The organism is Nonomuraea guangzhouensis (genome assembly GCF_019396345.1).
GTDB lineage: Bacteria > Actinomycetota > Actinomycetes > Streptosporangiales > Streptosporangiaceae > Nonomuraea > Nonomuraea guangzhouensis.
This window is the reverse complement of the sequence record NZ_JAHKRM010000044.1, coordinates 57672-98330: the sequence shown is the minus strand read 5'-3', so window position 1 is coordinate 98330 and position 40659 is coordinate 57672. Positions and strand designations below refer to the sequence as shown.

Genomic DNA, 40659 nt, shown 5'->3' with positions numbered 1-40659 from the left:
AGCAGGCGCGCCGCCAGCCGCGTGGCGGCGGCGGTGGCAACAACGGCGGTGGCAACCGCCGTCGCGCCGGCTAGGCACCTGGCCGACGCAGGGACCGAAGGCTGACAGAAGCAGGCGCGCACCGCATCCCGCGGTGCGCGCCTTTTTCCGCCCATACCCGGACAACTTTCCGTGAACTCGCACCAGCGTACGGAGTATGCCGGTGTCGAGGCCCTGACCTCTGGGTATTGTTGCCTCACGTGAGTACGCCGCGATTCCTCGACCTGCCTCCTGGCGTTGCACCGCACAAGATCGAAACGGCCCAGGGCACCTTCGCGGCCCTTGAGGCGCTTCCGGTCAGCGGTGTGGTTGAGCGCTGGCCCGCCCTCCTGATCCCCGGGCTGACCGGCAGCAAGGAAGACTTCATCGCGGTCCTGCAGACCCTGGCCCAGTCGGGTCGCCGGGTGGTGGCCGTCGATCTGCGGGGGCAATATGAGACGCCGGGTCCCGACGACCCCGGCGCCTACACGTGCGCCGCGCTCGGCTCCGACGTCGACCTGCTGGCCCAGACGCTCAACGGCGGCGACGAGCCGATGCACCTGGTCGGACACTCTTTCGGCGGGCTCGTCGCGCGCGAGGCGGTCATCGACGGCCGGACGAAGTTCGCCTCGCTCACCCTGATGAGCTCGGGTCCGTCCGCCATCGTCGGCGAGCGGGCCCGCAACGGCAGGGCCCTCCTGAAGGAGGTCCCGGTCCGGGGGCTCGAGCACGTCTGGGCCACCAAGATGGAGCCCGAGGCGCTGGCCAACGGCGTCCCCGACGAGATCATCGCCTTTCTGCGCAAGCGCCTGCTGGCCAACTCACCGACCGCCCTGTCGCGGATGGCCGAGCAGACGCTGAACGCGCCGGACCGCACCGACGAGCTCAGGCAGATCGAGGTGCCCACGCTCGTCCTGTACGGCGAGCACGACGACGGCTGGCCGTCCGACCTGCAGTCGGAGATGGCGACCAGGCTGGGGGCCGAGTGCGTGGTCCTGCCCGGCGCGGCCCACTCGCCCGCCGTGGAGGCTCCGGAGACCACGGCCGCGGCGCTGATCCGGTTCTGGAACGCGGTCGAGAGCCCGCACTTGGACACATGGTCTAATGCCGTGTAATTATCTACTTACTATGACGAGTAGCGAAGACATCGTCGTCCAGCCGCCGCACAGCGCGACCTGGCTGGTGCACCTCGACCGCACCATGTGGGTCGGCGGCGTGCGCGGCCTGATGCTCCAGGCGCTGCATCCCATAGCGATGCGCGGCGTCTGGCAGAACTCCAATTTCCAGCAGGACCCGTTCGGCCGGCTGCGCCGCACCGCCGACTTCGTGGGCCGCACGACGTTCGGCAGCCCGGCCGAGGCCGACGAGATCGGCCGGCGGGTGCGCGGCATCCACAAGAGCCTGCGCGTCAGCGACCCCGACACCGGCAGGACGCACCGGGTCGACGACCCCGAGCTGCTGCTCTGGGTGCACTGCGCGGAGGTCTCGTCCTACCTGGAGGTGGCCAGGCGCGGCGGGCTGGGGCTCACCGAGCGCCAGGCCGACTCCTACCTGCGGGAGCAGCGCAGGAGCGCCTCCTACGTCGGCCTGCACCCCGAGGACGTGCCCGGCTCGTGCGCGGAGATGGACGCCTACTTCAAGCAGGTACGGCCCGCCCTGCGCGTCACCGAGGAGGCCGCCTCCGCCGTGCGGTTCCTGCTCTGGCCGAGGCTGCCGCAGGAACTGCGGGCACTCACGCCGGGCAAACCGGCCTACTTCCCGTTCGGCGCGCTGTGCTACTACACACTGCCGGCTTGGGCCAGGCGGATGTACGGCGTGCTGCCGGAGGTGCCTCAGGCCACGGTGACGGCCGGGCTGAAGGCGTTCAGGCTCGCCATGAACTCCCTGCCCGAGCCGCTGCACGACCACGCGTTCATGCCGTCGACCAGGCAGATGCTGCGGGCCGCCCGCGAGCGGCTCGGTGCCGCCGGCTACGACACCGCCAAGGGGCTCAGGGGGCTGACCGATCCGCGCCGCTGGCCGAAGGGGCTGGCCGCCTGAAGGTCCACGTGCCGCCGCCGGCCAGCTCGTCGAGGAGATGGTGGTCGGGTGACAGCGCGCAGGCCGGGTCGGTGCGGCCGGCGTCGCCGGTGAGCGCGTACGCCTGGCAGCGGCAGCCGCCGAAGTCGAGCTCCTTGCGCGGGCAGCTCGCGCAGGGCTCGCGCATCCAGCCGGTGCCCCGGTAGGCGTTGAACGCGGGCGAGTGCTCCCAGATCCAGCCGATCGAGTGGTCACGGGCGTTCGGCGGCTCCAGCGGCAGGTTGTAGGCCGCCGGGCAGGGCAGTACCCGGCCGTCGGGCGCGACGGTGATCGAGATCGCGCCCCAGCCGCCCATGCAGGGCTTCGGCACGCCGTCGAAGTAATCGGGGATCACCCAGATCAGCTCGACATCCGTTTTTTCACGATATTTCCTGACTACGGCCTCGGCGCGGGCGAGTTGCTCCCTGGTGGGCAGCAGCGCGTTCCTGTTGAGCAGCCCCCACCCGTAGAACTGGGTGTTGGCCAGCTCGATGCGCTCCACGCCCCACGACAGTCCCAGCTCGATGATCTCGCCGACGGCGTCGAGGTTCTCCCGGTGCAGCACCACATTGAGCCCGAACGGCAGCCCGCTCGCCGCCACGACGGCGGCCGCCCGCTCCTTCCACGCGAAGGAGGCGACTCCGGCGATCCGGTCCGACTCGGCGCCGGTCGCCGACTGGACCGACAGCTGCACGCTCCGCAGCCCCGCTCCGGCGAGTTCGCCGAGCCGTCGCTCCGTGAGCCCGACGCCGCTGGTGACGAGCTGGGTGTAGACGCCCTCCCTCTCGGCCGCCGCCACGATCGGCGCCAGATCCGGCCTGAGCAGCGGCTCGCCGCCGGACAGGTGCGCGTGCACCACGCCGAGCGCCGCCGACTCGGCGATGATCCGCTGCCACTCGCCGGTGCTCAGCTCGCTCGACCTGGCCGCCAGTTCGACCGGGTTGGAGCAGTACGGGCAGCGCAGCGGGCACGCGTGCGTGAGCTCGGCCAGCATGGCCCAGGGCGCGCTCACCGCAGCCACCCCTCCGCGCGCACCCGGTCGAGGAACTCCACCACATCCGCCTCCACGCCCTCGGGGAGCTCCGCGACGATGTCGGCCACGGTCCGTTCGCCGTCGCAGAGGCCGACGATGGCCGCCGCCTCCTCGTTCAGCACGACGATCCGCTCGGGCACGATCAGCAGGTCGGCCTGCCGTACCGGATCGTGGCGGAGCATGGCCGCGCGGGACAGTGCGGGGCGCCAGGTCATCAGTAAGCCCCGTCCACCGCGTCGAGCAGCGCCCACAGCACGTCGCACTTGTAGCCGAGGGCCGTGAGGGCCTTCTCCTGGTCTGTACGGGTCCGTGCCCACTCCTGGACCAGGGCGAGGGCTTCGCCGCTGTCCTGGCGGCCCTGAGAGACGCGTACGCGGAAGTAACGCAGCCCCTCGGGGTCGATCCACGGATAGTGCCGCTCGAAGGCGGCGATCCTGGTGCGCATCAGGTCCGGTGCGAACAATTCCGTCAACGAGGCGGCCACGGCTTCGAGCACGGAGCCGTTGCGGCACAGATTCACGTAACCGTCGACGGCCAGCCGCACCCCCGGCAGCACGCCCTCGCCCGACAGCAACAGGTCCCGCTCCAGCCCCGCCGCCTCGCCGAGACGCAGCCACCGCTCGATGCCGCCCTCCCCCGGCGCGGTGCCGTCGTGGTCCTGGATCCGGCGCAGCCACGTCCTGCGCAGCTCGGGCGTCTCCAGCTTGCCGAGGATGAACGCGTCCTTGATCGGGATGTGCCGCTGGTAGTGGAAGCGGTTGAGTATCCAGCCCCGCAGCTCGTCACGGGTCAGCTCGCCCGCGTGCATGCGCTGGTTGAAGGGGTGCAGGTGGTGGTAACGCTTCTCCGGTACGGCACGCAGCTCGGCCTCGAAGCCGTTCACAGGTCGATCACCATCCCATCGGCGGCCACCTCGATCCCCAGCTCGGCGAGCACCTTGTGCTGCTCGGCCGCCGGGTCCACGAGGGGGTTGGTGTTGTTGAGGTGGGTGTACAGGCGGCGGCCCGGCAGCCGGGAGAGGCGCTCCATGGTCGCCTCGATCGGCAGGTGGCCCATCTGGGTGGCGGTCTTCTCCGAGATCCCGGTACGGCGGGGCTCCTCGTCGTCCCAGAACGTGCCGTCGATGATGACGCATTCGGCTTCGTCCAGCTCGTCGGGCCACACGCCCATGGCGGGGGCGTAGACCACCGCTCCGCCCATGAGGCGCAGGGCGGACACCCAGTCCGGGGCCTCCGGGGAGCCGGCGTACCGGGGGCGCTTGGCCGAGATCGGGATGAGGTCGGCGTCGGCCCAGGAGAGCCGCAGGTAGGGGCGGAGGATGTCGGCGAAGGGCCGCAGCGCCTGCCGTACCACCGGGGTGCAGCGGACCTCCAGCTCGTCCGCCTCCCTGAGCCTGAGCAGGCCGATCGTGTGGTCGAGCTCGGCGTCGGTGAGGATGACGCCCTTCAGCGGCGACTCACGCGGCCCCGGCCCCGGCCGCAGCCACGCGCACGCCTCGATCTGGTCGGCGATGTCGGGCGTGGCGTTGACGACGTAACACCCGTCGTCCTGTTGTACGGCCAGGCTGGCGTGGCGCCTGCGGCGGCCCGGATGAGCGCGTGCCCCGGAGCAGCCAGGGCACGCGCAGTTCCACTGGGGCACGCCGCCACCGGCCGCGGTGCCGAGCACCTGCAGTCGCATGGCGGTGTCCGGTTACCTGGTGGCCAGGAAGTACGCGGTCATCTCCATCGACGCCTCGACCACCTGGTAGTCGGGCTTGTGCCAGGTCGTCTCCTCGCCGCGGGCCCTGACCTTCTTCGCGTGGATCCTGGGTGGTTGCTTGCCCTGTTCCTTCGGCTGGGACATGCGCACCTGCCTTTCAGTAGGGGGTTACCCCCGATATGACCGCCCAGGATGCTTTCCGTCAATGGCGTAGGTCGGAGCTATGCCGGTTAATTTGGCCCTATAGCCGGTTTTTATTGGTTTTGGCGGGATTCTTCATCCGATGTCTCGACGGGGATGATAAATCCCGCGAGCAGGATGAGCGTCGAGGCCGTGACCATGACCCAGCCGCTGGGGCCCATGCCCGCGGGGTCGAACAGCACGCCGGTGATCGAGGCGGCCGTAGCGGCTCCGATGTACCGCGACGCCTGGAAGAGGCCCACGGCCATGCCGGTCTCGTTCCGGTCGGCGTGCACGAACACCAGCGAGTTCAGGCCGAACTGGCTGAACGCGGACGCCAGGCCGATCAGCGACGTGGTCACCAGCACCAGGCCGATGGGCCCGGCCCAGAACATCGCGCACGACCCGGCCAGGAGCAGCGTCGCGCTCGCCAGCAGCACGGCCCGCATCCCCGCCTTCGAGGCCAGCGCCACCGCCACGGGCGTCATGACGATCGCCGACACGGCCATGGGCAGCACCAGCAGCCCCGCGAGATGCGGCGGCAGCCCGCCCGAGCGCTGCGCCCAGAGCGGCACCATGATGAACGCCAGATAGAACACCACATTGACCAGCGCGAACACCCCGTACGTGGCCAGCAGCGCGGGCCGCGGCCTGGGCAGCCACGCCTGCCGCCGCCGAACGGGAGCCACCTTGGGCAGCCAGCGCAACGCCGGTACGAGCGCCACCGCCGCGAGTGGCACGTTGACCAGGAAGATGGCCCGCCAGCCCCACAGGCTGACCAGGAACCCCGCCAGCACCGGCCCCGCGGCGGCGCTGGCCGTGAGCACCATCGAGATCATCGCGATGACGCGGGGCGGCGGCCGCCCCTTCTCCGCCGTCGCCGTGATGATCGCCATCCCGGCCGGGAGCGTCGCGCAACTCCCGAACGCCTGCAGCAGCCGGGCCGCCACCAGGACGGGATAGGAGGGGGCCACGGCGGCGAGGGCACCGGTCAGTCCCACCATGACCAGCCCGGCGCAGAACACCCGCCGGGGACCGAACCTGTCGGCCAGCGCGCCCATCACCGGCGGCACGGCGACGGCGGTCAGGTAGAAACCCGCGGCCAGCCAGGTGACGGCGACCACGCCTACGCGGAACTCGGTCTCGATGCGGGCCAGGGCGATGGCGATCATGGACGAGTTCAGCGGGTTGAACAACGCGCCGAGCGCCACAGCCACCGGCAAACGTCCCACCCGACCCACAACCCGACCATAACCGGATAAGTCCAACCATGGTGATGGCCGGGTTGCCGTCGTTATTCGGCCAGGCCGTCCCAGGGGCGGCGCTCGGGGGCGGCGGCCTGGCCCTCGGGGCAGTGACGCCGGAAGTCGCACCAACCGCAGATCGGGCCGGGGTTGGGGGCGAACACCGCGTCCAGCTCAGCCGACATGGCCGGGGGCCCAACTTGCGGGCGCTCCCCAACAGAGCCACCGGTCGCGCCCGGGCCGCCGTTTCCGGCCGTGCCGGCGCCGCTGTTTCCGGCCGCAGTGGAGGCCGGGGCAGAGGTCGTACCGGATGATGTCCGGCCGCTCGCCGCGCCGGAGGAGCGGGCGCGTACGGGGCCCGGCGCGCCCATCACCTCGCGGTAGCGTTCGTCGGCGGTGGCGGCCTCGACCCCGACCTCCTCCGCGCGTCCCAGGTGGCGCGCGAGGGACTCCTCGGTGTGGCGCCATTCGATGATCTCGCCGGTCGGCAGGTGGTGCAGCTCGACCGAGTGGCACGGCGTGCGCAGCATCCTGGAGGCCGCGATCGCGTAAATGGCCAAGGCGAGCGAGGACCGCGCGTCGTCCTGGCTGAGAGGCCGCCGCCCGGTCTTGTAGTCGACCACCACCAGCTCGTCACCCCGCCGGTCGAGCCGGTCGATCCGGCCGGACACAGCGATGATCTTGGTGCGGGTGGCCACCGTACGTTCGACGCCGACCGGATCATCCGACGGATCCAGTGTGCCGACATATCCGGACACGAGGTCGCGGGCGCGCCCGAGCCACTGCGCCGACTGGTCCGCGTCCCTGAACCCCTCGGTGATCCACCCGTTGGTCAGCAGGATGGCCGCCGTCAGCGGCGTCCGCCGCTCGTACGGCTCACGCCACCAGGCCGCCAGCGCGTTGTGCACGCTGGCCCCGACGCTGTTGTGCGCCCACCCCGGCCCCTTGGACGGCTGCGGCCGATCCAGGTAGGTGAACCGGTAGCGGCGGCGGCAGTCGAGCCAGGCGTTCAGCCGCGACGGCGTGCACGAATAGAGCCGTCGCGGCATCCCTTCCAGCGGCAGCTGGTCATACACCCCGGCCATCACCCGGATCGAGCCTGATCCCGGCGGCCTTGGTGCCGTCGGTGAGCGGGCCCTCGTCCGTGTCGGACGACTCGCTGAGCTGCCAGTCGCCGAAGTGCGGCTCCAGGTCGCCGACCGTCACCTCGTCGCCGTGGGCGGCCAGCACCCGCGTCTCGGCGGGCAGCGTGAACAGCCGCGCGCCGATCGCGTTGAGCTGGTAGTTGAGGTCGGGGTATTCGCCACCGATCTTGCCGGGCCCGTCGGCCTGCAGCGTCTCGCCGGTGAACACCACCCCGAGCCCCTCGCAGTAGAGCGAGATCCCGCCGGGCGTGACGCCGGGCGTCTCCATGACATCGAGGCGCACGTCGGCGACGGCGAAGATGCCGTCGTCCTCCATGTCGATGTCGGGCCAGGTCTCGGTCCAGGTCTCCCGCCAGAGCGGCTTGTCCTTGGGGTGGAGGGCGATCACCGCCTCGTCCCTGCTGGCCACCTCGATGGCGGCGCCGACATGGTCGGGCAGACCGTGGGTGCAGATCACGGCGAGCACCTCTCGCTCGCCGACCTTCTCCAGGATCTTGTCGGCGTCACGCGCCGGGTCGATCACAATCACCTCTTCGTCGTCGCCGACGATCCAGATGTTGTTCTCGACCTTGTGCTCGGTGCCGTCGACGTCGACGACACCCTCGCTCACCACTCGCTCGATACGCGCTGTCACGTCTCCGAACTCTAGTCCGTCTGAGTGACGACGCGAATCGCGTTGGCGGTGACTCGTCGAGTGCCTAGTGCCCCAGCCTCGGCGAGAAGGCGCCGAAAGGCAGGTCGAGCTCGAGATCGCGCAGGTCGTGGAGGCTCAGCTCGGCGAGCCCGATGAGGGCTCCGGCCTCGGCGGGCCAGGCGATCGTCCACAGCCAGTTGCCCCTCGCCTCGCCGGCGTAGACGGCCCGGTCGGCTGCCGCGCTCACGCACCACAGCGCCGTCGGGTGCCCGAGCACCTCGATCTTCGCGTTCGGCGGCCCGGAGTCGAACCCCTCCCCGGGATCGGGGCCGCCCAGTCCGGCGAACGCGGCGCCCAGCCCGACGCCGGGCTCCTCGGCGATGACCAGCAGGTCGGCGGGCCCCTGGGTCAGCGAAGGCCCGCAGAGCGCGACCACGCTGGCCCGGCCCCCGGTACGCTCGTCGCCCGCTTCCGCGAAGCCGGTGACGAGCCAGCCGGGCGGCAACGGCCATGGCAGCCACACGGGCACCATCGAGCTCTTCCGCATCACCTCGACCGCTCTGGCGGACGGCGGCCAGGGCGGCTGGTAGGGCAGGACATCACCGTGGGCATCGCATCGCCACGCGCTCGACCAGGCACTCGGCCCGTGAAGCGAGCCAAAACACCGTGGGCAGGTTGGAACCCCTTTCACAGCTACTCACGCTGCGTCCTCGGGTACCGCCGCGTCAAGGCCGCATCCGGTGTCTGGTCGTAATCTTGACCATGTGCGCGTAAATTGCGTGGGCGCGATCATCGTCGACGCCTCTGACCGGCTCCTGCTGATCAAACGCGGTCACCCGCCGGGCGCGGGCCGGTGGTCGATCCCGGGCGGCCGGGTGGAGCCCGCCGAGACCGATGCCGCCGCCCTGCGACGCGAGGTCCTGGAGGAGACCGGCCTGCTCGTCACGGTCGGCCCCCTCGTGGGCACCGTGGACCGCCCCGGGCCGGACGGCGTGACGTACGAGATCCGCGACTACCGCGCCACCGTCACGGCCGGCACGCTCACCGCGGGCGACGACGCCGCGGACGCCCGCTGGTGTTCCCGGGACGACCTGGTACGGCTCGCGCTCACGGACGGCCTGCTGGAGGCGCTGACGGCCTGGGACGCGCTACCGGCATGACACCCCGCCTCAGGCGCGCAGGTCCGTACGGTGGTCGTCGCCCCGCAGGCTCAGCAGCGCCACGGCGCTGACGACGCAGGCCGCCACCACGTAGTAGGCGGGGATGTCGGCGTCCTTGGTCGTCTTGATCAGCTCGGTGATGATCAGCCCCGCCGACCCGGAGAACACCGCGTTCGACAGCGAGTACGCCAGCCCCAGGCCCGTGTAGCGGACCGTGGTCGGGAACATCTCCGCCAGCATCGCCGGCCCCGGCCCCGCCATCAGACCGACCGCGACCCCGGCCACCAGCACCGCCAGTCCCTTGGCCCAGCTCGGGGCGCCGGGGTCCTGGAGCAGGTTCAGCAGGGGGAAGGCGAGCACGACGACCGAGATCGCGCCCGCCAGCATGACCGGCCGCCTGCCGATCCGGTCGCTCAGCGCGCCCGCCGGGATGATCGCCAGCGCGAACCCCAGGTTGGCCAGCACCGTGGCGATCAACGCCTGCTGGAAGGTGGCGTTCAGCGTGGTCTGGAGGTAGGAGGGCATGACGACCAGGAAGGTGTAGCCGGCGGCCGACCAGCCCATGAGCCGCCCGATGCCGAGCACGATCGCCTTGGTCACCTCACCGGCGCTCGGCTTCGTGAGCGGCCCCGCCGTACTCACCCGCTGGAACGACGGCGTCTCCTCCAGCCGCAGTCGCAGCCAGAGCGCCGCGAGGCCGAGCGGGAGGGCCAGCAGGAACGGCACCCGCCATCCCCAGTCCGCCAGGTCCTGCTGCGGCAGCGCGGTCGCGAGCACGGCCGCCGCGCCCGCTCCCCCGAGCAGCCCCAGCGCCACGGTGAACGACTGCCACGATCCGTACAGCCCGCGCCTGCCACGCGGCGCGAACTCCGTCATGACCGAAACCGCCCCGCCGAACTCCCCTCCGGCCGACAGCCCCTGCACGATCCGGACGAGCGTCAGCAGCCACGGAGCCGCCGCGCCGAGAGTGGCGTACGTCGGGAGCACCCCGATCAGTGCCGTGGCGCCAGACATGAGCAGAACGACCAGGATGAGCAGGGGCTTGCGGCCGATCCGGTCGCCGAGCCTGCCGAAGAGCGCGGCACCGAGCGGCCGGAAGAAGAACGCCAGGGCGAACGAGGCGTAGGTCTTGACGAGCGCTTCCACGTCGCTCGCGCCTGCGGGGGTGAAGAAGTTGGCGGCGATGATGGTGGCGAAATAGCCGTAGACGCCGAACTCGTACCACTCGATGAAGTTGCCGATCGAACCGGCGATCAGGGCCCTGCGGGAGCGGGCGGGGTCTATGTGCTGGGGGTCACGAGCCGTCGCCGTCATCTGGTGCCCTTTCGGCTGTCCGGAATGACGACAAGCTTCATAGATGTTGAGAAGTGTGTCAATTACCTTCAACCACCGCTCAATACAGTTGCGATCAGGGCATTCGGGGCGACAACCTGCCTGGATGATCGAATTGCAGGAGCTGTCGGCGGATGACTGGACCCTTTGGCGAGAGCTCCGGCTCGTCGCGCTGGCGGAGGCACCGTACGCGTTCGGGGTCGCGCTCGCGGACTGGCAGGGCGACGGCGACCGCGAGGAGCGCTGGCGAGCCCGCCTGAGCATCCCCGGCTCACGGGACCTGATCGCCCTTCTCGACGGGAAGCCCGTGGGGATGGCCAGCGGCATCCCGGGCGAGCGGGAAGGCGTGGCCGAACTGATCTCGATGTGGGTCGGCCCGGCGGCGCGGGGACGCGGAGTCGCCGATCGGCTGATCCGAGCCGTGGAGTCGTGGGCCGTGGAGGCGGGCGCCGAGGTTTTGGAGCTGGCGGTCGCGCCGTTCAACGAGAAGGCGATCGCACTGTACCGGCGCAACGGGTTCGAGAGCACGGACCAGATCGGCGACGAACTGCCGAACGGTCTGCGGGAGCTGGTGATGGCGAAGAAGCCGGCCCCTTAGAGGTCGTGCCGCGCCGAGTGCCGCAGCCCGTCGGCCGCCGCTCAGGCACTCGGCGCGGCGAATGTGATCGTTAGGGCAGGTCCGCCGTCATGACACGGAACCGGATGGACTGTTCCTCAGCGGTCCACCGCTGGAAACCGGCCTTCTCCAGGACCCGGATCGAGGGCGGGTTCGACGGCTCCACGTTGGCGTACACCGTGTGCACGCCCGGCGCGGTGAGGGCGAACGCCGCCATGGCCCGGGTGGCCTCGGGGGCGTAGCCGCGGCCTCGCCGGGAGGCCACGATGCCGTACCCGATCTCAAGGGTGCCGTCGCTGGGCGGCCAGAACAGGCCGATCGAGCCGACCACCAGGCCGCTTTCGCGCTCGATGACCTGACGGTGGCCGAAGTCGCCCAGCCAGGCGGGGTGCTCGGCGAAGAGGCCGGCGATGACGTGATCGCCTTCGGCGGGGAAGTCCGCGGCCCAGTGCGCCGGGCGGGTGCCGTCCAGGACGGCGGTGACCTCGCCGTCGGTCCACGGCCGCAGGATGAGACGGGCAGTGGTCAGATCGGTGGGGGAAGATGACACGTGTGACTCCTGGTCGTTTCGGTACGACCCGGACCGCGCTAGCTTTGCGCGGGCCGGACAAGGGCATGCTGATGACGGCTGTCGGCAGCCATATTCATCAACCTCCCTCGTCACACAGCGATCACGCGGCCCTCGCGCCGACGTGACCCTAGCAACCCCCGCCGAGGATGTCGAAACGAGTCGCTCAGCTTCGACATCGCGCTCAGAGACATCGCGAAGGAAGTCTTCAATGTCTGAACTACGTACCTGGCTCACCGATCTCGGGCTGCTCGAGTCGCCCCGCTGGCACGACGGCCGCCTGTACTTCTCCGACTGGACCGCGCACGAGGTGATCGCGCTCGACCTCGACGGCAAGCACGAAGTCGTGACCCGGGTGGACTCGCTCCCCCTCTGCACGGCCTGGCAGCCTGATGGGCGGATGGTGATCGTCGACTCCGCGCGGGGACTGCTGCTGCGCCTGGAACCCGACGGATCGCTGGCGACCCACGCCGACCTGACCGGCATCGGGCGCGGCTGGAACGACATCGTCATCGACGGCCGTGGCAACACCTATGTCGATCGCGTGGGCTTCGACATGCTCGCCGGCGGGGCGTTCTCTCCAGGAGCCGTCACGCAGGTCAGCCCCGACGGCTCGGCACGTGACGTGGCCGACGGCATCTCCTTTCCGAACGGGATGGCCGTGACGCGGGACAACTCCACGCTGATCGTGGCCGACTCGTACGGCAAAAGGCTCATGGGGTACGACATCGGCGCCGACGGTGGTCTGTCGAACGGCCGGGTATGGGCCGACCTCGGGGACGGCGTCCCTGACGGCATCTGCGTCGATGCCGAGGACGCCGTCTGGTACGCCGACGTGCCCAACCGGCAGTGCGTACGCGTACGCGAGGGCGGCGAGAAGGTGCGGACCATCGACCTCGACCGCGGCGCCTTCGCCTGCGAACTCGGCGGCGAGGACCGGACGACACTCTTCATCGTGGCGGCGGAGTGGCGTGGCATGCCGGAAATGGTGCCGCCCGGCACCGGCCAGGTGCTCTCGGCCGAGGTCGAGGTGCCCGGCGCCGGCTGGCCGTGATCACGACGCCGTGGTGGTCCCCGGGCGCCGGAACAACGCCGTCAGTAGGAAGGGAACCCCGAAGACCGGCGCGTCAGGCGACTGCTCCCTCATGGGCCGCGACTCGATCTCGGTGAAGTCCGAGAAGATCCAGCGCAGCGCCTCAGGCGTGTAGGCCAGCCCGCCGTCCAGCCGACCCTGGCGATAGAACTCCTCGTCGGACAGCTCGGACCCCATGGCTCCGGCGGCGAAACAGGTGAGGGCGAGCTGGCCGCCGGGGACGAGGAGACGGTCCAGCAGGCCGAGGTAGCTCACCCGGCGATGCGGCGGCAGATGGTGCAGGCAGCCGGAGTCGTAGACCAGGTCGTACTGGCCAGGCGGCAGTGCGACGGAGAAGATGTCGCCGCAGTGGAAGCGGGCCTCGACACCGGCCTCGCGGGCCCGCTCCTCACCCCAGGTGACGGCGGCCGGGGACAGATCGACGGCGTCCACCTCGAAGCCGAGTGAGGCGAGATGGATGGCATTGCGCCCTGGCCCGCAGCCAAGGTCCAGGGCTCGGCCCGGGGTGATCAGGCCGCGCTCGAGGTAGGACACCAGGCTCTCGTCCGGCTTGGCCACGAAGAAGGGGATCTGCGTGGAGCGGTCGGAGTAGAACGTGTCCCACCAGGTGGCGGCGTTCGGTGTCCATCGGTCGGCATCCTCGGCGAAAAGCCGGTCCAGCATGCTGAGAACGTCGTCCGCCGTACGGATATCGCGGTTCACGCATAGCCTCCTCAGAGCACAGCCGCCCACGCGGCCGGACCCCTGGATTTTACCGGTTTTACATCGCGTTTGCCCACGTCAGAGGCGGTTTCCGACGCCGCTCGAAGGGCCGTGGAGCGGCCTGAATCTCCACGGGTGAGGAGACCTCCGGGCAGGCGGTCGCCGCCCGGCAGCGCCTCTGTCAGGGGCGCCCAAGGGGCTTCTTGAGGGCACAGCGAGGCCCCTTTTGTGGGGCCCGGTGAAATTAGTCGAGAAAGGTCAGCGGTCAGAGGAAAGGGAGGACGTCCAGAGAATCATGTGGTCGGCGTTGTAGGTCGTAGAACGTCCCAACGCCACCACCTCCGACCCCATCACCGTCACCGCCGCCAGCCACTGCATCCCCTGCCCCGCCAGCCGTCCCTTCGTCAGGTCCACCCGGTTCCACGTCAGGCCATCCTCGGACAGCCAGACCGCGCTGTCCCCTTCCCCGGGCCTGCCGTGCCAGCCGACCGCCACCAGCCCCTGGTCCGCCGCCGCGAGGTCGTACACGGCCGCCGCCTGGTCAGCGGGCAGCCACGCCGTACGCCAGGTCGTACCGTCGTCTTCCGAGACCGCAGCGAAGGCGCGGCGCGAGCCGGGTGTCTGGGCCGTTCCGATCGCGATGATCTTGTCCTGGTACGCCACCACCTGCCGCAACCCGGCGGAACCCGCCTCCGGGGGCGAGACGCGAGGCCGGGACTTCCAGTTGACGCCGTCCTCCGAGAACCAGACCACGGTGCTCTCCTGGTCGCCGCCGCCCGAGCCGCCGATGGCGATATATCCGGACGGCGTGGCGGCCACGTCGTACACGCGCACGCCGGAGCCGCTCTGCGGCAGCTTCTTCGACCGGGTGAACTTCCGCAGGTCGGGCGTGAACCAGAGCGCGGCGCCGGGGACGCCCGCCGCGTTCCTGTCCTCGCCGGCCAGCACGTAACCCGCCTCGCCGGCGGCTACGACGTGCATGCCCAGGTACTGGTGGTCCTGGGTCCGCGCCAGGTCGCCTGAGGCGGCCACCTTCTTCCAGGTGCGGCCGTCCGCCGAGGACACCAGGAGCGGGTCGGTGACCGACGTGTCCGACTGGGTGCTGCCGACGGCCAGCCAGCCGCGGCGGCCATAGGCGACATCATCGAGTATCTGCTGGTTCGTCCCGCCGAGGCTCATGGAGGTCCAGGACTGCCAGTTCAGGCTTGTCCAGATGCCCGCGTCGCCGGAGGCCGAGCCGACCGCGACGTACCGGCCGTCGTGACCGGCCAGGCGGGTGGTCTGGCGGGCGATCCTCGACAGGCCGTCGACGCCGGCGAGCCGGATGCGCGTCGCGTCGCCGCGCGGGGGCGCGGTCATGAGGACGAGCTGGTTCTCGACGTCCGCCGTCGCCTGGTCGCCGCCCGCGAACAGGGTGCCCGAGTCGGAGATGGTGAAGCCGCGCAGCGTGGCGCCCGGCAGGTTCCCGAGGTCGGTCCGCTTGGCCCAGCCACGCCCGTCGGAGCTGGTCAGGATGGAGTACTTGCCGAGGTTCGCCTGGCTGACCGCGGCGATGCCGGACGGGTAGGTGATCAGCTCGTCGATGCCGGGGCTCGTACCGCTCAGGCCGCGGATCGAGCCGCACTGGGCCCACTGCGCGCCGGTCGGCGAGCAGTAGACACGCACGTCGCCGGTGATCGTCCGCTGCCGGGTGGGTACGAGGACGAACTGCTTGGGCAGTACGGCCACCGACGACCCGGTCGTGGCCTCGGGCAGCTGGAACTCGGTGGGCTGGAAGGTGGCGCCGCCGTCGCTCGACCTGACGACCCGTGAGCCGTCGCCCTGGCCGGACTCGGCGATGGCCACGACGGTGTCGCCCTTGGCCACGACCGCGGTGAGCTCGCGTGCGCCCAGACCGCTCGTGTCCACCCGCTTCCAGGCGCGCCCGTCCGGCGACTGCCAGGCCGCGGGTCCGCTTCCGCCGTTTCCGAGCGTCGTACGGCCGACCGCGACGAACCCCGACGACGTCCTGGCGATGCCGGAGATCAGATCACCGTTCCGGAACGCCGACAGGCCGCTCTGCTCCACGGCCGACCAGCTGAACCCGTCGGTGCTCGTCCACAGGCCGCGCTCGCCGCCCACCCCGTCGCCGCCGCTCGCCAGCCAGCGACCGGCGCCGCCCACGACCCGCTGGACCGTCGGGGTGCTCGCTCCGCTGATCTGGCCGAGCTGCCACGTCTTGCCGCTGTCCGGCGAGAACAGGAACAGCGGCCGCGGCGTCGGGCTCGTCGTGTCGCTGCCGACGGCCACCACGGCGCGGCCCACGGAGGTCATGTCGTTGAGCTTCTGGTCGGAGCCGTCACCCGCCGAGGGCACCGTGAACAGCTCGTCTCCCGAGCGTTCGGTGCCGTCGGACAGCGCCAGTCCCGGCTGGTCGGACGAGCTCCACTGCCACACGAGCACGCCGCCGCCCACGAGCAGGACCAGCGCGAGGAGTATGGCGGCCGGCGCGGCCAGGCTGCGCCGGCGTACCGGACTCGCCCTGCGGATCGCCGACGGAGCGGGGCCACGATGGTGCCTGCCGCTGGAGCCGCCGGGCCGCGGCGGGCCCGACGCGACGAGCAGGTCGGGCCTCGTGGGCCGGCCGGCGGGCGGTCGCCCGACGCGCCGCACCTCGCCCTCCTCCTCTGGAGGTGCCTCGGGCTCCGGCTCGTCAAGATCTTCTTCGGGCTGGTTCTCCGTCTCGAACCAGGACCGGGGTTCGTCCTCGGCCGGAGGTTCGGCCTCGGGGCGAGGTGGGCCGCCGGCCACCAGTTTGTCGGGATAATTCACGACCCGTCGGCGGCGCGGCTCCGTCTCGGGTTCCGCCGTCGGGGAGCTGTACGGCCGGCGCCCCTTGGGCGGGTCAGGAGGCTCGTCCTCGGGGACGGGGGAGGAGAAGGGCGGCATACCCCAGGGGGAGGACACGGGTAAGCCCCGAGTCCGATCATCGGTGGGACCCGGCGGAGAGTGCCGGATCCGGGGCTCGTTCGCGGGCTGCGGGTCGGCGGCTCGCTCTGGCCGGGGGTCGTCACCCGGCGGGTCGCTGGGGCCGGAGGCCACGCGTCGCACCTCCTAGTACGTACTGATCGAACTGAGCGAACGAGCCCGGTAGAGGTATGCCGGATCGTTCCAGGGCACCCTCGCCGAGATGATCACCTCCAGAATCCTCGCCCACTCACAGGATCCAGAGCAACACGACTGAGCCCGAATGGCGAGACCTCTCTAGCGAGATTCCTGGCACCAGCTATCTATTTATCCCGAAACAGTGCCAACTGACCGCTTTTTGGCTAGGTACATCACCCCAACCGCGAACACACTCAACTGCACCACGGTCCCCGCCAGCGACTGCCAGGGCACCTCCCCCTGCTGTAGCGCCTTGTCCAGCTCCCCCGCGGCCGCGCTGATCCCGAACGCGAGAACGTTGTTCGTCACGTGCAGCGCGATCGGCGCCTCCAGCCCGCCGGTCCGCACCGCCAGCCACCCCATGAGGGCGCCGAAGCTGAACACGTCGACGAGCCCGGCCCACGTGTACCCGTGCAGGGCCGCGAACAACGCGGAACCCAGCAGGATCCCCCAGATCGGGTTCCGCAGATGGGCCCCGAACGCCTGCAGGACCCAGCCGCGGAAGATGTACTCCTCGGCGGCGGCCTGGAACGGCACGAGCAGCGCGATCGCGATCAGCGAGGGCAGGAACGCGCTCCACCCGGCCCAGCCGAACATGTCCGTGACCTGCTTCCCGGTCACCATCATCGCGACGGCCTGGGCGGCCTGCCCGAGCGCCAGGGCGATCACCGCCAGCACCAGGCAGCGCAGCAGCCACGGCCAGCGCAACCGCCCGGCGACCGAGGAGAGCGACCCGGGCCGCCGCCGCTGGACGAGCGCGACCGTACCGAACACCGCGGGGAGCACGGCCGCGATCGAGAGCAACAGTACGACCAGCCCGAACACCGGATCGCCGAACAACTGGTCGGGCCGTAGCGGTGCGGGGATACCGAGGATCGTCGCCAGCACCGCGCCGACGAACAGCACCACCGCCCCGATGACGACGAACGCGATGGCCACCACGATCGTCCCGACGATCTCCCGCCATGGGCCGCGGTCACTCACTCTGGCCAGGTGGTCGTACCGCGCGCCCTGGGGGGTCGGCAGGAACCAGGGCTCCCGAGCGGGTACGGGCGGCGGCTGGTAGGGGTAAGCCGGTGGGCCCGGCGGCTGCGTTCCGTACGGAAGCTGGGGTCCAGGATTTTCCTGCATCTCTACATTCTGTCCGGGAGATGAGCATTAGTTCACAGACGATCCGTTAGTTTGAGCGGATGCTCGGTGGAGTAAGCATTTCGACCCTGGGAGCAGTTCATGTCAAGGCTGGGACCTGTCATCACCCTGACAGCGGGCGCCGCGCTCGCCGTCGGGCTGGGTGTCGCCAGCATCACCGCGACACCGGCGGCGAACAACACGGCCGCCGCCACCTCCAACGAACCCCCCGCGACCGAGACCGCCGCCGCGGCTGAGCCTTCCGCCGAACCTTCTGCGGAGCCCACCGCTGCCGCCGCGACCCCCGAACCAGAACCCACCGAAACCGCCGCGAAGACCATCGACAAGGCGGACTACGGAGGCTACGTCCGGGGCAACGGCGGCCTGATCGCCATCTCCACGCGCGACGGCAAGACCATCGGATATTTCTGTGACGGCAAGACCGAGGCCTGGTTCAAGGGCAACGAGAAAGACGGAAAGATCACCCTGAAGGGCTTCGGCGCCGCGGCTGTCGGCGGCACCCTGGGCGGCGGCAAGGCCACCGGCTGGATGACGGTCGGCGGCAAGAAGTGGACCTTCTCCGCGGCCAAGGTGGTCAAGCCCTCGGGCCTCTACCGGGCGACCGCCCAGGTGCGAGGCGCCAAGATCCGCGCCGGCTGGATCGTACTGAAGCAACCGCAGGGCGGCTTCAGGCAGGTCGGCGCCGCGTTCTCCGACGAGAAGCAGCTGCGGATCCCCGAACTGAACGTCTACCAGCCGACTGCCCCGGTGCCGCTCGATGACGACACCACCCTCAACCCGAAGGATGTCGACGGCTTCATCCAGGAGATGCAATGACCGCCACGGCGCACAGGCCGACCAGCATCACTCCCTTACTGATCCCGCTGCTGGTCGGCGGCCTGGTGGCGATCGCCCTCGGCGTCTTCGGACGCGTCCACACCCCCACTGGCTTCGCGGTCGGCCCCGCCGGTTTCTCCGCGGCGCTGCCGATGAAGGTATGGCTGACGACGGGCGCGTTCGTGCTCGCCGCCGTCCAGGTCATCACCGCGATGTCCATGTGGGGCAGGCTCGGGGTCTCCATCCCGCCGGCCGTACATCGCTGGTCGGGCCGGCTGGCCTTCCTGCTGACCATCCCCGTCGCCTTCCACTGCCTGTACGCCCTGGGTCTGCAGTACGACGTGCCCAGGGTGCTCGCCCACTCGCTGCTCGGTTGCTTCTTCTACGGGCTGTTCACGACCAAGATGCTGGTCCTGCCCAAGCGGGGCACGCCTGGCTGGACGCTGCCCGTGATCGGCGGGCTCGCGTTCACCGCGCTGGTCTGCCTCTGGATCACGTCATCGTTCTGGTTCTTCACCACGATCGGCTTCAAGGTCTGACGGCCTTGACGGCTTGGCGGCCCTAGCTCTCCGGGCTGAACGTCTTCGTACGGCTCAGCCCGGCAGCCCGGCCCTTGGCCGCCACGACGAGCGCCATCTTGCGCGAGGCCTCGTCGATCATCTCGTCCCCCAGCATGACCGCGCCGCGCTTCTCGACCGTCGTGTAGTAGTCGTACGCCTCCAGGACGAGCTCGGCGTGGTCATAGTCCGGCTGCGACGGCGAGAACACCTCATTGGCCGCCTCCACCTGCGCCGGGTGGAGCACCCACTTCCCGTCGAACCCGAGCGCTGCGGCCCTCCTGGCCACCCGCTTGAACCCCTCGACGTCCCTGATCTGCAGATAAGGCCCGTCGATCACCTGCAGATCATGCATCCGCGCGGCCATGAGCAGGCGCATCAGGATGTAGTGGTACGCGTCGCCCTCGGTGTAGCCCGGCGGCTGCTCCCCCACGACCATCGTGCGCATGTTCACCGACGCCATGAAGTCGGCCGGCCCGAACACCAGCGCCTCCAGCCGCCTCGACGCCCCCGCGATGGCGTCCACGTTGACCAGCCCGCGCGCGTTCTCGATCTGCGCCTCGATCCCGATCCGCCCCACCCGCAACCCCATCGTCTTCTCAATCTGGGTGAGCAGCGTGTCGAGCCACACGACCTCGGTCGAGTCCTGCACCTTGGGCAGAATCAGGCAGTCGAGGTTGTCCCCCGCACCCTCCACCACCTCGATCACGTCACGGTAGGTCCACTGCGTCGACAGATCATTCACGCGTACGACCCGCGTCTTCCCCGTCCAGTCACCCTCCCGCAACGCGGTCACGACGTTCTTGCGGGCTTCATCCTTGACCAGAGGAGCGACGGAATCCTCCAGATCGAGGAACACCTCGTCGACGGCCAAGCTCTGGGCCTTCTCCAGGAACCTGGGGTTACTACCTGGGACAGCGAGAACAGATCGACGTGAGCGCATGCGCACACGCTAGTGCCCTGCCCGTGGCTCGTCGCACCACACCCGCCTACCACCCACCCGTTACCCATTTACCGGCTTGACCGTCTGACGCCCGCCCCACACAAAGGCCTTCGCCTTGGGCGCTTCGCGCCTATGGACGCTCAGTCGCTTCTTCCAGTCGGGCCAAGCCCCGACCCCTGCAGGCCCTCGCTCCGCTCGGACGCCCTATTGGCGCGGGCTCCGCCCGCGCACCTTCCGGAGCCGGCCAGGTGCTTCGAAAGCCCATTGCGGACAGCAGGAGGCGAAGATTCCTGGCCATACGGTGGGCATTATCGCAGGTCAACTAGGTTACGTGGGCGTTCTGCCGGACAGTTCGTGGGCATTCTGCCGGACAGTTCGTGGGCATTCTGCCGGACAGTTCGTGGGCATTCTGCCGGACAGTTCGTGGGCATTCTGCCGGACAGTTCGTGGGCATTCTGCCGGACAGTTCGTGGGCGTTCTGCCGGACAGTTCGTGGGCATTCTGCCGGATACTGACCGCCCCGGCTGCGCCATTGTTCGTGATCTTCTGTTGGCATCAACCCCGTCCGGTGGATGCGGGTTGCCCGGGATTCTCCTGTATCGCAGCATGTCATCTCGGGTGTGGTGAAGCCGGACCTACCGCGCCTCGCCGCACAGCAGCGCTGCCCACACCTCGTAAGCCTGGCGTAGCGGCCAGCGAAAGGTCTCCTTGATCTCATGCTGGGGCGCGCATTGGAGAGTCCGGCGGATGAATGCCTGGCCGCCGGCCTGGCACAGCTCGTAGAACGTCGCGCGGCATTCACAGGTCCAGGCCAGAACGCGGACCCGGCTCACCCCGCAGAACGACGGATGCCAGACCAGTTCCATGTGCTCGTGTTGTGACACAGGTATGTGCGGCCCCAGGCACGCGTCCGAATCGATCACGATGAGCTGCCCATCAGCAGTGCGGACGGATGATTCTGGCGGAGTTCCGCGTACCGAAGAGCGACTCGACGAGCAGTGGTCACCGGGTCATCGACCGGAGCGAACGCGTAGACCCATCGCCCAGTGTGCGAGGATTTCCGCCCCGACCACCAGCGGTAGCACCAGCCGTCGGTCCAGACCACCAGGTCGGCCCATACGGACATCAGAGCGAGCCCATGTCCTTCGTGGATATCGGCCTGGATGCCAAGCGCCGCCAATTCATCGCGCAATCGCCTGGCGGCTTGCGACGGCATTACAGGCGATTCTCTATGCGCGCTCAGCGGCCGGAATCCCGTTGCGGTCGAATGCATGCTTCAACGCTATGAGCAGGCCCGATAGGCCCGGAAGTGCGATTTCGTGTCACTTCTTCATAGCTGCCGACAGAAGTGACACACGCGGTGCCACAACTCAGTATTCAAGTCTCACAAAGTCCGCGAGATCGCACATTTCATCGGTGAGTGTGCGCCGCCTGCCAATGATCCCCTTCAGGATGTCTCTGGCATAGCGCTGGTTCGTCATCCACTCCGGGGCATCGCGCCGAACACCTTGCAAGATCTCAAAAGCCTCATTGTGCCGATGCATGCGCCGGTGAGCCTCGGCCACGTCGAGGAGATGCCGGTTCCGGTTGTTGGAGGTCGGGCGCAGGTCGGTGACCGGGATCGTCTGCGAGAGCTGGAGAACCTTGTCCGGCCGGTCCTCGATCATGGCGTTCTCCACGCGCTTCATCGCGACGGTCACTGGGCCGAACGTCCGAAGGAAGTCTTCGCCCGGCGTCAGGTCGTGGCCCATGGCCACGGCTGCGGTGCGAGCGAGGCGGATCGTGTCGTCCGCTTCTCCAGGCCGGTTGTCTCGGATGGCGGCGGCAGAGGAGCGCAGCAGCAGCCAGCCCCAGGCGGACAGCTGATGCGGTGTCGCGCGAGAGATACGAGGTTCCACCTCATCGGCCCAGCGCGTCGCCAACCGGCGGGCTTCGTTGAGGCGACCCTGACGCAGGAGAAGCCAGCAGTGCGTGCTGATCGTGGCCGCCGCGTCCAAGGAGTCGTTCATGTCATCCATGGCCCGCGACAGCGCGAACTCGGCCTCGTCGAACTGGCGTGTCTGGGTCATCAGCCAGCCGATGAGGTGCAGCAGCCTCCCTCGTACGTGGCGCGCCGACAGGTCCGTCTCTGTGAGCGCGTCCGCGTCCCTGAGCATCACGGGCAGCATCGCGGCGAGTTGCGAGTAGCGATCCTGTTTCCACAGCGGCATCGACGCTGCCAAGGCCTCGCCCAGACCGTCTCGCGTCGGTGCTTCTGAGGGCTGACCATCGAGTCCGTACAGTGCCTGCCGTACCGGCGTCCACAGGCCGAGCGTCTCCTCGTCCGCCGACTCCGCGTCCAGTCGGATCATCAGCGAGGTCGTCGGCACCTTGAGGGCCACCGCGATCTTACGCAGCGTCTCCAGCCGTACATCTCTTCGCGCGTCCTGCTCCAGCTTGCGGACAAGCGAGACGGACACGCCGGCAACGTCGGCCAGGCCCCGCTGAGTCAAACCTCGGCGCTTCCGAACGCTGCGAAGGCGTTCGCCAATCGTGGCCACGACTCCATGCTAAAGACGGCCCGCCGAATGGCGGCGTGATCGCGAAAAGCTGGCGACCTCGCACATGGTCATGCAGACGACGCCCTCCTGGTCTCAAACGTCTCAGCTGTGGAACGGATCGGAGTCGTCACGAGGATCGCGTTCAGCGATGATCCCCTGCCGAACGGCTTGGAGTGTTGCGCCTGCGACGTAATAGCGCCCCCTGTTGGAGCCGCGAGGTTCCAACAGACCGAGGGATGCCAGCTGGCTGAGATCGCGGCTAGCCGTAGCAAAGGAGATCTCCTCATCGCCACCGCGTTTGAGCCAGGCTCGGTAAGTGGCATTGCGCACCCGCTGCCCCACGGCTGCGTCGAACAGTGCAGTAAGTGCGCGCTCTGGCAAAGCCTGCATTTTGGTTAGGCGTTCGAGTTCAACCCACAATCTGCCCGATTCGCGAACGCGGACGAGCACCGTGCGCGCTTGCCGCAGATGAGCGGTGAGCGCGAACCGCAACCACGGCCGAGCGTCACCATCGGGCCTGTAGTGACCCTGTCCGACCTCGCCGAGCACGTTGTAGTAAGCAGGCGTATTGCGCCCTAGATATTCCTCGATGTTTATGAAGATCGGGCTGAGCACACCTTCCCGCGCGATGATCAGCGATTGCAGACAACGAGCCATCCGACCATTGCCGTCTCGAAACGGGTGGATCATGACTAGGTTCAGATGCGCCATAGCGGCCCGCACGATGGGCGGCCCACCGCGATCAGTGGCGGTAAAACCGTTCTCCGCTGCGAGTAGCGCCGTCAACTCGTCCATGAGCGCGGGCACCTCGTCGACAGGTGGGCCCTCATAAACGATATCCCCGCTGGCATCATCGCGAACGTAGATATCACCTGCACGCCACTGCCCCGGCCGGGCGCCAAGATCATACGAAGTCATCATGAAGTGCAGGACCTTGATCAGCTGACGATTGTATTCAAAGTCCTTCTCCCGAGCGATTTGCAGAACATACGTCATCGCCTCGCTATAGCCCCTGATCGCTTGTTTCGTGTCATCCGCAGCATCGATCGGCTCGGCCCCGTCAGCGATGGCCGCCGCATCGTCGAGCTTGGCGTCATAGCCTTCGATCGAGTTGGACCCCTGCACGGCGCGGGCGAAGCTCTGACGACGCAGCAGGCCCACCCAGCGGCGGGGCTCATGGAGCTGGCTGCGGAGGCGCTCCCTGAGCTCGTCGATCTCGCTGAGCACGCTCAGCTCCTGGTCGTCCAGTTGCGGGGTGGCGTAGAGCATGCTTCATATTACAATTCAATCCAACATCATGAGCGATTGTATCCAACATCATGAGCGATTGAATGTGACAACGTTGCACGCATGAACCACAGCAATGCCCCCAATCCGCCCAAACACGTACAGCAATAGCTCGCATACACAGCGCCATCACAAGGCCGCCGCACGGCGTTCAGTCGCGATGGCCAGCTGAACGCGCGGGCTGGATCCGCGTTGGACGGCGCGCGAAGAACCTTGGTGACGAACCAAGTGACAACGAACATGGACGACCGGGATCACCATGGCGGCATGTGTCTCACGCAAACACTCACCCGCCTTTACGTAGTCTGGACTTGTGGACGACGTCCTGAAGGGCCGAGGGTGCTCGTGGGTGTTCGAGACGGATGCGTTACGGATCACACCCGACCCCTCAAAGGCCCCCAAACTGCTCTCCGAGCTCGGTGAGCGGCTCCTGCCCTACGAGGCGCTCGCCGACGTCACCCTCACGCCCGGCAAACGCGGCACGGTAGTCCTGCGCGTGATCCCCAGGCGGGGCGCGGACCCGGTCACCACAGTCGCGGCCGGGCAGCTCAAGGAATCGCTCGACCCGTACCGGCTGGTGCTGCCCGCCGACAAGGAGACGCTCGCCGACTACTACGCCGAAGAGATGCGCGCGGCCATCAGCGACCGCAGTCCGGCCGAGCGCTTCATGGTCGCCGGCCCGTCGGCGCCACGCGGCTTCAAAGCCTGGGACGGCGCAGCCTCCTTTGACGGCGACACCGTCACTTTCACCTGGTTCTGGTCCGGCGCGTCTACGGCCAAGTACCGGGCAGGCGATCAGCGCTTCCAGGTCACCGACCTGGAGGACGTCGAATGGCACGCGCCGGAGGGCGCCAGCGGCTCGCTTCGGCTGAAGGTCCGCGGGCGGCAGTCCCCCGCTGACGCCAACAAGGACCCCGCGTCCGTGATCTTCAGCCTTGGGTGGGGCGCTACCCACCACTCGCTGCCCTTCGCCGCCGCTGTACTGGCCGCGATCCAGACGGCCGCCCCGACGCCGATACTGGGCACGACCCCCGCGCTGGAGCCACAGTCGAGTCGCGGGCATACCGAGCTGGTCGATTTGATCTTGAAGCTGGGTGAGCTGCGGGATGCCGGGCTGCTGTCGGAGGAGGAGTTCCAGGCCAAGAAGGCCGAGCTGCTGTCCAGGATGTAACGGGGACCACGCAGGGGCCGGTTAACAGACGGGGTTGATGGTGAATTCTTTCAGACGGTCTTGCGCAACGAAAGAATCCTTTACATGATCTTCCTCGTCACCCCTTGTCTCTCCCAGCAGAAGGAAGACACATGCGCGTGCGTACAACCCTCCTGTCCTTAGGGCTGGCCGCTCTGACGGTCACCGGCATCAGCGCTCCTGCCCAGGCCGACACCTGGATCTACAAGGGCGCCTACCCCACCAAGTCCGCGTGCGCCAACGCGGGCCTGTCGTACCAGCGTCAAGGCTGGGACGCGTTCAAGTGCGTGCTGGTCTCGGCCAGCGAGGTCGACCTCTACGTCAAGTAGGTCCCGGCGGTCAGGGGCGGCGCGGTCCGGATTCCGGGCGGCGCCGCCGTTCCATGCTCTGCCCCAAAGCCCATGCTCTGCCGCAAAACCCCGCGCCGTGCCGGCCGGTCAGAGGAAATCTCGCCAGAACTCGACCAAGGTCGACGGTGTCCAGTTTTCGCCGATCTCCCACTCGTCGTCGCTGAACTCATGCTGGATGTAGTCGGCCAGGTCGGTGCCGTAGAAGATGATGTCGGTCTGATGGATGGACAGCACCGGATGCCCGTAGGTGCCGCGGCCCGCGGGCAGGTAGCGGTGTCCATAGACCGGAACCATCTTGGGGACCTGTTCGAGGTGGAATCGGGCGGTCTCCTTGGCCAGTTCGAGCGTGGCCGGGCGCCGGCCCCACGTGGGATGCCAGAGCGTGTCGTGCTCGACATCGGAGAGAGCTCCTTCGATCGGCCAGGCGAGCTGGTGCCGCAACTCGTCAGGGTCGCCGTGGCGCCAGTCCGGCCAGGGCCGCTTCCAGGTCTGGCCCGGTCCTGGGGGTGAGTTGAGAGGAAGTCCCGAGGCGAGAAACGCGCGGTGGTCGTCGGCGAATTCGAAGCCATACGCCTGCTCGACGCGGGCGAACTCGGCGGCCGACGACCTGCTCCCCCGAACTGGTCGCACGCGCAGCGACAGCCCGCCCCGGTACAGTCGAGGCGTGAGCGACATAGCCGCGGCCATCGAAGAGGGCGCGAAGAAGTCCGACGTCCTCTGGCTCACCCTCGACCGCCCGCGTCTGGCCTGGCACGCCTGGCACGAGGGTGCCATCTACCTCGTCACCGGGGGCGGCGAGCAGGAGTTGCCGGGTCTCGTGGGGCTCGACACCGTTCAGGTCATCCTGCGTAGTAAGGACAACGGCTCCAGGCTGGCCGATTTCGAGGCCGATGTGCGGGTGGTCGACCAGGCGGCGGCGCCCGAGGCCATCGCCGCGCTGGCCAAGGGGCGGCTCAACGCCCCCGACAGCGAGCACCTGACGGACCGCTGGGCACGCGAGTCAACCGTACTGCGGCTCACGCCCCGCTGACCGACCGCCCAAAGACCCGCGCCACACTGACGGGCCGCACAAAGGCTCACGCCCCGCTGACCGGCAGCACGAAGACCCACATCGCGCCGACCAACGAGCTCCACGACTCACACCGCGCCGACCGGCCGCTCGAGCTCATCCTTGGGGAGCTCCCTGCCGGGCTCCGGGTCAAGCGGCAGGCTCGGCTCCGGCCGGTGGGCGGTGGCGGTCTGGGCGAGGAGGGCGCCCGTGAGGACGATCAGGCCGCCCACGATCTGGAACGCACCCAGCGTCTCCCCCACCAGCGCCCACGCGATCACCGCGCCACCGATCACCTCCAGCGAGGCCACTGTCGCGCCCACCGCCGCCGTCAGCCGCCGTACCGCGTTCACGCTCAGGATGTACGCGGCGATGGTGGCGATCAGCACCATCCACAGGTACGCCCCGAGCACCGGCAGCGCGTGGCCGTCCTCCGGGGTGGAGGTGCGGGTGAAGGCGTCCCACGGGATGTTCCACGGCTGGGAGAAGGGCACCAGGATCACGGCCGACCCGACCAGGCCCCAGCCGATCAGCCCTAGGGGGTCGACGTCGTCGCCGAAGCTGTCGCTCATCAGGAAATAGCCCGCGCAGCAGGCTCCGGCGAGCAGGCCGAGCAGCAGGCCCAAGGTGTCGAGGCGCAGGCCCTGCCAGGCCTCCACGACGATGGTGAGGCCCACCACCGCGGTCACGGCACCGACGTAGGCCGCGCGGTGCAGCCGCACCCGGCGCACGAAGCGTACCCAGAGCACCACCATCACCGGCGCCATGAACTCCAGCAGCAGCACGATCCCCACCGGCAACCGCGTGATGGCCACGAAGTACAGCGACTGGACCCCGGCCACCGCCACCAGCGCGTACAGCGCGAAGAACGGCAGCCGGGAAGGTGGGATCCGCAGCGCGCGCGGCTTCACCACGGCCAGCACGGCCACCAGCAACAACCCGGCGCCCGCCATGCGCACCCAGACGGCCTCGATCGGGGCCAGGCCGGCGGCGATCAGGTACTTGGCCATCGGGCCGGAGCAGGCGAAACAGCACGACGACACGAAGGCCAGCGCGAGCCCTGGGTATTTCACGACCAACCTCAACTTCGTAATTACCGTAAGACAGTTTTGATACTGTCATGTCGGGCGCCGGAAGCGCAACGTGGTCGCACTGTTAGCCTGCTGACGTGAAGATCTTCGTGGCCCGCCTGGCGGGGACCCCGGTCTTCGACCCCGCTGGCGATCAGATCGGCCGCATCCGAGACGTCGTGGTCGGGCCGCACGACGGCAATCCGCCGAGCGTGCACGGCATGGTGGTCGAGATCCAGCCGCGGCGCCGGGTGTTCCTGCCCATCACCAGGGTGCGCGGCATCGAAGCGGGCTCCGTGATCTTCACGGGCCGGCTGAACATGCGCAGGTTCGAACAGCGCGACACCGAGACGCTGGTCATCGGCCAGATGCTCGACCTCACCGTACGCCTCGACGGCGAGCCGGTGACCGTCTACGACGTGGCGATGGAGGAGACCAGGCCGTCGTTCTGGCAGATCACCAAGGTGGCCATCTACCGGGGCAAACGACGGCGCGAGACGCGGATCGTCGACTGGGGCGAGGTGACGGGGTTCGGCGTCCTGCAGAAGGACCAGGGGGCCGCCGGGCTGATCGCCGCCTTCGAGTCGATGCGGGCCGCGGACCTGGCCAGCGCCCTGCACGATCTGCCGGACAAGCGCCGGATCGAGATCGCCCGCGCCCTGGACGACGACCGGCTCGCCGACATCCTGGAAGAGCTGCCGCCCAACGACCAGACCGCCATCCTGCGCGCGCTGGAGGTGGAGCGCGCCGCCGACGTCCTGGAGGCGATGGACCCCGACGACGCCGCCGACCTGCTGCACGACCTGCCCGACGAACAGGCGACCCAGCTGCTCGCGCTCATGGAACCCCAGGAGGCGGCACCCGTACGACGGCTGCTCACCTACGCCGACGACACCGCGGGCGGCATGATGACCAGCGAACCGGTGATCCTGCCGCCCACCGCCACGGTCGCCGAGGCGCTGGCCCACATGCGGCAGAAGGACCTGACGCCCGCCGTCGCGGCCCAGGTCTACGTGACCAGGCCGCCCACCGAGACGCCGACGGGCGCCTATCTGGGGGTGACCCACTTCCAGCGGCTGCTGCGCGAGCCGCCGTCCACGCTGGTCGGCTCGGTCATCGATCCCTCGATCGACCCGATCAGGCCGGAGCTGACCGTGCATGAGGTCGCCTCCTACCTGGCGAACTACAACCTGCTGGCGGCACCGGTCGTGAACGAGCTGGGCAGGCTGGTCGGCGCGGTGACGGTCGACGACGTACTCGACCACATGCTTCCCGAGGACTGGCGAGAAAGGGCACATCGTGACGACTGAACGCCTCGACCAGCCACGCGCGCTGCGCCGCTCGCTGCGTCCGCACTACGACCCCGAAGCGTTCGGCCGGCTGTCCGAGCAGATCGCCCGCTTCCTCGGCACGGCCCGGTTCATCGTCTACATGACGGTGTTCGTCGCGATCTGGGTGACCTGGAACATCGCCGCCCCGCCGAACCTGCAGTTCGACTCGTATCCGTTCATCTTCCTCACGCTCATCCTGTCCCTGCAGGCCTCCTACGCCGCGCCGCTGATCCTGCTGGCCCAGAACCGGCAGGACGACCGGGACCGCGTCCAGTACGAGCAGGACCGCGCGGCGGCCGACCGGAACCAGGCCGACGTCGAATACCTGACCCGCGAGATCGCCGGGCTCCGGCTGGCGATCGGCGAGGTGGCCACCCGCGACTACCTGCGCTCGGAGCTGCAGCGGCTGGCGGAGGAGCTCAAGGAGCGTCGGTGATGGCCAGTTTGGCGAGCATCTCGCGGATCAGGCTGATCTCACCGGAACCCAGCCGGTCGAGGAACTCGGACCTGATCCCGCGCAGGTAGGTGGGGGTGGCCTCGGCCAGCCGGGCCGCGCCCCGGTCTGTCAGCACCGCGAACAACCCCCGCGCGTCGCTCGCGCACGCCTCGCGGCCCACCAGCCCGTCGCGCTGGAGCCGGTCGATGAGCCTGGTCAGGCCGCTGCGCGAGAGCAGCACCCGGCCGGCCAGGTCGTTCATCCGCAACCGCCGCCCCGGCGCCTCCGACAGCTGGGTCAGCACGTCATAGGAGGCCAGCGGCAGGCAGTGGGCCACGAGCAACTCGGTCTCCAGATGGCGGGTGATGTGCACCTGGGCCCGCTGCAGCATCCGCCAGACCGTCAGCTCCTCGGTGGTCAGGCCCTCGTCACGCTGAAGAGTCACGGAGTAACCTTAGAACGTTGCACGGACACCTAAAACAGCTCGGATTATCCGCGCGAGGTCCCTGGTTCATACGATGGAGGGGCATCCTCACCGGCGTGCAGCGCCCGGTCACACATATACGACTAAGGAGGGACGGCACTCCCTCGTGCCGAGACTTCGATGGCACCAACACAGGAACAGGTGACGGCGGCCCTCGCCACCGTCATCGACCCCGAGATCCGTCGCCCGATCACCGATCTCGGCATGGTCAAAAGTATCGACATCGGTGCCGACGGTGTCGTGCGCGTGGGTGTCTATCTCACCGTGTCCGGCTGTCCGATGAAGGACACCATCCGCCGCGACGTCGCCACCTCGGTCACCAAACTGGACGGTGTCACGGGCGTCGAGATCGAACTCGACGTGATGAGCACCGAGCAGCGCAAGAAGCTCCAGACCATGCTGCGCGGCGACCGGGGACCCGAGAAGGAGATCCCCTTCAACCAGCCGGGCTCGCTGACCCGCGTCTTCGCGGTCGCCAGCGGCAAGGGCGGGGTCGGCAAGTCGTCCGTCACCGTCAACCTGGCCGCCGCCATGGCCGCCAACGGCCTCAAGGTCGGCATCGTCGACGCCGACATCTACGGCCACAGCGTCCCGCGCATGCTCGGCGCCTCGGAGCGTCCCACCAAGGTCGAAGACATGATCATGCCGCCGGTGGCGCATGACATCAAGGTCATCTCGGTGGGCATGTTCAAGCCCGAGGGCAACAGCGCGGTGGTCTGGCGCGGGCCGATGCTCGACCGCGCGCTCCACCAGTTCCTCGCCGACGTCTACTGGGGCGACCTCGACGTCCTGCTGCTCGACCTGCCGCCGGGCACCGGCGACATCGCCATCTCGGTGGCCCAGCGGCTGCCGTCGGCGGAGATCCTCGTCGTCACCACCCCGCAGATGGCCGCCGCCGAGGTGGCCGAGCGGGCGGGCTCGATCGCCGCGCAGACACACCAGCAGATCGCCGGTGTCATCGAGAACATGTCCTGGCTGCCGTGCCCGCACTGCGACGAGCGCATCTCGGTCTTCGGCGAGGGCGGCGGCCAGACGGTGGCCGACGCGCTGACCCGGGCTCTGGGGGCCCGTGTCCCCCTTCTGGGCCAGATCCCCATCGACCTCCGCCTCCGGGAGGGCGGCGACGAGGGCAAGCCGCTCGTGCTGACGGACCCCGACTCTCCGGCCGCGGCCGAACTCCGCACCATCGCCGCCGGCCTGAGCAAGCGCTCCAGCAGCCTCAAGGGGCTCCAGCTGGGGCTCTCTCCGAACCGCTGATGGGTTTAGTTAGGGCCTGCTCTCAGAGCAGGCCCTACAAGCCTTTTTTGTTTTACGGCAGGCCCGGTGAGCCCCACCCACTACACGGGGCCTGGCTCTGTCCAGGGGAACGCTCCTCCGGTGGAGGTGGCGGGCCGCCGTGACGAGACGGTGAGACCGCCCGCGTGGGATTCGCGCCTGAGGCGGCTTCCGTGTCAGCCTCAGGTGGCTTCCGCGTCATAGGGCGGCAGTTCGCCATAGCCCAGCTCGTCGACCGGCTCCGCGACGTAAGAAGCGGTGGCCGGTTCGAGCTGCGGGGACTTGTTGGTCCAGTCGTCTTCGTCTTCCAGCAGGTGCTTGCGGACGAAGTTCTTGGGGTTGAGGTCGCTGGGGTCGAAGTTCTGGAACTCCGGGCCCAGGCCCGCACGCAGGTCGTCGCGCGCGCTGTTGGCCATCCGGCGCAGGTTACGCAGCGTCTTACCGGCCTGCGAGGCCGCCTGAGGCAGCTTGTCGGGACCGAAGACGAGCAGCGCGATGACGACCAGCGCCCCGATCTCCAACCACCCGAGTCCGAACACCGTGAGCTCCTACCGCTTCAACCAGACCGGGGACGACCCCGGCCCCTCCAGACTAAGGGCAATCGCCCCCGCCCCGGTCGCCAGCCCCTGACCAAACAACCTCAAAACCGCAACATCCCGGCAAAACCGAAACTACACCGGCCAACCGCGGACCCCGCGGGCGGTCTCACCGTCTCGTCACGGCGCTGAACCACCTCCACCAGAGGAGCGTTCCCCTGGACAGAGGCCGGCCCGGCACGGTGGGTGGGGCCCACCGTGCCTGCCGTAAAAGATAGAAAGATTTCAGGACGGCGTCGGCGCGGGGCTGTCGTCGGCGGTGACCGTCAGCTTGGCGGTGCGTTGCTGGCCGGCGCGCTGGTACTTGACGGTGATCGTGGAGCCGGGAGCCTTGCTGCGGATCAGGGCGATCAGCTCGTTGCCGTCCTGCAGCGTCAGCCCGTCGATCTCCAGGATCACGTCACCCGCCTTGAGACCGGCCTTCGCAGCGGGGCCGTTCGCGTCCACCGGCGCGCGGCCTTCGACCGGGTCCGAGGAGATGCGGACACCCTGGCCCTTGTAGTCCTTGTCCAGGACGATGCCGATCTTCGGACGCTTGGCCTTGCCGGTCGTGATGATCTCCTCGGCGACGCGGCGCGCCTGGTTGACCGGGATGGCGAAGCCGAGGCCGATGCTGCCGCCCTGGCTGCTCATCGAGCGGCTCAGGGTGGCGATCGCGGAGTTGACCCCCACGACCTCGCCCTTGCCGTTGACCAGCGGGCCGCCCGAGTTGCCGGGGTTGATCGCGGCGTCGGTCTGGATCGCGCTGATGTAGGCGGGTTCCTCGGTGCTGGTGCCGCTCTCGTCGCCCGCGATGACCGGGCGGTTCAGTGAGCTGACGATGCCGGTGGTCACCGTGCCGGTGAGACCGAGCGGGGAGCCGATCGCGATGACCGGGTCGCCCACGACCACCTGGTCGGAGTTGCCGAGGGTGATCTCGGGCGTGCCGAACGTCTCTTCCGGCTTGACCACGGCCAGGTCGGAGCCCGGGTCACGGCCGACGATGCGGCCCTTCGTGGTCTTGCGGTTGTTGAACATGATCTGGATGTCGCCGCCCTTGGCGGCCGGGGCCACCACGTGGTTGTTGGTGACCACGTAGCCGTCCTTGATCAGGAAGCCGGAGCCCGACACGCCTTCGGCGCTGCTGGCGTTGACCTCCAGGGAGACCACGCTGGGCAGCACCCGCGAGGCCACGCCGGCGATGGAGTCGGGGGCCCGGTTCGTGGCGGCGCTCGGGATCGGGCCGAGGCTGTAGGAAGGGTCGGTGCCGCTCCCGCCCGACCTGGTCAACAGGAATGTGCCGACGCTGCCCAGCCCCGAGGCGACCAGGGCGATGACGACGGCCAGCACGATCAGGACGCCGGTGCCGGGACCACGCCTGCCCGGCGCTCCCCCGAAGCCGCCCTGCGGACCGCTGGGCGGTGGCGCCCAGCCCGCGCCCATGCCGAGCGCGTTGGGCGGTGGCGGCGGGCGCTTGTCGCCGCCATAGGGCGGCGCCCCCGCCGAGTTGCCGAAGTAGGGGCTCTCGTAGGCGCGCGTGCTGTTGTGTGGCGTCTCCTCAGCCCGTGCCTGGCCCGGGCCAGGGTAGGACGGGCTGCCGTAGGACGCGGTGTCCGCGGGACGGCCTGAGGGGTCACCCCATCGGCCGCTCTCGAACGAGGCGGTCTCGGACCGCCATCCAGACTGCTCCGCCTGATCATCGGCGGGCAGGAACTCCGGCCGCCCCTGTGGGTCAGGGAAGTCCGACGGCATGCGTCCTTCAGGTGGGCGCGACTCGTCGGTCATCTAGATCTCACCACTCCTTGCCTCGGACACCGCAATCATGGCGTGAACGGCATACGAGAGTCGTAAAGCAATTGTCAGGCAATCCTGCAACATATGTGGACACCTGACAGATTCCCGAACTCAGATCGTATGCCCCTGACACCCTCGACTACGCCATACCGAGTATCCCAGGCATTCCTGGGAGCGGACCTCAAGATCAGGGCGTGGCGGTGGGCAGAGTAGTGGTCGGCGATGACGTGGGCGTGTGCCGCGCCTGCTCGAACATCTCGGCCGGCGGAGCCTGGGCGGTCTGGCCGACGCCGGAGACGGCGAAGAAGGTGCCGAGCGCGACGGCCGCGGAGACCACGCCGACCGCCACATAGGTGCTGCGCCGCCTAGGCCCGCGGCCAGGGCCCGAAGCGCCACCACTCGCGTCCCTGCGCGGGCGGTTGTCCAGCGGGGCGATGCTGTGCGGCCCAGGGATGGGGACGCCGCCGAACGTCCGGGTAGGGAAAGGCCGCTCCCTGGGCGGCAGGGGGCCACCGGGCTCGGACATCCGCAGCAGCGACATGGTGAGGTCGGCCGGCATCACCGGGCCGTCGAGCGACCGCAGGCGCGACTTCAGCGCCCGCATCGACTCGACCTCCCGCCGGCAGTCACCACAAAAGGTCAGATGGGCCAGCGCGCGGTCGCGTTCGGTGTGATTCAGTTCACCGTCCACGAGCGCGGAAACACGTTCTCCAAGATGCGACATATCAGACTTCCTCCCCACGGGTCCCCGATGGGAATGATGGCGGGGGGAGTTGGGAATTACGGGGGGCCCGGTGATCGAGCGCCTCCCGCAACTGCGCCCGGCCACGGTGAATACGGCTTCGGACCGTACCCAGCTTGACGCCGAGCGTGGCCGCGATCTCCTCGTACGACAGACCCTCGATGTCACACAGCACGATCGCCGCCCGGAACTCCGGTGCGAGGGCGTCGAGCGCGGCCTGGATGTCCGGCTCAAGGTGGGCGTCATCGAACGCCTGCGCCGGTGACGGCTCGCGCCCGCGCAGCCGTTCGGCCGCGTCGTCGGCGAGCCCCTCGAACCGGATGCGCTGCTTGCGCCGCGCCATGTCGAGGAACAGGTTCGTCGTGATCCGGTGCAGCCAGCCCTCGAATGTTCCGGGGGTGTAACTCGACAGGGACCTGAAGACCCGCACGAAAACCTCTTGGGTGAGGTCTTCGGCATCGTGGACGTTGCCGGTCAGGCGATACGCCAGCCGGTATACGCGTGCGGAATGAGTCCGCACCACTTCCTCCCAGGTGGGAGGAGTCCAGTCAGACACGGGAGTATCGGCCTGGTGGTCACTTTCGTCCACCAGAACTCCTCTCATTGGGACCACCGCTACCGCCATAGTGCCTGGTTTCGTCCCTTCGTGCGTACTGCCTGCCTTCCGGACCGGCAAAGCCCGTTTAAACCTGCAACGCCTCAAGGCCGTCTTGAGTTCCCGTCCCGGCGTGTCTCCCCTAGGCTGCGATCGGTGACCAATCGCACGAAAGTGGGGGGAGGAGGCCGATGACCAGTCCGGTAGAGGCCACTCTGGCCTATGCGGAGCAGTTCCATCACGAAGATGAGATCCTGCACGCGGCGCGGCTGCGCGGCCTGGAGATGGGTGCCACACCCATCCTTCCCGGGGGCGGAGCGGCACTCTGCTTCCTCGCCACGGCCGTCAACGCCAAGTCGGTCGTCGAGATCGGCACCGGCTGCGGCGTCTCAGGTCTCTGGCTGCTCCGCGGCATGCGCCCCGACGGCACGCTGACCAGCGTCGACGTGGAGCAGGAGCACCAGCGGCTGGCCAGGCAGGCGTTCGCGGAGGCCGGGTTCTCCGGCGGGCGGGTGCGGCTGATCGGCGGCCGGGCACTCGACGTGCTGCCCCGGCTCTCCGACGGCGGCTACGACATGGTCTTCGCCGACGGCGCCAAGCAGGAGTACGCCGACTACCTGGCCGAGGCCGTCAGGCTGCTGCGCGTGGGCGGCATCGTCGCCTTCGACAACGTTCTCTGGCACAACCGCGTGGCCGACCCGGCGCAGCGCGACCCCGACACGGTCGCGCTGCGCGAGCTGGGCAAGCTCGTGCAGTCCGACGACCGCCTGCGCTCGCTGATGATGCCCCTGGGCGACGGGCTGCTCGCCGCCGTCAAGACCGCGCCCTAACGCGTCAGCCACTCCAGCAGCACCCGCACCCCGAACCCGGTCGCGCCCTTGGTCAGCACACCGTCGTCCACGGTGCTGCGCCCGACGCCCGCGATGTCGAGGTGCGCCCACGGCCGCTTGCCCGCGAACTCCCGCAGGAACAACGCCGCCGTGATCGACCCGGCCCCATAAGTGGAACCGCTCTCCACGTTGGCCAGGTCCGCGATGGGCGACTCCAGTGCCCGCGCGTAGTCGTCGATCAGCGGCATCCGCCACAGCCGGTCGTCACTGACCTGCCCCGCGTCGACCAGCCGCTGGGCGAGGTCGTCGTCGGTGGCGTAGACGGCGCCGTAGCCGCGGCCCAGCGCGATGGTGATCGCCCCGGTCAGCGTGGCGATGTCGACGACCGCGTCGGGGTCGAGCTCGGCGTCGGCGTAGGCGAGCGCGTCGGCCAGCACCAGCCGCCCCTCGGCGTCGGTGTTGAGCACCTCGACCGTGCGTCCGCCGTAGTGCGTGATGACGTCGCTGGGCCGCTGGGCCGTGCCCGAAGGCATGTTCTCGGCCGACGCGACCAGGCCGGTGACCCGCACCGGCGCGCCGAGCCGGGCGAGCGCGGAGATGACGGCGATCACCACGGCGCCGCCCGCCATGTCGGTCTTCTGGGTCTTCATGTTCTCGTTCGGCTTGAGCGACAGGCCGCCCGAGTCGAACGTGATGCCCTTGCCCACCAGCACCACGTGCCGCTCGCTCGGCTCGGCCGGGGTGTAGGAGAGCTGGATGAGGCGGGGCGGGTTGGCCGAGCCCCGGCCGACGGCCAGGATGCCGCCGAAGCCGTCCGCCTGGAGCTGCTCCTCGTCCCAGACGCGTACCGGCACGTCGAGTTCGGCCGCGCGCTCGGCCAGCCAGGCCGGGTTCTTGACCGACGCGGGCGTGTTGGTCAGGTCGCGGGCCAGCGCCACCGCCTCGGCCACGGTCTGGCCCCGCCGGACCGAGCCCTCGTCGGCGCCCACGAACGTCAGCGCGCGCACGGACTGCTTGCCCGGCGCACCGATCTTGAAGGTGTAGGCCGCCAGCAGCGCCGCCTCGGCGAAGGCCGTCACGTCGCCCGTCGGCGGCACCACGACCAGCGCCTGCTTGCCCTTGGCCTTGCGGGTGAGCGCCGTCGCCGCCTTGCGCAGCGCGCGCGGCGAGCCGTCGCCGACCCCGTACAGCAGCACCCGGCCGACACCGCCCTCCCGCGCCACCGGGACCTCGATCACCTCACCCGCCTCGCCCTTGGCGTCGTAGTGCGCCAGCAGGGCCGCCGCCGGCACGTGCAGGTCGAGCTCGATGGCGGGAACGAGATCGGCGTCAAAGGGCACCGCCAGCAGCTCGACGTCCGCCGGGACGTCGGCCACCACCGATGCCGTGGTCTCAATGGGCACGGAACTCCACCTCAAACGTCGGCGGCCCTGGCGCGGATGCACGCCAGGGCCGGGAAACGACCTGTATCTCGGGAAACTCTCAGCCGACGACGCTCTTCAACGCCTCGCCGAGCGCCTTCGCCTCGTCGGCGGAAATCTCCACGACGAGCCGGCCGCCACCCTCCAGGGGGACCCGCATAACAATGCCGCGCCCTTCCTTGGTGACCTCCAGCGGACCATCGCCGGTCCGCGGCTTCATCGCCGCCATGCGTGCATCCCTTCCTGCCTTGGGCTCCCGCGGCCCGCGATTTCGACCGCCCGTGAGGATGGCCGACGCATTCACGTCATCTGTGATGTCCTATTCTCCCGCATCGAGAGCGCTCATGGGTAACGATCTCCTCCCAGAATGCGTTGTCCCGGCTGGCGAAGGCGTCCAAACTGGACTTCGTGCACGCTCGCGCCGCTCTGTTCGACCTCTATGGAGACCACCTGCGCTCGCGCGGTGGGCAGGCGTCCGTGGCCGCGCTGGTACGGCTCATGAAGCCCTTGGAAATCGCCGCTCCGGCCGTACGGACCGCTGTTTCCCGCATGGTGCGCCAGGGCTGGCTGCAGCCCGTCAGGCTGCCCCAAGGCGCCGGTTACGGACTTACCCCGAAGTGCGTCAGACGTCTGGACGAGGCGGCGTTGAGAATTTACCGAGCCGGAACTCTGAGCTGGCGTGGCCGGTGGCACGTGATCGTGTTCGGGCCGGTCAAGGACCGTGCGCGCAGGGAGCGGATCCGCGCCGACCTGACGTTCCTGGGGTACGCCGCACTGTCGGAGACGACCTGGATCGGCCCGCGATCGTCGATCGAACTGGACAACCTGCTGGACAGTGAGGGCGTACACGCCGACAGATTCGACGCGGCGCTGGAGGGCGATCCGCGCGAACTGGTGGCCCGCGCCTGGGATCTGACCGCCATCGGCGCGGCGTACGAACACTGGCTGTCAGAAGCTGTCAATCTGGTCGGCGCGCTGCCCGGCGGCGCCCCGGTTGATCAGGTGTTCGCGACCAGGAGCAAGCTCGTGCACGGATGGCGCAACTTCCTGTTCCAGGATCCCGGCCTCCCGCCGGAACTGCTGCCGTCCGGCTGGCCGGGAGAGAAGGCCAGGGCCTATTTCGAGCAGGAGGCGAGCCGCCTGCTGCCCGCGGCCGCCGCGTTCGTCGACAGGGAGCTACTTTGATCCGTTATGACGTGACCGATTCCGTGGCCACCATCACCCTCGACCGGCCCGACGCGATGAACTCGCTGACCGCCCAGCTGAAGACCGCCCTGCTCGACTCGCTGCACCGCGCCGCCGCCGACGCCGGGGTCCGCGCGGTGCTGCTCACCGGCTCCGGACGGGCCTTCTGCGCGGGCCAGGACCTGCGTGAGCACGCCGACAACCTGGAGGCGGGCCGCGGCCTGGCCGACACGGTCCGCGAGCACTACAACCCGATCGTGGAGCTGATCACCACCATGGCCAAGCCGGTCGTGGCCGCGGTCAACGGCGTGGCCGCCGGGGCGGGCGCCTCGCTGGCCTTCGCCTGCGACCTGCGGGTGGCCTCGGAGAAGGCCAAGTTCGCGATGGCGTTCACCGGGATCGGCCTGGCACCCGACTCGGGCGCGTCGTGGACGCTGGCCCGCCTGGTCGGCCCGGGGCGGGCGGCCGAGCTGCTGCTGCTCGGCGAGCCGCTCACCGCGGCCCGCGCGCTCGAACTGGGCGTGGTCACCCGTGTGGTGCCCGCCGACGACGTGCTCAAGACCGCCCAGGAGCTGGCCGTACGACTGGCGGCGGGGCCGACCGTGGCGTTCGCGGCCACGAAGCGGGCGCTGGCCTACGCCACGACGCACTCGCTGCCGGAGACCCTGGCCTTGGAGGCCGACCTGCAGGACGCGTGCGTGGCCACCCAGGATCACCTCGACGCCACGCGGGCCTTCCTGGCCAAGGAGCAGCCGTCGTTCCGCGGCCGCTGACCCCTTTATGCCTGCCGGGCGACTTTATGCCTGCCGGGCGACGCAGCCCTCGATGTGGTCGTTGACCAGGCCGATGGCTTGCATGAGGGCATAGGCGGTGGTCGGGCCGACGAACTTGAAGCCGCGCTTCTTGAGCTCCTTGGCCAGCGCCTTGGAGGCCGGGGTGATGGCCGGGACGTCGGCCATCGACCTGGGGATCGGGGACTCGGCGTCGGCGTACTCCCAGACCAGGTCGGACAGGCCGCCGGGGAGGTCGAGCGCGGCCTGCGCGTTGTTGATGGTCGCCTCCACCTTGGCGCGGTTACGCACGATGCCGGGGTCGCCCAGGAGCCGGGTCACGTCCTGTTCGGTGTAGGCGGCGACCTTGGGGATGGAGAACTGGTCGAAGGCCGCGCGGAAGTTCTCCCGCTTGCGCAGGATCGTCAGCCACGACAGGCCCGACTGGAAGGCTTCCAGGGCGACCCGCTCGAAGACGCCGTCGTCGCCGCGGACCGGGCGGCCCCATTCCTCGTCGTGGTACGTGATGTAGATCGGGTCCGCCATGCCCGTCCAGGTGCAGCGGATCACTTCCGTCACTTGCGCTCGTCCCCGTCCTCGCCAACCGGGACGTGGACCGGCTCAGCGTCGCGTCCGTCCTCGTCGGCCGCGGCCGCGGCGTCGAAGGCGGCCGTCGCATCGGGGTGAGCCTCCACCCGCACGTCTGCCTCGCCGGGCTCGGCGTCGGGCTGGGCGGGGACCTCGGCGCCCGGTGGCGTGGCGTCGTCTTCCGGCTCTACCGCCGCGCCAGGCTCTACCGCCACGTCCTGCGACCCGTCCGTGTCCTCAGGTCCGTCCGCGTCCTGATGCTCCTCCGCGTACGGCCGGGCGTGTTGGTATTCGGCGGCCGCGTCCCCCTTCTGGGAGAGCTCGAAGGGCGCGGCCGGCGGCTCGTGGTCGGTGCGTAGCTCGCCGCCCGGAGCCGCGTACACCTCCTGGCGGGCGTACAGCCGCCTCGACAGCAGCTCGGAGACCCGCTGTTCGAGCACCGCGATCCTGGTGTCACGCGCACTGATCGCGGTCGCCGCCCTTCGCAGGGTCTCGTCGACGCTCTGCGTGTGATAGCCGACCAGGTTCACCGGCAGCTGCAGCGCCATGAAGTCGACCGCCGTGAGCTGCCCTGGCTCGGGCAGATCGAGAGGCGGGACATCCGGCGGGAACTCGGTCAGCTCCCCGCCCCTTCCGAGGGAGACCAGGACCACGCAGGCCAGAATGGCGAGCGCGGCAATGGCGAGTACGACCAGCACATTGGCATCGTACTCATACGATCGAGGCACGAGTCTCGCACTTGCCGCGCCTGTTACCTCTTGGGACTCCCCACGGCGGGTCAGCCGGTGGACTCCCCGAGCTCCTCGACGCTGGGCCGCACATGCTTGGCCGTGGCCTCTAGGTGCGCGAACGCCTCCTCGACCGTGCTGGTCCAGGAGATGGCGTCGAAGACGTTGGCGCGGGTGAAACCCGCCTCGTACATGTTCTCGACGAGCTGCCGCAGCGGCGTGTACAGACCCCACGGGTCGAGGATCACCAGGGGGCGGTCGTGGATGCCGAGCACGCGGGCCGTCCAGATCTCGAAGAGCTCCTCCAGCGTGCCGATGCCGCCGGGCA

At 69.2% G+C, this 40659-nt stretch carries 47 protein-coding genes (1 of these 47 cut by a window edge); 16 read left to right on the top strand and 31 right to left on the bottom strand.

Annotation, left to right across the window (positions count from 1 at the left end; translation table 11 throughout):
• Positions 1-239: 239 nt before the first annotated feature.
• Together KME78_RS55735 and KME78_RS55730 are read left to right on the top strand one after the other, a co-directional pair.
• Positions 240-1133, top strand: coding sequence for an alpha/beta fold hydrolase (locus KME78_RS55735; protein ID WP_219538180.1), 894 nt, complete (start codon positions 240-242; stop codon positions 1131-1133).
• A 13-nt stretch (positions 1134-1146) separates the two neighbouring features.
• Positions 1147-2058, top strand: a complete 912-nt coding sequence (locus KME78_RS55730) for an oxygenase MpaB family protein (protein WP_219538179.1) — start codon at positions 1147-1149, stop codon at positions 2056-2058.
• Here KME78_RS55730 and pqqE read toward each other — a convergent pair.
• The 9 genes from pqqE to KME78_RS55685 form a co-directional block, all read right to left on the bottom strand.
• A complete protein-coding gene (gene pqqE / locus KME78_RS55725; RefSeq protein WP_219538178.1) occupies positions 2009-3088 on the bottom strand; it encodes a pyrroloquinoline quinone biosynthesis protein PqqE in 1080 nt (359 codons plus the stop codon). The two genes, KME78_RS55730 and pqqE, sit on opposite strands and share 50 nt — an antisense overlap.
• Positions 3085-3324, bottom strand: a complete 240-nt coding sequence (pqqD, locus tag KME78_RS55720; RefSeq protein ID WP_219538177.1) for a pyrroloquinoline quinone biosynthesis peptide chaperone PqqD — start codon at positions 3322-3324, stop codon at positions 3085-3087. Before pqqD ends, pqqE begins: the two co-directional genes overlap by 4 nt.
• A complete protein-coding gene (gene pqqC, locus KME78_RS55715) occupies positions 3324-3992 on the bottom strand; it encodes a pyrroloquinoline-quinone synthase PqqC (protein ID WP_219538176.1) in 669 nt (222 codons plus the stop codon). Before pqqC ends, pqqD begins: the two co-directional genes overlap by 1 nt.
• The gene (gene pqqB, locus KME78_RS55710; RefSeq protein WP_219538175.1) at positions 3989-4789 is read right to left on the bottom strand and encodes a pyrroloquinoline quinone biosynthesis protein PqqB; all 801 of its coding nucleotides are present in this window, start codon (positions 4787-4789) and stop codon (positions 3989-3991) included. Before pqqB ends, pqqC begins: the two co-directional genes overlap by 4 nt.
• A 12-nt stretch (positions 4790-4801) precedes the next feature.
• A complete protein-coding gene (gene pqqA / locus KME78_RS55705) occupies positions 4802-4954 on the bottom strand; it encodes a pyrroloquinoline quinone precursor peptide PqqA (protein WP_214639785.1) in 153 nt (50 codons plus the stop codon).
• A gap of 110 nt (positions 4955-5064) precedes the next feature.
• A complete protein-coding gene (locus KME78_RS55700; protein ID WP_308127513.1) occupies positions 5065-6207 on the bottom strand; it encodes an MFS transporter in 1143 nt (380 codons plus the stop codon).
• Positions 6208-6284: 77 nt separating this feature from the next.
• Positions 6285-7319, bottom strand: coding sequence for a RecB family exonuclease (locus KME78_RS55695; RefSeq protein WP_219538172.1), 1035 nt, complete (start codon positions 7317-7319; stop codon positions 6285-6287).
• Complete coding sequence (locus KME78_RS55690; protein ID WP_219538171.1) at positions 7303-8013, bottom strand: MBL fold metallo-hydrolase; 711 nt, start codon at positions 8011-8013, stop codon at positions 7303-7305. Before KME78_RS55690 ends, KME78_RS55695 begins: the two co-directional genes overlap by 17 nt.
• Positions 8014-8077: 64 nt before the next feature.
• The gene (locus tag KME78_RS55685; RefSeq protein ID WP_219538169.1) at positions 8078-8704 is read right to left on the bottom strand and encodes a DUF6758 family protein; all 627 of its coding nucleotides are present in this window, start codon (positions 8702-8704) and stop codon (positions 8078-8080) included.
• A gap of 73 nt (positions 8705-8777) precedes the next feature.
• On the opposite strand from KME78_RS55685, the gene KME78_RS55680 reads away from it, so the two are divergent.
• On the top strand, positions 8778-9173 hold the full coding sequence (locus KME78_RS55680; protein WP_219538168.1) for an NUDIX hydrolase: 396 nt from the start codon (positions 8778-8780) through the stop codon (positions 9171-9173).
• Positions 9174-9182: 9 nt separating this feature from the next.
• On the opposite strand, the gene KME78_RS55675 is transcribed toward KME78_RS55680, so the two are convergent.
• Complete coding sequence (locus KME78_RS55675; protein ID WP_219538167.1) at positions 9183-10487, bottom strand: MFS transporter; 1305 nt, start codon at positions 10485-10487, stop codon at positions 9183-9185.
• Between the two features lie 124 nt (positions 10488-10611).
• Between KME78_RS55675 and KME78_RS55670 the strand changes: the two genes are divergently transcribed.
• Positions 10612-11103 carry a GNAT family N-acetyltransferase gene (locus KME78_RS55670; protein WP_219538166.1) on the top strand — a complete coding sequence of 164 codons (492 nt, stop codon included), beginning with the start codon at positions 10612-10614 and terminating at the stop codon, positions 11101-11103.
• A gap of 70 nt (positions 11104-11173) precedes the next feature.
• Here KME78_RS55670 and KME78_RS55665 read toward each other — a convergent pair whose 3' ends face one another.
• Positions 11174-11671 carry a GNAT family N-acetyltransferase gene (locus KME78_RS55665; RefSeq protein WP_219538165.1) on the bottom strand — a complete coding sequence of 166 codons (498 nt, stop codon included), beginning with the start codon at positions 11669-11671 and terminating at the stop codon, positions 11174-11176.
• Between the two features lie 229 nt (positions 11672-11900).
• On the opposite strand from KME78_RS55665, the gene KME78_RS55660 reads away from it, so the two are divergent.
• Positions 11901-12743 carry an SMP-30/gluconolactonase/LRE family protein gene (locus KME78_RS55660; protein ID WP_219538164.1) on the top strand — a complete coding sequence of 281 codons (843 nt, stop codon included), beginning with the start codon at positions 11901-11903 and terminating at the stop codon, positions 12741-12743.
• Here the strand turns inward: KME78_RS55660 and KME78_RS55655 are convergent, their stop codons facing one another.
• From KME78_RS55655 to KME78_RS55645, 3 genes are all read right to left on the bottom strand, one after another.
• Entirely contained in the window at positions 12744-13484 is a 741-nt protein-coding gene (locus KME78_RS55655) for a class I SAM-dependent methyltransferase (protein WP_219538163.1), read from the bottom strand.
• 258 nt (positions 13485-13742) lie between these two features.
• Positions 13743-16430 carry a DUF6242 domain-containing protein gene (locus tag KME78_RS55650; RefSeq protein WP_219538162.1) on the bottom strand — a complete coding sequence of 896 codons (2688 nt, stop codon included), beginning with the start codon at positions 16428-16430 and terminating at the stop codon, positions 13743-13745.
• Between the two features lie 327 nt (positions 16431-16757).
• Positions 16758-17759: a CPBP family intramembrane glutamic endopeptidase gene (locus tag KME78_RS55645; protein ID WP_219538161.1), complete on the bottom strand. Its 1002-nt coding sequence runs from the start codon at positions 17757-17759 to the stop codon at positions 16758-16760.
• 99 nt (positions 17760-17858) lie between these two features.
• On the opposite strand from KME78_RS55645, the gene KME78_RS55640 reads away from it, so the two are divergent.
• Together KME78_RS55640 and KME78_RS55635 are read left to right on the top strand one after the other, a co-directional pair.
• Complete coding sequence (locus KME78_RS55640; RefSeq protein ID WP_219538160.1) at positions 17859-18593, top strand: hypothetical protein; 735 nt, start codon at positions 17859-17861, stop codon at positions 18591-18593.
• Positions 18590-19132 (top strand): DUF6529 family protein, encoded by a 543-nt coding sequence (locus tag KME78_RS55635; protein WP_219538159.1) that lies wholly within the window; start codon positions 18590-18592, stop codon positions 19130-19132. Before KME78_RS55640 ends, KME78_RS55635 begins: the two co-directional genes overlap by 4 nt.
• 22 nt (positions 19133-19154) lie before the next feature.
• On the opposite strand, the gene KME78_RS55630 is transcribed toward KME78_RS55635, so the two are convergent.
• The 5 genes from KME78_RS55630 to KME78_RS55610 form a co-directional block, all read right to left on the bottom strand.
• On the bottom strand, positions 19155-20093 hold the full coding sequence (locus KME78_RS55630) for an HpcH/HpaI aldolase/citrate lyase family protein (protein ID WP_219538158.1): 939 nt from the start codon (positions 20091-20093) through the stop codon (positions 19155-19157).
• A gap of 635 nt (positions 20094-20728) precedes the next feature.
• Positions 20729-20959, bottom strand: coding sequence for a hypothetical protein (locus tag KME78_RS55625; protein ID WP_219538157.1), 231 nt, complete (start codon positions 20957-20959; stop codon positions 20729-20731).
• A gap of 53 nt (positions 20960-21012) precedes the next feature.
• Entirely contained in the window at positions 21013-21366 is a 354-nt protein-coding gene (locus KME78_RS55620) for a hypothetical protein (RefSeq protein ID WP_219538156.1), read from the bottom strand.
• Between the two features lie 97 nt (positions 21367-21463).
• Positions 21464-22633: a helix-turn-helix domain-containing protein gene (locus KME78_RS55615; protein WP_219538155.1), complete on the bottom strand. Its 1170-nt coding sequence runs from the start codon at positions 22631-22633 to the stop codon at positions 21464-21466.
• A gap of 102 nt (positions 22634-22735) precedes the next feature.
• On the bottom strand, positions 22736-23902 hold the full coding sequence (locus tag KME78_RS55610; protein WP_219538154.1) for a Fic family protein: 1167 nt from the start codon (positions 23900-23902) through the stop codon (positions 22736-22738).
• A 331-nt stretch (positions 23903-24233) separates the two neighbouring features.
• Between KME78_RS55610 and KME78_RS55605 the strand changes: the two genes are divergently transcribed.
• Positions 24234-25091 (top strand): DUF4429 domain-containing protein, encoded by an 858-nt coding sequence (locus KME78_RS55605; RefSeq protein WP_219538153.1) that lies wholly within the window; start codon positions 24234-24236, stop codon positions 25089-25091.
• A 131-nt stretch (positions 25092-25222) separates the two neighbouring features.
• The gene (locus tag KME78_RS55600; protein ID WP_219538152.1) at positions 25223-25438 is read left to right on the top strand and encodes a hypothetical protein; all 216 of its coding nucleotides are present in this window, start codon (positions 25223-25225) and stop codon (positions 25436-25438) included.
• A gap of 108 nt (positions 25439-25546) precedes the next feature.
• Here KME78_RS55600 and KME78_RS55595 read toward each other — a convergent pair whose 3' ends face one another.
• Positions 25547-26134, bottom strand: a complete 588-nt coding sequence (locus KME78_RS55595) for a hypothetical protein (protein ID WP_219538151.1) — start codon at positions 26132-26134, stop codon at positions 25547-25549.
• On the opposite strand from KME78_RS55595, the gene KME78_RS55590 reads away from it, so the two are divergent.
• Positions 26124-26489 carry a hypothetical protein gene (locus KME78_RS55590; RefSeq protein WP_246654576.1) on the top strand — a complete coding sequence of 122 codons (366 nt, stop codon included), beginning with the start codon at positions 26124-26126 and terminating at the stop codon, positions 26487-26489. The two genes, KME78_RS55595 and KME78_RS55590, sit on opposite strands and share 11 nt — an antisense overlap.
• 107 nt (positions 26490-26596) lie before the next feature.
• On the opposite strand, the gene KME78_RS55585 is transcribed toward KME78_RS55590, so the two are convergent.
• A complete protein-coding gene (locus KME78_RS55585; RefSeq protein WP_219538149.1) occupies positions 26597-27580 on the bottom strand; it encodes an EamA family transporter in 984 nt (327 codons plus the stop codon).
• Between the two features lie 95 nt (positions 27581-27675).
• Between KME78_RS55585 and KME78_RS55580 the strand changes: the two genes are divergently transcribed.
• Together KME78_RS55580 and KME78_RS55575 are read left to right on the top strand one after the other, a co-directional pair.
• Positions 27676-28887, top strand: coding sequence for a magnesium transporter MgtE N-terminal domain-containing protein (locus KME78_RS55580; RefSeq protein ID WP_308127511.1), 1212 nt, complete (start codon positions 27676-27678; stop codon positions 28885-28887).
• A complete protein-coding gene (locus KME78_RS55575; RefSeq protein WP_219538148.1) occupies positions 28877-29344 on the top strand; it encodes a DUF1003 domain-containing protein in 468 nt (155 codons plus the stop codon). The genes KME78_RS55580 and KME78_RS55575 overlap by 11 nt, the downstream gene beginning before the upstream one ends.
• Here the strand turns inward: KME78_RS55575 and KME78_RS55570 are convergent.
• A complete protein-coding gene (locus KME78_RS55570; RefSeq protein WP_308127510.1) occupies positions 29328-29789 on the bottom strand; it encodes a MarR family winged helix-turn-helix transcriptional regulator in 462 nt (153 codons plus the stop codon). The two genes, KME78_RS55575 and KME78_RS55570, sit on opposite strands and share 17 nt — an antisense overlap.
• A gap of 159 nt (positions 29790-29948) precedes the next feature.
• Here KME78_RS55570 and KME78_RS55565 point away from each other — a divergent pair, with 159 nt between their 5' ends.
• Positions 29949-31085 (top strand): Mrp/NBP35 family ATP-binding protein, encoded by a 1137-nt coding sequence (locus tag KME78_RS55565; protein WP_219538147.1) that lies wholly within the window; start codon positions 29949-29951, stop codon positions 31083-31085.
• 200 nt (positions 31086-31285) lie between these two features.
• Here the strand turns inward: KME78_RS55565 and KME78_RS55560 are convergent, their stop codons facing one another.
• From KME78_RS55560 to sigE, 4 genes are all read right to left on the bottom strand, one after another.
• Positions 31286-31642, bottom strand: coding sequence for a sec-independent translocase (locus tag KME78_RS55560; RefSeq protein WP_219538146.1), 357 nt, complete (start codon positions 31640-31642; stop codon positions 31286-31288).
• 282 nt (positions 31643-31924) lie between these two features.
• Positions 31925-33463, bottom strand: a complete 1539-nt coding sequence (locus KME78_RS55555; protein ID WP_219538145.1) for a trypsin-like peptidase domain-containing protein — start codon at positions 33461-33463, stop codon at positions 31925-31927.
• Positions 33464-33659: 196 nt separating this feature from the next.
• Entirely contained in the window at positions 33660-34196 is a 537-nt protein-coding gene (locus KME78_RS55550; protein ID WP_219538144.1) for an anti-sigma factor family protein, read from the bottom strand.
• A gap of 1 nt (position 34197) precedes the next feature.
• Entirely contained in the window at positions 34198-34818 is a 621-nt protein-coding gene (gene sigE, locus KME78_RS55545; protein ID WP_372451219.1) for an RNA polymerase sigma factor SigE, read from the bottom strand.
• 182 nt (positions 34819-35000) lie between these two features.
• Between sigE and KME78_RS55540 the strand changes: the two genes are divergently transcribed.
• Positions 35001-35639: an O-methyltransferase gene (locus KME78_RS55540; protein ID WP_219538143.1), complete on the top strand. Its 639-nt coding sequence runs from the start codon at positions 35001-35003 to the stop codon at positions 35637-35639.
• Here the strand turns inward: KME78_RS55540 and KME78_RS55535 are convergent.
• Positions 35636-37042, bottom strand: a complete 1407-nt coding sequence (locus tag KME78_RS55535; RefSeq protein WP_219538142.1) for a leucyl aminopeptidase — start codon at positions 37040-37042, stop codon at positions 35636-35638. The two genes, KME78_RS55540 and KME78_RS55535, sit on opposite strands and share 4 nt — an antisense overlap.
• 79 nt (positions 37043-37121) lie before the next feature.
• Positions 37122-37289: a DUF3117 domain-containing protein gene (locus KME78_RS55530; RefSeq protein WP_101788278.1), complete on the bottom strand. Its 168-nt coding sequence runs from the start codon at positions 37287-37289 to the stop codon at positions 37122-37124.
• A 179-nt stretch (positions 37290-37468) separates the two neighbouring features.
• Between KME78_RS55530 and KME78_RS55525 the strand changes: the two genes are divergently transcribed.
• Entirely contained in the window at positions 37469-38245 is a 777-nt protein-coding gene (locus KME78_RS55525; protein ID WP_308127509.1) for a PaaX family transcriptional regulator, read from the top strand.
• Complete coding sequence (locus KME78_RS55520) at positions 38242-39018, top strand: enoyl-CoA hydratase-related protein (RefSeq protein WP_219538140.1); 777 nt, start codon at positions 38242-38244, stop codon at positions 39016-39018. The genes KME78_RS55525 and KME78_RS55520 overlap by 4 nt, the downstream gene beginning before the upstream one ends.
• Before the next feature lie 24 nt (positions 39019-39042).
• Here the strand turns inward: KME78_RS55520 and KME78_RS55515 are convergent, their stop codons facing one another.
• The 3 genes from KME78_RS55515 to KME78_RS55505 form a co-directional block, all read right to left on the bottom strand.
• Positions 39043-39594: a DNA-3-methyladenine glycosylase I gene (locus tag KME78_RS55515; RefSeq protein ID WP_219538139.1), complete on the bottom strand. Its 552-nt coding sequence runs from the start codon at positions 39592-39594 to the stop codon at positions 39043-39045.
• The gene (locus KME78_RS55510; RefSeq protein WP_219538138.1) at positions 39591-40301 is read right to left on the bottom strand and encodes a hypothetical protein; all 711 of its coding nucleotides are present in this window, start codon (positions 40299-40301) and stop codon (positions 39591-39593) included. Before KME78_RS55510 ends, KME78_RS55515 begins: the two co-directional genes overlap by 4 nt.
• Positions 40302-40381: 80 nt before the next feature.
• Positions 40382-40659, bottom strand: the 3' end of a protein-coding gene (locus tag KME78_RS55505; protein ID WP_219538137.1) for an LOG family protein. 307 nt of this gene lie beyond the right edge of the window; the window shows 278 of its 585 coding nt (coding positions 308-585); its start codon lies off the right edge, out of view; it ends in the stop codon at positions 40382-40384.

Excerpts from the sequence above, each read along its gene's own strand:
- KME78_RS55620 (WP_219538156.1), bottom strand. The coding sequence starts at position 21,366 with ATGCATTCGACCGCAACGGGATTCCGGCCGCTGAGCGCGCATAGAGAA.
- KME78_RS55565 (WP_219538147.1), top strand. The coding sequence starts at position 29,949 with ATGGCACCAACACAGGAACAGGTGACGGCGGCCCTCGCCACCGTCATC.
- pqqA (WP_214639785.1), bottom strand. The coding sequence starts at position 4,954 with ATGTCCCAGCCGAAGGAACAGGGCAAGCAACCACCCAGGATCCACGCG.
- KME78_RS55550 (WP_219538144.1), bottom strand. The coding sequence starts at position 34,196 with ATGTCGCATCTTGGAGAACGTGTTTCCGCGCTCGTGGACGGTGAACTG.
- KME78_RS55730 (WP_219538179.1), top strand. The coding sequence starts at position 1,147 with ATGACGAGTAGCGAAGACATCGTCGTCCAGCCGCCGCACAGCGCGACC.
- KME78_RS55670 (WP_219538166.1), top strand. The coding sequence starts at position 10,612 with ATGATCGAATTGCAGGAGCTGTCGGCGGATGACTGGACCCTTTGGCGA.
- sigE (WP_372451219.1), bottom strand. The coding sequence starts at position 34,818 with ATGAGAGGAGTTCTGGTGGACGAAAGTGACCACCAGGCCGATACTCCC.
- KME78_RS55555 (WP_219538145.1), bottom strand. The coding sequence starts at position 33,463 with ATGACCGACGAGTCGCGCCCACCTGAAGGACGCATGCCGTCGGACTTC.
- KME78_RS55660 (WP_219538164.1), top strand. The coding sequence starts at position 11,901 with ATGTCTGAACTACGTACCTGGCTCACCGATCTCGGGCTGCTCGAGTCG.
- KME78_RS55635 (WP_219538159.1), top strand. The coding sequence starts at position 18,590 with ATGACCGCCACGGCGCACAGGCCGACCAGCATCACTCCCTTACTGATC.
- KME78_RS55600 (WP_219538152.1), top strand. The coding sequence starts at position 25,223 with ATGCGCGTGCGTACAACCCTCCTGTCCTTAGGGCTGGCCGCTCTGACG.
- pqqD (WP_219538177.1), bottom strand. The coding sequence starts at position 3,324 with ATGACCTGGCGCCCCGCACTGTCCCGCGCGGCCATGCTCCGCCACGAT.
- KME78_RS55625 (WP_219538157.1), bottom strand. The coding sequence starts at position 20,959 with ATGGAACTGGTCTGGCATCCGTCGTTCTGCGGGGTGAGCCGGGTCCGC.
- KME78_RS55630 (WP_219538158.1), bottom strand. The coding sequence starts at position 20,093 with ATGCGCTCACGTCGATCTGTTCTCGCTGTCCCAGGTAGTAACCCCAGG.
- KME78_RS55540 (WP_219538143.1), top strand. The coding sequence starts at position 35,001 with ATGACCAGTCCGGTAGAGGCCACTCTGGCCTATGCGGAGCAGTTCCAT.
- KME78_RS55610 (WP_219538154.1), bottom strand. The coding sequence starts at position 23,902 with ATGCTCTACGCCACCCCGCAACTGGACGACCAGGAGCTGAGCGTGCTC.
- KME78_RS55595 (WP_219538151.1), bottom strand. The coding sequence starts at position 26,134 with ATGTCGCTCACGCCTCGACTGTACCGGGGCGGGCTGTCGCTGCGCGTG.
- KME78_RS55530 (WP_101788278.1), bottom strand. The coding sequence starts at position 37,289 with ATGGCGGCGATGAAGCCGCGGACCGGCGATGGTCCGCTGGAGGTCACC.
- KME78_RS55675 (WP_219538167.1), bottom strand. The coding sequence starts at position 10,487 with ATGACGGCGACGGCTCGTGACCCCCAGCACATAGACCCCGCCCGCTCC.
- KME78_RS55695 (WP_219538172.1), bottom strand. The coding sequence starts at position 7,319 with ATGGCCGGGGTGTATGACCAGCTGCCGCTGGAAGGGATGCCGCGACGG.
- pqqB (WP_219538175.1), bottom strand. The coding sequence starts at position 4,789 with ATGCGACTGCAGGTGCTCGGCACCGCGGCCGGTGGCGGCGTGCCCCAG.
- KME78_RS55640 (WP_219538160.1), top strand. The coding sequence starts at position 17,859 with ATGTCAAGGCTGGGACCTGTCATCACCCTGACAGCGGGCGCCGCGCTC.
- KME78_RS55645 (WP_219538161.1), bottom strand. The coding sequence starts at position 17,759 with ATGCAGGAAAATCCTGGACCCCAGCTTCCGTACGGAACGCAGCCGCCG.